Source organism: Rothia sp. P4278 (assembly GCF_048512945.1).
Classification (GTDB): Bacteria; Actinomycetota; Actinomycetes; order Actinomycetales; family Micrococcaceae; genus Rothia.
In genome coordinates this window covers 1-57671 of sequence record NZ_JBLXXU010000006.1, presented here as the reverse complement: position 1 = coordinate 57671, position 57671 = coordinate 1, and the positions used below count along the sequence as shown (strand labels likewise).

The following is a 57671-nucleotide window of genomic DNA, read 5'->3' as shown; positions in this document are numbered from 1 at the left end:
TAAGGGTTCACACCAGCCATCAAGACGGTACAACCCCTCTCTTATGTGAAGCTGCTATTGGCACCCTCAGCCAGGTATAACTTAGCTGGATTTACCAGCCTTACCCTTGGGTGCTGCTCCCACTCTCTGTGCCTTATAGAGCTGTTCACGGTTGGCAAGAACAACTAGAGCCATAGCGTTAAGGGCAAGACCCACAATAAAAATAATCCAGCCAACAATCATAAGCGAGGTTCCGCTTAGGATAGCTCCCACAACGAGAGCTGTCACCGAAACCAGGTAGGCCGGCGAGAAAAGAAATTTTGTATCCATGAACTGAGGTATAACCTATCTGCCGGTAGAGCTTTAGTGAACGTGCGGACGAGGGGGGCGGGGGCGGAAGATACGCTCATCGGAGGTTGCCGCAGGGTTGGAAGGAAGGATCTCGTGAGACTCAGTTACGGGTTCCGCTTCATCAATCTGCGTATCTGATACCTCTCCTAGGCTCTCAGCTTCCTTCTGACCTTCCCCACCCGTCAGCAGAGCAGGAAGAGGTCCGCCCTTGGAACGCTGAATCATGACCAAGGTAGAGAAGACATTGAGGCCCAAGCCAGCCAGAAGCAAAACCCAACCCAGCACCGCGAGCAAAGATGAGCTGACACTCACCAGTAAAGCTCCTACAAGCAGAGACGCAAGGGAAGTCAGGTATGCCGGTGAAAGATCTTTGGGGTCCATGGGTCCTAATTCTTTGGTTTACTTAATGCCTATATTCTATAGGAAGAATATTTAGGGGTAGGGCGACAAGCGTCCAGTTACACCGGGTGTAGACCTAGCGCCTATCGAGTGGTTACCTACCCCATGGTAGGGGATAATCCTCAGAATTTCTTGAGTATCTACCTCTCGGCATCCTGAATCACCCTAGAAGTTGGGGGCGGCATCCGTCCCTACGCCTCGTCGGCGAATCTGGGGGGAAAAGATGGGGCCTTCCTGGGCCTTGGCAGGTTCGTGCCCACCACAAGCACTGGATGAGCAACCTCCGCACCCACCAGAGGCGCCGCAGGGAGCAAGAGCTGTACCGGACTCTTGGGCTAGATCTACTCCATGGGCACGCAGGTAGTCTTCGTGTTCTGAAACCAGGTCACGGTCTTCAGCACCAAGAACAAGGAACCCTCCGTCACGAATCATTTTGAGGTCATCGAGGGCTGACTGTCCGGTGGAGGTGAGGTAGTCGCCCAAGAAGAGAGAGTTCACCACATGCAGGGCCAGTGGCTGTAGAGTGCGCAGGTGCATTTCACGCCCCCCGGCCATGCGCAGTTCTTTTTCCGGGGCAACCATGCGGACCGTGGCGAGAATCCGTAAGCACCGCATGGGGGTCAACTCCCAGGTTCCTGCCAGCGGGGTTCCTTCAAAAGGCATCAGGAAGTTCACCGGGATTGAGTCCCCCTCAAGTTCTTTGAGGGAAAAGATGGCATCAACGAGCTGTTCATCAGTCTCACCCATGCCCACAATCAGGCCAGAGCAGGCAGAAAGGCCGGCGTTTTGGGCTTTTGCGACGGTATCTAGCCGGTCCTGGAAGGTGTGGGTGGTGCAGATATCGGCGTAGTGGTCTTCGCTGGTGTTGAGATTGTGATTGTAGGCATCTACCCCGGCAGTTTTAAGGCGGTCAGCCTGGCCGTCTTTGAGGATACCCAGGCAGGCGCAGACCTCCACCTGAGGGTGTTCTTCTTTGAGGTCTTCTACCATTGCTGCCACCCGCTCAACATCACGATCGGTGGGACCTTTACCGGAGGCCACCATGCACACGCGTGATGCCCCACCGGCAATACCGTAGCCGGCCTGCTTGACGGCTTCATCAGCCTTAATCCAGGTGTATTTGAGCACGTCGGCTTCTGAGCCCAGACGCTGGGAGCAGTAGGTGCAGTCTTCGGGGCAGAGGCCCGATTTGAGGTTGACCAGGTAGTTGACCTTGACGGTGTTGCCAAAGTAGTGACGGCGCAGGCGCGAAGCCGCATCCACGAGAGCAAAGGTCTGGGCATCGGTAGCTGTCAACATGGCGAGCGCTTCGTCGCGAGTCGCAGGCTGGCCAGCTAGGGCCCTGTCGGCAAGAGCAGAAAAGTCAGTCATGCAACCAGTGAACACTGTTTTTGAACAGTGTTCAACTTTTGGGCACCTATGACTTTTTCACTTCTCCTGCCTGAGCCTGCTTTAGGACCCACACCCGCCACTACCGCAAGCGCAGTTGCCACCGCACCCACCGGTCTTATCGGAACCGCTCAGGGCGATCTGAGCGTAGGTTTCTGCACCGGCAACACCGTGCTGACTCAGGTAATCCACATATTCGGCGACCAGGTCACGCTCTCCGGCACCTTCAATAGTGAGCCCTGCGCCCACAATAAGTTTGAGGTCCTCAAAAACCAGGCGAGGTTCCTCGAGACTGTCGTTGAGCACCAGGGAATCAATCGCACCCACAGCAAGGGGCTGTAGGGAGCGGAGCGTTGCTTCTCTGCTGGAACCCAGGTGAAGACTACGAGCAGGATCCGCAATACGGGCGGCAGCAATAATGCGTAACGCTTCCATAGGGAGCAGAGCACTGTCCCCTGCCACAAAATCAAGTTCCAGAGCCTTACGTGTTTCACCCTCGTCGATAAGTAGAGTAACGAGTGTTGTAGGGTCAAGCGGTGCGGTAATTTCTAACCGAACCCCCGCTTTTACGTCTGCCGCTACCCCCGGCAGGTTAGTCACTGTCATCAGCGTCCCAAAGTGCTGTTGTCGTAGTTCCGCCGCGAATTCCATGAGGGCGAAGGTAGCCGCAGCGCTAGCGGTAAGAACGTCGCTGATGTCCTCGGCGGTGACCTTCTGCCCCGCCCGGACGCGGCGGGTTAGGTCTGAGAAGTTAAGAGTCATGCTCCCCAATGTACTCCCCTACCGCCAGTTTCGCCCTGCCGGGTCAGCGCCTAACTGTTCTGAAAACTCAAAGTAGGACACAATGAGGGGGTGGCATTAACCCGTGAAAAGATTCTTGATACAGCTTTTGAAGTACTCCGCCAGTTTGGGCTAGCCGACCTGTCTATGCGCAGGTTGGCAACCGAGCTGGGGGTTGCACCGGGCGCCCTTTACTACCACGTCAAAAATAAGCAGGAGCTCCTTACTCATCTCGCATCTCGCATGTTGCACAGAGTTCTGGTCGCCTCATCTAGGCGGGGTAGAGCAGGCACAGGTAGGTTGGACATTATCTGCGGTGAACTGTACACCCAACTTATGCCGGTCAAGGAATCTGCCGAGGTAATCCGTCTGGCTATTGCACTGCATCCCCAGGAGCAAGGGCCGGGGCATCTTGATCTTTTAGATATTCTGGAAAGCGAATTTAAACCCCTCTGCGGATCCTCTGCGGGCCTTGCCGCGAGTTCTTTGCTCCATCTGGCTCTCAGCCTGATTGAGGAAGAGCAGACCAGAGCATTACTCACGGGTGCCGCTCCTGCCTCAGATCCCCCGGCAAGCTATATATCTGCCCTGGAACACCTGATTAAAGGTTTCGCAGTCAGTCCCTCAACTCCACCGGGGTATTAGCCTGCGATACCTTCGACAAGAAATAAAGTAGTAGCTTCATACGTTTTACATGTAGCTAGAATGACAACCGGCTCCTGAAGCCTGTAGAAAAGATAAGTATCGTGACTTTCCGTGTAGAACCCCTGTGGTCAACTCTGCCCGACCATGAGGCCCAGGTGGAGGCCGCCCGCACCGCTTTCATCGATAAGTATGGGGAGGAACCAGACGGTGTGTGGTCAGCTCCAGGTCGACTCAATCTCTTGGGGGAATACATCGACTTTTTGGGCGGCTCCTGCATGCCCATGCCTCTGCCCTACCGCACCTATGTTGCAGGTAAACTCCGCACCGATGGAGTTCTGCGGGCTGCATCTCTCCAGATGCCAGGCGATGACCGCACTGTTGTCATTCGTGAGATCGCTCCCGGAACTATTAAGGGCTGGTTCACCTATGTTGCCGGAGTAGCCTGGGCTATGAATAGGGAAGGCGGCAAAGATATCGCTCTGCCCCACCAGTTTGGTGCCGACCTCCTGATTTCATCGCAGGTTCCCGTGGGCGGGGGGCTCTCATCATCAGCTGCTATTGAATGTTCAACAGCGCTCGCCCTCCTTGATCTTTCGTGCCCTCTACGAGCTGATTGTGACTCCACCGAGGCTCTTCCCTCTGATCGAGGTCCCGGTAATGACCAGCTCAGGGCGCGCCTGGCGCAGGTCTGTATCAGAGCTGAGAACGAGGTCGCAGGTGCCCGCACAGGAGGGTTGGATCAGACCGCTTCTCTTCGTTCCACACCGGGCCAAGCGCTTGTCATTAACTTCAGGGATTTCTCTATTGAACCGCTAGAGGTCGATGTGAATAAGGCAGGTCTAGCCTGGCTGGTTATTAATACCAACACTCCCCACGAGCTCACAGGTGGAAAGTTTGCCGCTCGGCGGGCGGCCAACGAGGCTGTCACCCAAGCTATGGGGCTCGACTATCTACGCAATTCGCTTCCCAAGGATCTATCCTGCGCCGGTCTCAGCGAGCGCGAGGCCAAACAGCGTCGTCTCAATATTATTGACGAGACAGTCAACCGCGCACTGGTTGCCCTGGAAGAAAGTGGGCAGCCCCTAGATTTCCCCCGTGGCTGGGTGCGCCACACTCTTCACGACATGACGCTGGTTGAGCGAGCTGCCTATCTTCTAAAAGCTAAAGCTGCGAGTGGGCACACCGATTGGGTTGAGCTGGGCCATCTCTTCACTGAAAGCTTTGTTTCCATGCGCGATGAGCTACGGGTCTCACGCCCCGAAATTAATGTGGCGGTAGAAACCTGTTTGAAGGCCGGGGCTTTAGGTGCCCGACTGGTGGGTGGTGGCTTTGGTGGCGCTGTCATGGCCCTCATGGATGCCGCGCATATACAGCAAGCCGCCCAGCAGGTTGCTCTTGCTTACGCTCAAGGGGGCTATGATGAGCCTGAGTTCTTGCCGATGGTAGCAGGCTTCCCTGCCGATAGAGATCTTTAGGACTTCTTCTCAGCCTCTCAAAGTATTGCACAGCTCCTTGAATGCCGGACTGACTATCTCAGCATATCTACAGCCTGGCGGGTTTCTTTTCACAGTGAGAGTGCATAAACTGGGCTTCAGGGATGGCTTTCCTGCCGTCCTGGTATATACCTCACATAAGGAACAACAAATGGGTTTTGACCTCAATAACGCCATCAACGAGAACTTCGAGAAGGCGCAGGACGTCGTCAATGAAAAGGCCGGTAAGGAAGTTGTCAACGACGACCTTGCTCAGAAGGCCAAGGACGTTGCATCCGATGTTGCCAATAAATTGGGCGAGAAGTTCAACAAGTAAAGCTTGGGTTTGCCCAACAAAACAATATCCAAGTATCACCTTATAAAGGTTCTATCCGTCTCTGGATATAGATGAAAGGAGCCTCTCATGGCTGCAGAAGAGAAATTTGAAAACGGTCTAGACAACCTAGCTGGTAAAGCTAAGGAAGCTGGCGGAAAGCTGACAGGTAATGACCACCTCGAGGCAGAAGGCAAGACCGATCAGGTCAAAGCTCAGGCACAGGACAAGGTTGAAGACGCCAAGCAAGCCGTAAGCGACGGTATTGACAAGGTCAAGGAAACCTTCTCCGGGATTGCAGATTCTTTCAAGAAAGACTAAGTTAGTTTCTTCTTGGGCGTCACAGGTTGTACCTGTGGCGCTTTTTTATTGGGGAGGGGCGATTCCGTAGGGTTTTATTCGCTTATTTACCCACACAGGCTTTATCCACAGGTGGGGATAAATTTGGGGAAATCTCTTACATCCATGTAATTTCAAGATCTCCATCAGCTCGGTTCCGCTATACACAGTTTTTTAACATCTGTGGAATTACATCTATGTAGTTATTAACAGCTGTGGATAAACTGTGTGGAACCCTGGTTTAAGTACAGTGGGGCTGGCTAGCTATAGGCCACCCGCCCCACTGTTCTTGTCATTTTGTTGATCAGCCCACTAGCGGCTGAGTCGCTTACCCCGAGGTGTTGGGATACGGTCTAAGAGGGTAGCTACCGCGGCACCTGTAATCAGCCCGCCTAGGTGGGCTTCCCACGAAATACCAGAAGCAAAGAAACCAAAGGCAAAGTTGAGAACAACTAAGAGGACAATGCCATTGGTGCTCTGTTTGCGAGCGCGAGAGAGGGCAAAGAAGGCTCCAAAGAGCCCAAAAACGCCACCCGATGCGCCCAGCGTACTGGTGTCCATGGTGCCCATCATCTGGGCAATCAGATGCACCGCCAGGGACCCTCCAATAATGGAGAGCAGGTAGGTTGCCAAGAATTTCCACCGTCCCAGTAACGGTTCCAGGGCCTGCCCAAAGAGGTAGAGGGTCAGCATATTGAGCAAAAGATGGGTGATGTTGCTGGTGGAGTGCAGAAAGCCTGAGGTCAGCAGGCGGTACCACTGTCCCGTATATTCCACGTAGAGGGGGTTGTAAATGCCGAATAGGGTGACCTGGCGGAAGAGTATTTGGAGGACCCACACCAGGCAGTTGAGAGCGATAAGGATGTAAGTAACGATGGGCATGGTGCGGGCATACCGAATTTTAGGTGCGGTAGCTTGAGCGGCAGTCATACAGTCCACGCAGATCATGCCAACTTCTAAGGGCACCTGACATTTGCCGCAGGCCAGTCTGCCACACCGCCCACATCGTACATAGGTTATCTGATCAGGGTGGCGTGGGCACACCGAAACCTGTTCATCCTTATACCCGTAACCGCCTGTCTGTTGGCTCACGGGGCCTTCCTTTCTCTATGTACTCCTCATAAGCGCAGAGTGCAGAAAGGCCCGCCCAGAGTTCGGGCGGGCCTGGAGTAAATCTTTACGGAGATTTAGAGCTCTTCGATGTCGATGGAAGAAATGACGACGTCTTCAACAGGGCGGTCCATGGCGCCAGTAGGAACACCTTCAATCGCATCAACGACCTTCTTGGAGTCCTCATCTGCAACCTCACCGAAGATGGTGTGGCGGCCGTTGAGCCAGGGGGTTTCAACGGTGGTGATGAAGAACTGTGAGCCGTTGGTGCCGGGGCCTGCGTTAGCCATAGCGAGCAGGTAGGGCTTGTTGAAGGAGAGTTCGGGGTGGATCTCGTCCTTGAACTGATAGCCGGGTCCGCCGATACCCTGGCCGAGGGGGTCGCCACCCTGGATCATGAAGTCGCGGATAATGCGGTGGAAGATAACGTCCTTGTAGAGGGGGCCGTTCTGTGCTTCGCCGGTGCGGGGGTGGCGCCATTCCTGGCTACCATCGGACAGGCCGATGAAGTTTTTGACGGTTACCGGTGCGTGGTTACCGAAGAGGTTAACGACGATGTCACCGTGGTTGGTGTGAATTGTTGCTTTTGCAGTTGCAGTCATGTCCCTATTCTTGCACGGGGTGTTCAATACCCGCTAGCTATTCGCTGTGCTTTTGCACTAAGCGAAAGCGGCTCAACTTCAGCGAGTAGAGAAACACGGGTGTTTTTTGAGGTATCCAAACCCTATTTTGAATGATAGAAAGTAAGCTGATAATGAGATACTAGTAAAACCTGCTAGTTCATTTAGTTGAGCCGGGAAGGCAAAACTGCAAGCAGGTTAAGACTCTAAGGAGAGACCATGGAACTATGTAAGAAGAGCAAGGCTAAGAAGGCCCAGAAGCAGGCAGAGAAGCTGCTGGCGAAGGCTACTAAGAAGTCCGGTAAGAAGGCAGATAAATTGACTGCTCTAGCGGAGAAAAAGTTCAGTCGTGCCGAGAAGTTGACCGGCAAAAAAGCACACCAGCTCGGCAAGAACGCTCGCTCGGTTGCCCAGGATGGCGTACAGAAGGCTGAAAAGATTCAAGGCAGCCTTGCCGATAAAATTCAGTCAAAGGTGAACGATGTAACACCTGCGGTAGAAGGTGCTGTAGCTCAGGCTCGAATCAAAGCAGCCGGCGTTGCCTCAACTGTGGCCGGTAAGATTTCGGATGTAGAGGCACCGGCTGCGGTTGAAACTCTAGCAACCAAGGTGACCGGCGATAAGAAAGCCCTGAAAAAAGCTCAAAAGTCTGCCGCTAAGGCCGCTAAGTCTTATGCTAAGGAACAGAAGAAGGCTGCTAAGAGTGGCGGCAAGGGCCTATTGGTCTTTGGCCTGCTGGTTGCTGGCCTTGTTGCTGGCGCTGCTGCCTACAAGGCTTCACGCCCTGTCGAGGATCCTTGGAAGACCCCTGCGGCCTAACCTTTCCTGCCTTGAGTTAAAGAAGGGGGGCCTGTCTCTATAAGAGACAGGCCCCCTTTCTGTGAAAATTGGTGGGGCCGGGCGCAAAGCTCTACCAGGAACATGCGACGCAGGGCAGGTGAGGGGGAAATCTGGCGGGCTAGCACCCTTGAGGTGCTGTTCAGGGGCTAGGTCTCATCTGAAGACAAAAAGAAACCCTAGGCTTTTCAGCCTAGGGTTTCTTTGAACTAAATTTAAATCGGCGATGACCTACTCTCCCACACCGTCGCCAGTGCAGTACCATCGGCGCTAAGAGCCTTAACTTCCGGGTTCGGGATGGGACCGGGTGTTTCCCTCTTGCTATAATCACCGAAGAGTGGAGGCGAGGGGACTCGAACCCCTAACCCCCTGCTTGCAAAGCAGGTGCGCTACCAATTGCGCCACGCCCCCGTGGTGTTATGCTTCTACTTTACTACACGTTTTTTACACGCGCAACACCAGCCTATCAAATGAGCGGTTAGTTGCACCACACTATTTTTATTTTTCTTGAGCTAGCTCTCCGCCAAATACCTAAGGTAACACCCGGGTTCTTGCAAAATAGCCTGCCAGTCCCGAACCATCTCAAGTTCCCTCCAGGACCTCAAGCGCAGGCCCCACTCCCCTATTTCCCACACTTGCTCATCACGGAAGTCGGCAAGCGAAGCCAGCAGGGGGCTGTGCGTGCAGAGGATAACCTGACCTCCAGATTGCAGAAAATCTAGGATTCGCGCCAAGAGCTGGAGCTGGCCGTTCAAAGAGAGACCAGATTCCGGTTCATCAAGAATCCACAGGCCGTAGTTTTCCTGAGCGTATTCCAAAAACCGTTGAGTACTCTCACCGTGAGAGAGCCTGAGCATCTTCTTGGCCCGGTCAGATTGCAGCTCTGCCAGGTACTCAAGATGTGCAAGCAAGCCTTCTGCCCGCAAGAAAAGACCGGCACGCCGCCGCGCAGCCCCGCGCACTACCTGTAAAGCAAAACCAAAAGCAGATGAATTTTCATAACCGGGCCGGGCAACCTGCGCATCACCACCACCTAGGGGTAACCCGTAGGCCTCAGCAATAGATTCCACCAGGGTTGATTTACCTGCCCCGTTTTCACCCGTTATGACGGTCAGCGCACCAAAATCCAGCCCATCAAGAGCACGACGAGTGATGGCGAGATTATAGGGCCAAGCACCGCTTGGGGCAGGTTTGTCTTCAGCTCTAGCGATAATGCGTCTCAGCGGAAGGTTGAGGAATTCGGTCATAGCCTCAACTTTAGATTGCTGAGGTTTTGTGACCCAAGTCCTTAGGAAGAAAAATTATTATGACTTGCTCTCACGGAACATGAGGCTTCTAGCCTAGTGAGCACGGGAGATAAACGGTACCGAACAGTCAGCCAAACGGCCCAGCTTTTGGAGCTAACAGTACGAACCCTGCACTATTGGGATGAAATACATCTACTACGCCCCAGTAGACGCGGTAGTGAGAGCGCTCGTCTCTACACAGCTCAAGATATCGAGAAGGTTCAACACACCCTTATCTACTGAGCCACCGGCTCCCTGTGACTTACTCCAAGCATGTTCTTATTGCACGGGGCTAGAGCGCTAGTCCACGGTTCACTGCCCACTAGGATGCCCAAGAGCCGGGACTCACGGAATGGCTCGTTGCCGCTATCGTATCCAATGCAGCTGCCCACGGGGTAAGCATGGAGACAGCAGAGTGGGCCTAAAACTCACCCACGAAAAGGGGGTCCTGACCGACTGCAATCAGGAACCCCTTTTCCCTTGGGCGCATGCTAGGCCTTGAGCTAGCCAGCAACACCCAAAAAGTTAAAGCCGGTGTAGGCGTAGAGGAAGTCCTTAGCAATCCATAGGATACCGCTGATAACAGCGAGGACTAAAACAACAAAGATCAGATAGGCGGCAGTACGGGCAAGGAAATTCGGTTCGGTTTCAAGCACTGCGCCTTCTTCCGTTTCACCGGCGGCACCGCTCATCAGCCGTACCGCCAAGGCATACAGGGCAGGGAGTCCAGCGCCAAACACCAGGCCAGCTAAGAATACGGGGTAAATCTTATGAAAGATATCGACAATCAACATTAGGCACCGGCCTTCTCACTAGCGGGCAAGGTTTCTTTAAGCACCTCACGAGCAGTGACTGCTTCACCCGAATGCAGATCAATGTGGCTAACAGCGCTCTTGCGGGAATGAGCCCACATTAAGAAGCAGAAACCAACCAGGATTAGGAAGACAGTTGCTTCCCCCACCCAGTTACTACCGGTGAAGAGGTTGATGTAGTTACCGACAAACCAGGTGATAGCGCCGACTGCACCGGCTGCGGGCAGAGTAATAATCCAGGCGATCACCATACGGCGGGCGGTTGACCAGCGTACCTTTGCGCGACGCCCCAGGCCCGAACCAATGATGGAGCCGGTCGCTACGTGGGTTGTCGAAAGCGCCATACCAAAATGGGACGAGGTCAGAATGATAGCCGCCGAAGAACCGTCAGCTGCAAGCCCCTGGGGTCCGTCAATATCGACGATGCCTTTACCCAAGGTCTTAATGATGCGCCAGCCACCCAGATAGGTTCCCAATGCGATAGCGGCGGCGCAGACAAAACGAACCCAGAAAGGAATTTCAGCATTAGGGTCAACTTCCTGGGCAGCAACCAGAGCTAGGAAGATAACGCCCATGGTCTTCTGAGCGTCGTTTGTACCGTGAGCCAAAGACATGAGAGAGGCAGCTGAAATCTGACCGAAACGGAAGTTTTTCTTCTTACGGTTAGCAGATACCTTGCGGGTTGAGGCGTACACCAGAATGGTACCGATACCTGCAACAGCACCGGCAATCAGCGGAGCCATCAGAGCAGGAACGATGATCTTCATCAGCACACCTTCCCAGAGCACCCCATCTGTGCCAAGTGAAGCTAAGGTCGCACCGATGAGACCGCCAAAGAGGGCATGGGATGAGCTAGATGGTAGCCCCAACAGCCATGTGAAAACGTTCCATAAGATAGCGCCCACCAGACCGGTGAACACAATCAGCATGAGGCTTGCCCCATTGTCTGTGGTGTTAAGATCTACCAGGCCTTTCCCCACGGTTTTAGCCACTTCAATGGAGAGGAAAGCGCCTACCAGGTTAAGGACAGCTGAGAGAGCCACAGCTACTTTGGGCTTGAGCGCACCGGTAGCAATGGAGGATGCCATAGCGTTTGCTGTGTCATGAAATCCGTTGGTGAAGTCGAAAGCCAAAGCTGTGAGGACGACAATCGCCAGGATGATCAGTTCTGTAGTCACGTATCTATTGTTGTTGCCTCAGCAGATTTTGGAAAACTTCAACCCACCACCAGATGAGAAGAGCCTTAAATATTGTTTAAGTTTCATAAAACCCAAAAAACGCATACAAACAGGAGCGTGAGGGCAGGCCGCAGGCTAGACAGAATTACGTTATTACTAGTCAAAGGTAATTTTTAAAGCCATCATTCTTTAAAACAATATCTCAAAGCAGGGCTTTTAGGGCACAAACCCACACGCTACTCTGGCAACAACAATCCTCAACACAAATTTGTTTACCTAGTGTTCACCTTAAAGCCCCGTGGCTTTTATCACCCACCCTACCCAAACTCAACCCTTAGTTGAAGTAATACAGAGTGACCTTAATACAAAAGAAAGGCCCCGATCTTTTGATCGGAGCCTTTCCATCACATTTAATTCGGCGATGACCTACTCTCCCACACCGTCGCCAGTGCAGTACCATCGGCGCTAAGAGCCTTAACTTCCGGGTTCGGGATGGGACCGGGTGTTTCCCTCTTGCTATAATCACCGAAGAGTGGAGGCGAGGGGACTCGAACCCCTAACCCCCTGCTTGCAAAGCAGGTGCGCTACCAATTGCGCCACGCCCCCATCGGGTGCTACCTATGAAATTTTATCTGTAGCTTCTTCCCAAGTTTTTTTATTCTCCTGAGAATCCTTGGCTACCTTTGTTGCTATCGCCGTAGCAACTGCAACCAGTGTGATTGTCATAAATTTCTTCATGCCAACCTTTCAACCAAGGTGAGTGGGCGTACCAGGAATTGAACCTGGGACCTCTACATTATCAGTGTAGCGCTCTAACCGTCTGAGCTATACGCCCTTGGTGTTCATCAGAACGAAATATAACTTTACACAGATTTTGGAACCTTGCCAAATCGAAAAGATATGTTCTAAATCACATCCATTTTTGAGGTCAATAGCCACCTACCCCATAAACCCAAGGCGGCTCCCCTCCCCCGATAAGGGGGCGAGAAGCCGCCATGAAAGCTACTGAGAGGTTCTCAAACCTATTCGTCAGTCAGAGTGACCCCCACGCCGCCAACAAGCTTAGCGGCGACGTTGTAGAGCATGGCAGACAGGGTGCCCAGCAGAGTAAACAGAACAACATTGATAACCGAGATAATCGTGCTGTAGAGCGCTACCTGACCCAGCGACAGGTACTCCGAGATATCCACGGCGTCACCGGTAGTACCCAAGAGCTGCAGCAGGTCATTAATGCTCTGGAAAGCACCTGAAGCCTGCATAACCAGCCACAGGATCACAGCTGCAACAACCGTGACAATACCGACAGCCACCGAAAGCAGGAAGACCAGCTTAGCAACGGAGAAGGTGTCAACCTTTGCAACTACCAGACGGGCACGACGAATCTTAGACCGAGGGGCGGGACGAACCAGCGGCTTACGCTGAGCCCCTGCCGAACTGGAAGTGCCGCCAGCTCGGTTTCGAGCCTGCGAGGCACGCGGAGTGCCAGTTCGCGGTGCGGGGCGCGGGGCTGTGCCCTTGCTATTGGTACTCACTAGTTACCTCCGTGTGCTTCTGCGGAATCAGCATCAGTATCCGCCGGTGATGTGTCATTTTCTAAAGTTACTTCATCTGCCGGATTTTCTGAGCTTTCGGCACCGTTTTCGTCGGTGTCTTCTGCCTCATCAATGTTGCGTTCAAAGTTGCGAGCAACTTCAAGAATCTCATCATTCTTACCGGGCTTAGCAAAGATAACACCCATGGTATCGCGGCCCTTAGCGGGAACCTCGGCAACAGCGGTACGAACCACCTTGCCCGATTGCATAACAACCATGACCTCATCTTCTTCGCTCACAATGAGGCCACCCACCAGATCACCACGGTCTTCCGCCAGCTTTGCGACCTTGATACCTAAGCCACCACGCCCCTGAACACGGTACTGATCAACCTGGGTGCGCTTAGCATAACCACCAGCGGTGACAACGAAAACAAAGGAGTCATCGGTGACGACGTTGGCTGACAAAAGCTCATCGCCTTGACGGAACTTCATGCCGGTTACACCGGATGTCGCACGACCCATGGGGCGCAAGGCTTCGTCGCTGGCAGTAAAGCGTAGCGACTGCCCATGCCTAGAGATCAGGAGCAGGTCGTCCTCAGCGCTTGCCAGCTGGGCAGAGACCAGCTCATCACCCTCGCGCAGATTAATCGCAATCACACCTGCGGCACGGTTGGTGTCATAGTCAGACAGCGCGGTCTTCTTGACCAGGCCCCGCTTAGTGGCAAGCACCAGGTACGGAGCATCCTCATAGGACTTCAGTTCCATGACCTTTGCTATGGTTTCTTCGGGCTGGAAAGCTAACAGGTTAGCAACATGCTGGCCCTTGGCGTCACGCCCTGCTTCCATCAGCTCGTAAGCCTTGGTACGGTACACACGCCCCAGGTTAGTGAAGAAGAGAATCCAGCTGTGAGTGGAAGTCACAAAGAAGTGTTCCACCACGTCGTCGCCACGCAGAGCAGCACCCTTGATTCCCTTGCCACCACGATGCTGGGACCGGTATTGGTCGCTCCGGGTACGCTTGACGTAGCCACCACGGGTAATGGTAACGACCATTTCCTCTTCGGGGATCAGGTCTTCCATCGACATATCACCGTCGTAGCCCATCAGAATCTTGGTCCGGCGCTCATCACCGTAACGGCCAACAATCTCTGAGAGCTCCTCGGAGATAATAGTGCGCTGGCGGTCCTCAGAAGCGATGATGGAGTTGTACTCGTCAATCATGCGCATGAGCTCATCGTGACGATCCTGGATCTTCTGACGCTCCAGAGCAGCCAGGCGACGCAGCTGCATGTTGAGGATAGCCTGAGCCTGAGCCTCATCAATATCCAGAAATTCCATCAACCCGGTACGTGCTTCATCGGCGGTGGGTGAACGACGAATGAGGGCAATAACCTCATCCAGGGCATCCAGAGCCTTCAGCAGGCCGCGCAGAATATGCGCTTCTTCCTCAGCCTGGCGTAGACGGTACCGAGTACGGCGAACGATAACTTCCATCTGGTGGTTAACCCAGTGGCGGATGAAGGCATCGAGCGAAAGCGTGCGGGGCACACCATCCACGATAGCCAGCATGTTAGCCGAGAAGTTTTCCTGCAGCTGGGTGTGCTTATAGAGGTTATTCAGCACAACCTTGGGCACCGCATCACGCTTGAGCACGATGACCAGTCGCTGACCGGTACGGCCAGATGTTTCATCGCGTAGATCAGCGATGCCGGTAATTTTGCCATCCTTGACCAGTTCAGCAATTTTGACAGCCAGGTTATCTGGGTTGGCCTGGTAGGGCAATTCAGTGACGACGAGGCAGGTGCGGCCGTGGATTTCTTCGACGTTCACCACGGCACGCATGGTGATAGAACCACGCCCGGTCCGGTAGGCATTTTCAATGCCCTTATGACCCAAGATAGTGGCGCCGGTGGGGAAGTCAGGACCCTTAATACGGGCAATCAGCGCCTCAAGAAGCTCTTCGTTCGAGGCCTGCGGGTTCTGCAAGAACCACTGCACACCCTCGGCTACTTCGCGCAGGTTATGCGGCGGAATATTGGTGGCCATGCCCACGGCGATACCCGATGAGCCGTTAACCAGCAGGTTGGGAAAGCGGGAGGGTAGGACAACAGGTTCCTGATTCTTACCGTCGTAGTTGGGCTGGAAATCTACGGAGTCCTCGTTGATATCCCGTACCATCTCAAGCGCCATGGGGGCCATCTTGGTTTCGGTGTAACGGGGAGCTGCCGCACCGTCGTTACCTGGTGAACCAAAGTTACCCTGCCCCAGGGCCAGGGGGTAGCGCATGACCCAGTCCTGAATCAGACGAACCAGGGTGTCATAAATAGCGGAGTCACCGTGGGGGTGGTACTGCCCCATCACTTCGCCCACAACGCGGGCACACTTGTTGAAGGAGCGTTCGGGGCGGTAGCCACCGTCATACATCGCGTAAATGACGCGACGGTGCACAGGCTTGAGGCCATCGCGCACATCGGGAAGCGCACGGCCAATAATGACCGCCATAGCGTAGTCCAGGTAGGAGCGTTCCATTTCGGAGCGTAGGTCAACTACCTCGACCTTATCGCCGGGCCCCTCTGGGGTATCAAGCAGCTGGCCCTCTAGGGGCTGTTCTGAGCCCTTGGTGTTATCGTCGCTCATAAGTTCCTCTTCTTTGTCCTTGACCTATATATTCCAGATTTTGCATATATTCCCTTTGTGGAATAAATGCCTTAGATATCAAGGAAACGAATGTCTTTTGCGTTCTGCTGAATAAACTCTCGACGAGCTTCGACGTCCTCACCCATCAAGATGGAGAAAATCTGATCAGCGGCAGCAGCATCTTCCATGCGAACCTGCAGCAGGGTGCGGCGAGCAGGATCCATGGTGGTATCCCAGAGCTCGGTGTAGTCCATCTCACCCAGACCCTTGTAACGCTGAATGCCATTATCCTTGGGCAGGCGCTGGCTCTTGGCATAACCACGCTCTAAGGCAACATCGCGCTCAGCATCCGAGAAGACGTAGTCGTGCGGAGCATTAGACCATTTGATCCGGTACAGCGGAGGCTGAGCCAGATAGACGTAGCCTGCCTCAATCAAGGGACGCATGTAGCGGAAGAGCAGGGTCAGTAGCAGGGTAGTGATGTGCTGGCCATCGACGTCCGCATCGGCCATCAGCACAACCTTGTGGTAGCGAGCCTTCTCAATGTTGAAGTCCTCACCGATGCCGGTTCCAAAAGCGGTAATCAGCGACTGGATCTCAGCGTTTGATAGGGCGCGGTCAAGGCGAGCGCGCTCAACGTTAAGAACCTTGCCGCGCAGAGGCAAGATAGCCTGGGTCTCGGGGTTACGGCCGCGTACAGCAGAACCACCCGCGGAGTCACCTTCCACCAGATAAATCTCGGATACCGAAGGGTCCTTTGACGAGCAATCCTTGAGCTTACCCGGCATAGAACCGCTCTCCAGCAGGCCTTTACGGCGGGTGGTTTCACGCGCCTTACGGGCCGCCAGACGCGCCTGGGCAGAGGTGATAGCCCTGCGGACAATCTCTTTACCGGTTGAGGGGTTACGTTCCAGCCAGTCGCCCAGTTGGTCCATAATGACGCGCTGAACAAAGGCTTTAACCTCGGAGTTACCCAGCTTAGTCTTGGTCTGGCCCTCAAACTGGGGTTCAGAAATCTTGACTGAGACCACGGCGGTAAGACCTTCACGGACATCCTCACCGGTCAGATTGTCGTCCTTTTCACGCAGGAGCTTGTTCTCACGAGCAAAACGGTTAATCAGGGTGGTCAGTGCAGCACGGAAGCCCTCTTCGTGGGTACCGCCCTCGTGGGTGTTGATGGTGTTGGCATAGGTGTGGACCGACTCCTTGTAGGCAGCAGTCCACTGCATAGCAACTTCCAGGCTCATCATGCGGTCGGTGTCTTCGGTTTCAAAGGCGATGACATCATCGTGCACGGTCGCAAGCTTCTTTGAAGTGTTCAAGAAGTTGACGTAGTCGTAGAGGCCGTTCTCGTACATGTAGGTGACGCTCTTGTAACCCTCAGCGCTGGGGCCGACCTGGTTGAGTGGTAGGGTAGCGGGTTTGTCCTCACCGGCAACCTCATCACCTTCATGCAGCTCTCGCTCATCGGTCAGACGGATAGTCAGCCCCTTGTTGAGGAAGGCCATCTGCTGGAAGCGAGCACGGAGGGTCTCGAAATCAAAATCGACGGTTTCAAAGATTTCGGGGTCGGGGTAGAAGGTCTGCGTGGTGCCGGTAGCGTCGGTGGCTTCACCGCGAGTCAGGGGCTTAGCGGTTTTACCGCCGTTAGCGTAGCTGATGTGCCAGCTGTAGCCCTGGCGGCGCACTTCGGTTTCAACGCGTGTTGAGAGAGCGTTAACGACCGAGATACCCACGCCGTGTAGACCACCCGATACCGCATAGCCGCCGCCACCAAACTTACCGCCCGCGTGCAGAATAGTCATAACAACTTCAACGGTGGGCTTTTTCTCGGTGGGATGTTCATCTACGGGAATGCCTCGCCCGTTATCGGAGACTCGAACTGCGCCGTCTTTTTGAATGACGACCTCGATGAGGTCCGCGTATCCGGCCAGAGCTTCGTCGACAGAGTTATCGACGACTTCATAGACCAGGTGGTGCAGGCCGCGTTCCCCGGTTGAGCCGATGTACATACCGGGGCGCTTTCGCACAGCTTCAAGGCCTTCGAGGACCGTGATGTCGGCGGCGCCGTATTCGTGGGAAGTTTCTTCAGTTGCCACGGGTGATTAGGCTCCTTGCATGGTCGGTATCGCGCCCAATGGTCAGGCACAAGATGCTGGCAGTATAGGCAGACAGGTCATCAAGGCCCGCTTATTCTGGGCGCGCGTATTCTCTGCCAATTCTACCGCACCGGGACTTTTTTCTCCCCGCTTTACAAGGTTTTAGAGGGCTATCTGCTCGCAGAAGGCGCTTATTTGGCCTTCCCAGTGCTTTACCCCCTCAGCCTGTAGGCTCTCACAGCTTGAGGGGTCAAACCGTCCAGAGGCGATTTTTCCAGTAATTTACCCGTAAGTATCTCGTGGCCCGCGACCACCGGGGGCCACCCGCAGCCCCTTTTTCCAGGAGGGGGCGTTGGGGCCGAAGGCTTTGACATCACGCACCACCTCATCACCTAGCTCGCTGTTAAAGCGGCGAATGATGTCGTATTTCATGTGCCGCACCTGCACAGCCCAAGCTGTTGATTCGCAACGGACGGTGATAACCCCATCATCAAAGCTGTCCGGGGTAGTTTTGCTTGCCAGTTGCGGTCCCACCAGTTTGTCCCAGCGAGCCATGACCGATGAAACTGCCAAAGGGGTACTCCAGCCCCGCTCCATCATGACGCGATCCAAGAGGCCAGCCAGGCTTTGGGGATCCCTGACACTGGGCCCAGGCCCGGAGTACCCCCCGAGCTGGCCGGCAGTCGATAGGGAGTTGTACCGTTTGACTTTTGCACCGGGTTCAGCGTTCATCACCCGACCGAAATCTTTAATGATTTTTCGGCCGGCTAGGCCCTGAACCCGTAGTTCACCGCGAGCTTCTTTAGCCGCTCGGATACGACTCAAGAGAGCGGCGGGGGCATCTAGACCATCCGCATTATATTCTTTATGAGAAATATCTTTGCTCATGGTAACTATTCCGCGCTGTCCATACGATGGTTGAAGCTTTCATCAACGTGTGCTTTGCCCTGGTCAACACGAACCAGCACAATCTGTCCTAGCTCTTGGGGTATATCGCTCACTACAGCACAGGTTACAAGAACCTGTTCAGCACCTGCCACAATCGCGCCCAGACGGTGACGGCGAGCAGTATCTAACTCAGCAAAAACATCGTCAAGAATCAAAATTGGGGATGCCCCTGTCGAATCATTATCTGCAAGGTGAACATACCAGGCAGCAAGTTTAAGGGCTAGAGCATAAGACCAGCTTTCACCGTGGGAAGCAAAACCTTTCACAGGGATCCCGCCGAGTTCTAGGGCCAGGTCATCACGATGGGGCCCTACCAGGGTTATTCCTCGTTCCACCTCTTCAGACCGTTTTTGTTCCAGGGCACGGATAAGTGCCTGTTTTATATCCTCTACACCCATGAGAGCTGCCTGGGGGAGGGTTTGACCCGAGATCGTAGGGAAGACAGTAGATTCGTAGTTGATGCTGACGCTTTTTGAGCCATCAGTTAATTGCCCATAGGCACGCTGAAGCTGGGGAAGCACCAGCGAAAGAGTCCGCAGCCGAGCCTGCAAGAGGTAAGCCCCGCTAGTAGCTAGTTGCTGATTCCAGACCTCTAGAGTGAACGCATCTTCTTGCACAGATACACGGCGGCCCCGCATAGATTTCAGCAGGGAGTTTCGCTGACGCAAGATTTTCTCGTACTCAGAACGATATGCGGCCACAGCTGGGCGCAAAGAAACTGCTAGGTCATCGATAAAGCGTCTTCGTCCGACTGGCTCACCTTTGACAAGTTGCAGGTCTTCGGGAGAAAACAGGACGGTTCTTGTGACGCCAAGAGCTTCTCTTGCCCGGACGGGAGCTGCCCTATTGATACGCACCCGATTACTTTTCCCAGGAGCTATCTCAAATTCGAGGACCGTTTGTTGGTTGCCCCGAACGGTGCGGGTACGAATGTAAGCGCGTTGGGCCCCCACACGTACGAGCGGTGAATCCTGGCTGACCCGGTGAGAGGCAAGTTGCGCGGTGTAGTCAACTGCCTCGATGATGTTGGTTTTACCTACCCCGTTAGGGCCAAGAAAAACGGTGACGCCGGGGGTCAGCGGCAGGTTCAGTAGTCGATAGGTGCGGTAGTCCATCAAGGATAGGTGGTCGATGTACAGCGCGTACTCCTTGACGTTATGAGAGGGGGCTGAGAAAGAACCTTTACTGGTTCTGCAGGCGGATAGGCATTAGCAGGTAACGGTAGTTTTTCTCGTCCTCAGCCTGCCAGTCTTCCTGTTCAGAGAGCACAACGGGCTTGCGAGGGTCGGTGAAAGAGAACCTCACAAATTTGTTGGAAGCAAAGGTATGGAGGCCTTCGGACAGGTAGCTGGGGTTGAAGGCAACCGTAATATCTTCACCGTGAAGATGTGCCTGCAGGGTTTCGGATGCCTGAGCGTCTTCGCCTGTGCCGGCGTCGAGGGTTACCTGGCCCTGGCTGAAAGCAAGACGAACAGGGGTGTTTCGTTCGGCTACCAGTGATACGCGGCGAACAGCTTCCATCAAATCTGAGGTACGGATAATTGCGTGTACCGGGGTGACTTCGGGAAAGAGCGAACGAATCTTGGGGTATTCGCCGTCTACGAGCAGGCTTGTCGTCCGGCGGGAGTCAGATTCAAAGCCTACAAGTTCGTGGCTGTTAGAGAGAGCAATAGAAAGATCACCGGCACCACCGAGTGTCTTGGCGACCTCCGACAGTGTTTTAGCTTTGATGAGGGTTGCTGTTGAGATGGAAGGGTCTGTGGGGTTCCAGGTCAGTTCACGCATGGCTAGACGGTAACGGTCGGTAGCCAGCAGGGTGATCTGATCACCTTCAATTTCCATACGAACACCGGTCAGAATTGGCAGGGTGTCGTCTTTGGAAGCTGCTACCGATACCTGGCTCACTGCTTTAGCGAATTCGGTACCTTCCACGGTGCCTGAGATTGCCGGTAGCGCTGGGAGTTCCGGGTAGTCGTTCACAGGCATTGATGAGAGGTTGAAGTTTGAGGAACCGCATGAAAGATGGACTTTGCCTTCGTGCAGTTCAAAGAGAACGTCTGCCTTAGGTAGGGAACGGCAAATCTCAGCAAGCAGGCGGCCCGATACGAGAGCTTGGCCTTCTTGGGCAACATCAGCTGCGATATTTAGCTTTGCTGAGGTTTCGTAGTCAAAACTTGCGATGGATACTTCACCTGAAACTGCCTTGATGAGCAGACCTGAAAGGACAGGCACCGGAGGGCGAGGGGAGAGGGAACGAGCGGTCCAGCTAACCGCCTCTGCCAGGGTGTCGCGTTCAACAGTAAATTTCACTGGAGCACCTTCCAAATCTCAAAACAGTAGAAGCCCGCGATAACGGGCATATTCAGACTCTCAGTCTACCGGACTCATCCCCTCTTGAACCTATGACCCTAGCCCTATCTGAGCCTTGGCTTTGGGCAGAGATCCGAAAACTACAGAAGAGCGTTCCCAAAAGAGTGCGAATTTCTGTAATTACAGAGAGTTCTTACAAGGGGTAAGCAACCGGCTAGGGCCATGTAATTACAAGAACTCTCGCCAGGGGAAACAGGATCGGGACAATTTTTTGTTATTTGCCTTTTCTTCTTTAAAGGTCGTAGTGTTAATAACCCTTGTGAAAACTGTGGAAAACTCAATTTGAACCCAGCAAATCAAGGATTTCCCTGTGGGGCTATTGTGTAGAAGTAAGGCCCAATCTGTGAATGAATAGTGTATGAATATTTATGCAAAAAATGAACTGCACACCTTTTGAATATCTATGCACTTAACCTCCACATTAAAACCCCGCCAATAGCAAGTTATCCACAGGGGTGTTGAAAGCCCATTTCTAGCGTGATGCGTCCCTGGAACCCTGTTTGATGCGGTTCGTCAACTCAGTTACCTGGTTGAAAATAGGCCTACGTTCGGCCATCAGATTGCGAATCTTCCGATCGGCGTACATAACAGTGGTGTGGTCACGGTCGCCCAGCTCCTGACCAATACGGGGCAGGGACATGTCCGTGAGCTCTCTCAACAGGTACATTGCAATCTGACGGGCATTGACCAGAGTCCTGCTCCGTGACTTGGAGCGTAAATCCTCAAGAGTGACATCAAAGTATTCCGCAGTAGCAGAAAGAATCTGCGAAGCAGTAATCTCGGGGGCACCATCATCGAGCAAAAGGTCCTTGAGTACCTGTTCAGCCAGTTGCATATCAACGGCCTGCTGCTGCAAGGACGCAAAAGCGGTCACACGAATCAGCGCACCTTCAAGCTCACGGATATTGGTTGAGATATGCGAGGCAATATACTCCATGACATCATCGGGAACATTGAGCCCCTCATTCTGGGCTTTCTTGCTCAAAATGGCGATACGCGTTTCTAGCTCAGGCGGCTGAACATCGGTAATCAAACCCCACTCAAAACGCGACCTCATACGCTCTGCAAAGCCTGTGAGCTGCTTGGGCGGTAAGTCCGATGTAATCACGACCTGCTTCTGATGGTTATGCAGGGCATTGAAAGTATGGAAGAACTCTTCCTGGGTGCTATCTTTACCTGCCAGAAACTGAATATCGTCAATCAGGAGCATATCGACGTTACGATAAATCTGCTTGAACGACGTATCGTTCTTGTCTCGAATCGAGTTAATGAAATCGTTGGTGAACTCTTCTGAATTCACGTAGCGTACTCGAAGCCCTGGGTAGAGACTCTTGGCATAGTGACCGATGGCGTGAAGCAGATGGGTCTTACCCAGCCCCGAACCACCGTAAATAAAGAGTGGGTTATAGGCAGAGGCAGGGGTCTCCGAGACAGCGAAGGCGGCCGCATGGGCAAAGCGATTGGACTGGCCAATCACAAAGCTATCAAAAGTGTATTTAGGGTTCAGCCGGGCTGTTGAGTCCCACGTACTAGATTCTCTGGGGCTTTCCTGACGAGGCTCAACATCGTGGGAGATACTCTGCCCAGAGTAGTTGTCTGTATCGGCAACCGCCGGAACATCAGAGATATCTGAAGGCGTATCGGCTACTCCTTGCTGTTCAGAGCCGCGGTCAATAAACCCGCTGGTAGCTTCTGCCTGTGCCGGTTCAATAAAACTGGTGGGGGAGTGATCTACTACTGCCGTCGCCTGTTGCTGCGCTACCGATGACGAAGGCTCAGCAGCAACTTCTGGCTTCTTCTCAAGGCTGGTATCAATGATGAAAGCCTCAGTCACACCGGGCCCAAAAGTAGCCCTAATTGCTTCTTGCAGGGAGCCTTTGAGCTCATGCTGGAAAATATCACGGGTAAATTCGCTGGGGACCGCAATCAGCAGAACATTGCCCATGAAAGCATGAGGCTGAGCCAGCCCAATATGTGCGCGGTGGCGTTGCGCTACCGATGTATCGGCACGCAGCAGGGTCACCAAGTGCATCCACTTCTTTTGAAGCTCAGGATCCATATAATCGCCCACAGGTTCTCCTTACAAGACGCGCAACTAGAAAACTTACCCACAGCTTACCCATAGATACCCTGAGAATATCACCATGTTATCCACAGGGTGGATAAGATGTGAATTGCTGGTGGGGTACCTGTCCACAGTATGTGATTAAAGTGCGGTTTGCCAGCTTAAAGTCGTGAAAAATACAACTTACAACTTTTTGCGAAGACCTGTGGATAACCTGCGCCAAGAGATTCTTATCGACAAGCTATCCACAGATGTGCCTAACCTCTCTCCACTGCCTGTGATTAAAGACCTACGCCCCTTAGGCTTGACCTTATATAGCCCCGTCTTCTAGAGTTGATTAGTCAAAGTGTGCTAGGAGTATGCCCATACTAGGTATGCCCCGCCCTCAACGGCGGCCTACACATCAGCAAGAAGCGTCAACCTGTTCGAAGAACTGTTGAAAGGTTGGCCCCCGTACCAACCACTTTTGGAGTAACCAGATGAGCAAGCGGACTTTCCAGCCGAATAATCGCCGCCGCGCCAAGAAGCACGGTTTCCGTCTTCGCATGCGCACCCGCGCAGGCCGCGCTATCCTCGCGAACCGTCGTTCAAAGGGCCGCGCAAGCCTCTCAGCATAAGGCTTTACTATCTCCTAACCAATCGGCCTTCACTCCATGCAGGCCAGCGTACTAACGCAGCCCGCCGAGACAGACCGAACCGAAAGGGGAGAGCACGTGCTGGCACAGCAGCACCGGATGAGAGCTTCGGCTCAATTCTCACAGACTACACGTTCCGGCGTCCGATCAGGACGCCGGAACTTAGTTCTATATACAGCCAAATTAAACGACGAACCAACCCTCATCGGTTTCATCGTTTCTAAAGCCGTGGGTAACGCCGTTACCCGCAACAAAACCAAACGCCGCCTTCGAGAACTAAGTGCCCACTTTCTGACAGAGCATCCCGAGGGCTATTCCATTGTGCTCAGAGCCCTACCGTCCGCGGCCTCAGCTAGCTATGCTGAGCTTGCCTCCGACCTCGAAAGCGCTCTTCTATCCAACCTCAAAAAACTCGGGGGCAACCCCAATAATCACGGCCTTGCCGCTACCCCCGTCGCCCCTCATGGAGAGGAACTCTAAAACACATGAGCGCCTCCCGATACACCGCCCCCCAGGAACCCACCCCTAGCGACAAGGACATCCTGCTAGAAAAAGCTCCCCACGAGTTTGTGGTTCCGACCTCTCTGACCCAAGCGGCGCTGGTCCTACCTCAGAACCTTCTAATCGCTTTTATCAAGATTTACCGAGCTATCGTTTCGCCCCTCTACGGCAACGTATGCCGGTACTACCCAACATGCTCCGCCTACGGGCTAGAAGCAGTTACAAGCCACGGTGCCATCCGCGGCCTCTCTCTTACCGTTCGCCGTATTCTGCGGTGCCATCCCTGGGCTACGGGCGGTCTTGACCCTGTTCCGGCCGGCAAACGCACTTTTGCGCCCGGCCAGGAACCTAAGATAATTCTTCTAAACCATCCACACCGGCACCATCACCACCAGTAACTTCTCGGTGCTAGTGCTTGTCCACCACAACCGGCTCACATCTCGCTGAGCCAGGGAGAGATACATGTTCGACATCATTCTCTGGCCCTTCAAATGGATTGTTTCTGCAGTCCTTTGGGCATTTCATGAACTTTTCACCGCTATCGGCATGGACCCCGGATCGGGCGTCACCTGGGTATTGGCCATCATCGGCCTCACCCTTGTCATGCGAACCCTGACGATCCCGCTTTTTATGAAGCAAATCAAGGCCATGCGTGGCATGCAGGAACTGCAACCTGAGCTTGCTAAGCTCCAGGCCAAATACAAAGGGAAAACCGATCAACTTTCCCGCCAAGCGCTGGCTCAGGAACAGATGGCGCTTTACAAGGAAAAGGGCTCTAACCCGCTAGCATCTTGCCTGCCTATTATCGTGCAGATGCCCATCTTCTTCGGCCTTTTTCAGGTGCTCAACGGTATCCCTAAGGCGGCAGCTAATGGCCAGGGCATCCTGATCCTTGACAATGTTAAGGTCGAACAATTCAACGACGCCTATATCTTTGGTGCCCCCCTCTTCTCCACCATGACGCACCCCGGCAACGGCAACCACACCGCAACTATTGCCCTGGCCGCAATCATGGTAGTGCTGATGAGTGCAACCCAGTTCTACATCACCAAGCAACTCTCAGCTAAGAACATGTCGGATGCCGCTAAGGAATCCCCCATGTACCGCCAGCAGCAGATTATGCTCTATATTTTGCCTCTAATCTTCGCAATCTCCGGTATCAACTTCCCCCTAGGTGTGCTGGTCTACTGGACCGTTTCTAACTTCTGGACCCTGGGCCAGCAGTACTGGGTTATCAAGAACAACCCCACCCCCGGTTCTCAGGCTGAACGCGAACTCAACGAACGCCGTGCCGCTAAGGGCCTTCCGCCCGTTGGCAAGACCAAGGAACAGCACGAGCAGGAACTTGCTGAACAGCGTGAACGCGCAGCCCGCGGGCAGCGCCAGCAGCCTGTCAGTAAGAAGCGCCAGAAGCAACAGAATAAAAAGAAAAATTAGCGGTAGCTACAGGAGAAAACATCATGACTGAAGCCCCCGAAACACCGGATGCCGCGCTAGAAGACAACTTTGAAGACGAAGGTGACATTGCCGCTGACTACCTTGAAGAGCTCCTCGATATCGCCGATATCGATGGAGACATTGATATCGAGGTACGTAACGGCCGCACCTATCTTTCCGTAGTCACTGAAGACGGTAACAATGAGGACCTTCAAGCCCTCGTGGGTAAGAACGGCGAAGTGCTCGACGCTCTTCAAGAGCTAGTGCGCCTCTCTGTGCTGGCCACTACCGGCCAGCGCACCCGCCTGATTTTAGATATTGCAGAGTTCCGGGCTGGCCGCCAGCAGGCGCTGCTCACCATGGCCGAAACAGCTATCGCTCAGGTCAAAGAAACAGGGCAGGAAGTCCACCTGGAGCCCCTGGGCTCCTACGAGCGCAAACTGATTCACGACATCGTGGCAACCCACGGTCTCTACTCTGAGTCTGAGGGCTCCGGGCCCGGCCGCCACATCGTCATTGCACCGGTAGAGGACTAAAACGTGAGTGAAGAAAATACCCAGCTACCTGAACTGGTCGGCCCCTCCCTGGTGGCTGCTGACCAAATCTTTGGCGACCGCCTCCCCCTTGCCGAACGCTACGTTGAGCATTTGGCAACTAGCGGTATTGAGCGTGGTCTGATTGGTCCGCGTGAGGTTCCTCGTCTCTGGGAGCGCCACGTGCTCAACTGCGCAGCTATCGAGGAGCTTATTGAGAAGGATGCCAAAGTGGTGGATGTAGGCTCCGGAGCGGGGCTTCCAGGGCTCTGTCTGGCTATTGCCCGCCCAGACCTCCAGATAACTCTGATTGAGCCTCTGGAGCGCCGAGTTATTTGGCTGACAGAGGTAGTTGAGGACCTGGGATTAGACAACGTAGGCATCCTGCGCTCGCGGGCTGAACAGGCCGTAGGGCAGGTGGAAGCAGACTATGTGACTGCTCGTGCCGTATCTGCCCTGGTAGGGCTTCTGGATATCACTCTGCCGATTCTGCGCGGTACCGGCCAGCTTCTTGCTCTCAAAGGGAAGAGTGCGGCAGATGAGATTACTAAAGCATCCAAAAAACTTACCCGATATGGAGCGAGGGAAACTGAGATTCTTATTGCAGGTCAAGACCTGCTAGAAGAACCCACCACAGTGGTTCGGGTTAGTTTGTAAAACCCACTAGAACTGGCACTCTTCCCTAAGGTCCGGCAGTCCTGAGCGAACTGCCGGACCTTTTTGTTGCCTAGTGCATGGTAAAACCGGGGTGTCGGCATTGAGATTTTAAGGAGTGTTTCATGTGAAACATAAAATAAAATTTTATAAAACAACCTATATAAAGCGCTCTATGTGTAGAGCTTTAGAGTTTCCTCAGGAAGCGGGTAGTCTTATACAGACGAGAACATAGACCTACCCAGGGGAGAACCCGGTGCCCACTATCTCAAACATTCCTGATTTTGGCTTACCCCCAGAACCTCAAGATGCGACCGCTAAGCCCGATCGCGGTTCCCATGTTTCACGTGAAACACGTGAAAAACTCGAACGCACCGACAGTGTAGCCATTACCCAAAACCCCATTGCACAGCAGGCATACAGCGCTAAGCAACAACTGCAGCAACTTGATGGTGAGCAGCTGGGAAGGCCCGCTGAAGCCCGAATCTTTACCATCTCTAACCAAAAAGGTGGAGTTGGCAAAACATCTACTGCCGTCAATCTTGCTGCCGCCTTTGCAAGTAAGGGAATGAATGTCTTGGTCATTGATAATGACCCGCAGGGGAATGCCTCGACAGCACTGGGTATCGATCACGGTATTGACGTTCCATCGATTTACGACGTACTGGTCGATGATAAACCGCTGGCGGATATCGTCCAGCCGTGCCCCGACCTTGAAAACCTGTGGTGTGCACCTTCTAACATTGATCTTGCAGGTGCTGAGATTGAGCTGGTTTCTATGGTTGCCCGTGAAACCAGGCTCAAGAATGCACTTTCAGATTATATGGCGGCTCGGGAAATGGCGGGGGAGCCTCGGCTGGACTATGTCTTCATTGACTGCCCTCCCAGCCTGGGGCTGCTCACCATTAATGCCTTTGTTGCCGCTCGTGAAGTCCTCATCCCTATTCAGTGCGAATACTATGCGCTGGAAGGGCTGAGTCAGCTCCTAAAAAATATCACTATGATTCAGAAGCACCTCAATGCAAATCTGCATATTAGTACCATCCTTCTCACCATGTATGACGGTCGAACCAATCTTTCTGCTCAGGTAGCAGAAGAGGTGCGTGAACATTTCCCTGAACAGGTTCTCGATGCTGCTGTTCCTCGGTCGGTGCGTATCTCTGAGGCACCAAGCTACCAGCAGACCGTCATCAGCTACGACCCGCAGTCATCGGGTGCAATTGCTTACCTTAAGGCCGCCGTTGAAATTGCCCACCAGGGTGACTAGCGCCTTGTAAAGAATCTTTATCTGATAAATATTTTTTCTAAAGCTAAAAGAAGACACTGGAATCTCGCTGTCTAGCGAGACCAGTGTCTTTCTATGAGCTTTTACTCCATTAGACTTGGACAAGAGACAAAACCTAAGTGGCATGGAGGTCCGTATGGCAGAAAAGAAGCGTGGGTTAGGTAGGGGGCTAGGTGCTCTTATTCCCGAGGGTACTAAGTCACAAGCTACCCAAGATACGCCCGATAATGAGGCGCCTGCTAGGTCTACTCGCAGCTCTACCTCGAAAGCCGCTGCAACTAAGTCGGGGAAAAATACCGAGAAGCCTAAGTCTGTTTCACGTGAAACACCCAAGAAAAAACGTCCAGAGAAACGCGCCGATATGGGAGCTGCCTTGCGGAGCACTACAGGGTCACGTCGCCCAGTAGATTTCTTCTTCGGGGAGGACAGCGCAAAAGAAGCAGCCGCATCGGAGATCCTAGTACCCGTTCCAGGTGCAAACTTTGCGACCCTCAATGTTACTGATATTCACCCCAACCGTAAGCAACCCCGAACTGATTTTGATGAGCACGATATGCAAGAGCTCGTCCACTCCATCAAAGAAATCGGTCTTTTGCAGCCCATCGTGGTGCGTCCCAGCCGCGAAAATGGCCTTGAAAAGTACGAGCTCATTATGGGTGAGCGCCGTTGGCGTGCAACCCAGCGTGCCGGTCTCGATACCATTCCTGCCATTATCCGTGAGACTCAAGATGAAGATCTCCTCCGTGATGCTCTGCTGGAAAACCTGCATAGGTCCCAGCTCAACCCTATTGAAGAAGCGGCTGCTTACCAGCAGCTTCTTGAAGAGTTTGGGACCACCCAAGAGCAGTTGGCCCAGCGCATCGGACGTTCCCGCCCTCAGATTTCTAATACCATCCGACTGCTCAAATTGCCTGCTCTGGTCCAGAGGCGGGTAGCTGCTGGGACTATTTCAGCCGGGCATGCTAGGGCTCTTCTAGGGCTAAAAAAAGCCTCCGAGATAGAAACACTCGCTCAGAAAATTGTGAATGAGGGCCTATCTGTTCGTGCCGTTGAAGAGTTTGTATCAGCTGGTACTGAGGGTAAGAAGCCGCAAGAACCCAAGACCACTAAGGTCCAGGACCACTCCCAGCGCCTTGACTACCTTGCGGATGCCCTTGGTGACAAGCTTGATACTAACGTCAAAATTTCCCTAGGCGCGCGCAAAGGGAAGATGACGATTGAATTTGCCTCAGTTGATGATCTAAACCGTATCCTTGATCTCATCGACCCCAAGATAAGCAAAAAGTAGGTTTGTTCTGGTGTGGGCATCCCTTGCCGGCCCTGTGTTTGCCAAGGATCTAGGCGGTGCTAACTTAGCCATAAATGGACGAGCTGTTTCACGTGAAACAGCTCGTCCATTTATAAATATTTGCGCTTCAGTAGGCAGTTGCGCAAGGAAAATGGTAAGGGGTCGAAGAATGCTCTGTCTTACCCTTTTTGAGTTGGATAGGGCCTCTTTCGATGTTTTAAGGGATCCAGAGGAGGCTAAAACCCCTCAGTGGCCGTCTAAGGGGCTATTTTTATGCCAGATAGGTATTTTACCTACTCTAGGTGGCTTTAGGGCCTTAGGGGCGAATCTGGAGGCTGTATTTTTTCTTGAGGTCACCTAAAAAACTGTTCTACCGCGAGCCGGCAGGCTAGGGAATCAAATCTTGAGAGCAGCTTACCCCGGAACTATAGGGATAGTTCTTTGGCAAAGAGATGGGGTGCCTCTAGGTATGCCCCTTTGAAGCAGAATCAGGGTAATGTTTATTTGTCTGCATTAACTGCGCTAGCGCGGTGGTAGCTCAATACCGATCTGCTTAGGGCTCTAGGGCATCGCAAAATGGTCCGAAAATCAGACTTCTCTATATTTATCCCTCATCTAGAATATTTTACTGTCATAGAGGATATTTAAAAGGGGATCGAGCTGGAGAGCATTCCAGAATTCATCATGGGAACTTTATTTTTAGTTTTAACCGCTGGTGGTGAATATGTTAATGGGCGATGGGGAATCGATAAAGTTCGGTGCGGTGAAATAAGAAATAAAATTAATAAATAAAGTTTTTTTAGAGATATTCTGACGCAACCTATGGATAATTACGGTTCGGTGGTAGCACCGGAGTTTTTACCTGGAGTGGAAAAATTATCTGGTGATATCGGGTCTAATTCTCTCCTCTGTAATCTTGAAAAACCCCTTGATTCACTAAATGGAAAGTAGGGGTTAAATAGGTTTTGTTTTAGGTAGATACCGAATATTTCCTACGGGTTGTTTCACGTGAAACAAATATAAGTATACCAATATAGGTTGTTTATCAAACTTTTTGGACTGAATTCGGTGTATCAGGGTTGCCTATTCTGGGGAATAGAGTTTCTGTGGGTGCATGCTACTTGAGTCATCTGCTGGAAAATAGAAAATATTTTTTACCCTCACCTCATTTTGAATATTTATCTTTTGGATATAGATGTACTGGGGTGTAAATATATTAAAAGTTTATGTTTGGGAAAATTTATAGTTTCACGCAGATCTGTTAGCCCACCCTAGTTTTGACTGTAATTATCTTAAAATAGATTCCCCCTATGGGTCTCGACGGGGAATCTATCTAGTGTCTTTTTAGCTTTCCCATATCTACTGATATATCAAGGCATGCTTTATGACTTTACTGTGACTCTGTATAAACACATGCGGGTCGGTGTTTCACGTGAAACACCGACCCGCATGTACTGATGATGCAGAATCGGTCCTGCATCATCGAGGCCTTACTTGAGAAACTCTGCGAATTCCTGCTCCAGGGCAGCCTTAGGCTTAGCGCCTACGGTCTGCTTGGCGACCTCGCCGTCCTTGAAGACATAAATTGCGGGAATAGAGGTAATGCCGTACTTCATGGCGGTAGCAGGGTTGTTCTCGACATCGAGCTTAAGTACCTTGACCTTGTCTCCATATTCCTCGCCAATTTGGTCGATAACGGGACCAACCATACGGCAGGGGCCACACCATTCGGCCCAGAAATCAACAATAACGGGCTTATCGGAGCGGAGGACTTCATCGGCAAAAGTTGCATCAGTAACCTGAGTAGTCATAGGAAATAACCTTTCGTTGGCGTATCTTGAGGGGGAAATTAAAGAGATTCCAGGTAGTGCTGTGCATCAATAGCGGCTACACAGCCTGATCCTGCGGCTGTAATAGCCTGGCGGTAGGTGGGGTCAATAACGTCACCCGCAGCAAAAACACCGGGGATAGACGTGCGGGAAGAACGACCATCTACGGCAATGGTGCCTTCGGAGGTGAGCTCCAGTTTGCCCTGTACTAGCGAAGTTCGGGGGTCTGAGCCAATGGCAACAAAAACACCTTCAACATCAAGGGCGCTGTCCTGGCCGGTCTTAACATTGGTCAAGGTCAGGCCAGAGACCTTATCTTCGCCGTCAATGGACTTCACAACGGAATCCCAGATCACTTCGATCTTGTCGTTGGACAGGGCACGCTGGGTCATAATCTCTGAGGCGCGGAAGGAATCGCGGCGGTGGACCAAATAGACCTTAGATGCAAAGCTGGTCAGGAAGAGAGCCTCTTCCAAAGCGGAATCGCCGCCACCGATAACAGCCAGAGCCTTCTCTTTGAAGAAGAAACCGTCACAGGTTGCACACCAAGAGACACCGTGCCCTGAAAGGCGTGCTTCACCCTCAACGCCCAGCTTGCGGTATTCCGACCCGGTAGAGAAAATAAGGGCCTTGGCTAGGTGAACAGAACCGTCAGTCAAAATGACTTTCTTAATATCGCCTTCAAGCTCCACTTCGGCCACATCTTCGTAGCGGATATCAGCGCCAAAACGCTCTGCCTGAGCGCCGATATTGGTCATCAACTCAGGGCCCTGGATTCCCTCAATGAAACCGGGGAAGTTCTCGACCTCAGTGGTAGTCATCAGATCGCCGCCGGGGGATACCGATGATGCAAAGAGAAGAGGCTGAAGATTAGCTCGTGCGGTGTAAATAGCCGCAGTGTAACCTGCGGGGCCAGAACCCACAATAATCACCTTGTGAACGGGCTGCTCGGCTTCTCGGGGCTTCTCTGCCGCGGTCTCAGAGGCTTGTGCAGGAGCCTTCACCTTGAGGCCGGCAGAGCCATTGAAAAGGCCGCCAAGAGCGTTATCTGTCATGTTTCTCCTTGAGGATCTATGTGTTGCAGGGCTTGTGCAATATAACGGCGGGTGGGTGGGTAATATTCCCAACCCACCCGCCGGCAGCTGCAAAGGTTTAGTTGATACTGATTTCAGCGATACGAAGACCGTAAGGGTAACCAGCAACAATGGGCTGGCTCAGCTGAGGCGCCGCAGTGAACTTAATGATGATGTACTTGGTTTTGTCCTTCTGGGCGTCCTTATTGAGCTGTACAGTGGTTTCCCCGCTCGCTGCAAAACTGCCAGATCCAATTTCTTTGCCGCCATCTGCAGAAGCAGTTTCAGAGGCATAGATGGTGAATTGGCCGCCGGTACCTGAAACCTGGTTGATAGTGATGCTCTTAACTGTTGTTGCCTCATCTAACTTAGCCAAGAGGTAGACAGAATCTGCCAGGCCCCCAAAATTGGGTGAACCAAAAGCCAAGGATGTCCAGGTCGTCGCTTCATTCTTATCGGTCAGATGAGCCAGCATAGAATCACTTTCGGCCATCAGCGTCGGTGATGAAGGAACTGAGCGAGTAAAAGTCCCGTCAATCTTTGGGGCAGCAGATTTCTCTGCCGGAGCAGAGGGCTCCCCAGCTTCAGAAGCCTTACCATCTGATGCTGCTCCTTCTGAAGCAGAGGCGCTAACGCTTGTTTCGCCCGAAGCCTCTGAAGACTCACCGGACTTTGAAAGCCCACCCAGGGTCACAAAGACAGCTCCAGCGCCAATCACAAGCAGGAGGGCAGCTGCGATGCCCACAATCCAGACACCGCCATTACGGTCAGTTGGTTCGTCCGCTTCGTAGTAGCCATCTTCTTCGGCATCGTACTCTTCAAATTCTTCTGCTGGCTCATCGGCCACCTCATCCACAGACCTGATAGCAGAGATCGCCCCGCCACCGACTGTGCTGGCTTCTTTAGCAACCACATAGGTGTTGGGGGCCGCCATAGACCCCGTATCACCGAAAATTTCCTCCCCAAATTCTTCGGTATTTCCGCTCTCACCTTCAGTCAGCAGAACATCGAGGAGAGTGTCAGGGCGAGAATGGGAGGTAATGAGGTAGGTGCTGTCATCTTTGTTGCCCAGGTCAAGAACCTGGACTGCTGAACGAGTCAGAGTCGTTGATTTGCGTGCATTTGTAACCAAGAGACGATTGTGTTCGGGCGCGGCAACAACTATAGAAACCTTGCGACCCAATACCTGGTCTAGGCCATCGAGCACTGCATCGCCGCCCGCGGTTTCCAAAACATGCGCGGTGACTTTGTAGCGATCTCCCAACAGGGTGTTAAGAGGAATCTGCGGTGTCAAAAGGGGCCTCCCGTTTGAATGGTTCTTTGGTATCTGATACTACCTGCTAGCACGGACACGGCGAGTAAGCACACCGACTTTATTCATAATCGGGTTGATTAGGGTATCTAATTCTTTGACTCGGAAAATTAAGAGGAATGCATAGTAGGCAACTGCCATGACGATGCCCCCCAGCAGCACCGTGAAGAAAGCACTGAGTCTTGACTCCCAGGCGAACCCATCAAAGCTATAGCCACCCAGAAGATAGAGAGCAACAACGCCGAAGACCCCTGCTCCCAGAGATGCAAACGCAACTTTAGCGTGAGTCAGGACGATACCTCTCACATCGTAGTCACCTAGACGGCGTACCAGGACCCGGTGGCTCAGATAGACCGCCAGAACATTCTGGAGGGCATACGTTAGTGCAAGGCCGTAGATAACGTGCTGGGGGGATAGTCGCGATGCTGTAAAACCAAGGGCAATAATAACGAAAGCAGAGAAAAGTTGGACGTAGAAGGGGGTCTTTGCATCCTCCTGGGAATAGAAGACACGGCCCATCATGAAAGCAATGGTGAGGAAAGGCCCACCAAGGGCGATTATCGCTATGGTTTGGCCAATGACTGCACCGGACTGTTGGGAGCCGCCACCGAAAATCATCCCTACAGGCCCAGCAAAGACCACAAGAACTACAGCACAGAAGATAGTTGCAATCGAAGCGGTCCTAAGACCCGAAGAGAGTGCGGAGGCAACAGTACTGCGATCATCCTCCTGGGAGGCGGCAGACATACGATTGAAGAGCACCGTGGCAATCGACAGGCCAATGACACCGTGGGGCAGAGAATAGAGCATGGACGAATAATTCAGGGCCTGAACACCCGGAATCTGGATACCGGCGGCCAATAACTCTTCGCGAGAACCCACCACGCCAGCAGCCACCTTGGTCAGATACATAAAAGCCAGGTTAGAAATCACGCCGGTTGCGAGGGTCCAACCTGCCAGGTGGGCGGCAGTGCCCAGTCCAATACCGCGCCAGCCAAACTTAGGTCGTAACCGTAGCCCGATTCTTCGGAGCGGAATAAAAAGAATCAGTGACTGTAAAGCCACACCTAGGGTGGCAGATCCTGCCAGAACTAGAGTCTGAGCTGAGGTCCAACTGTCTAGATTATGGTAGGGCGGGTTTGTGGTGACGTCCTGGGGCCCAAAAAGGAAGATGAAGACGATGAGCGCCGCAATAGCAACCACATTGTTGAGCACAGGTGCCCACATATACCAGCCAAAAGCCCCGCGAGCGTTCAGGACCTGGCCTAGAACTGTGTAGAGGCCATAGAAGAAAATCTGGGGTAGACACCAGAAGGCGAAAATAAGACCGAAGTGCTGCTGCTCGGGGCTCCACCTGCTACCCATGACCTGGATAATAGGCCAGGAACACAGCAGGACAAGGGCAGTAATAGCTGCTATACCGCTAACCGCAAGTGTTACCAGGCGGGAAACATAGTCAGAACCGCCGTCATCATGCTTGGCTGCCTTGATAATCTGCGGCACCAGCACAGCGTTGAAAATACCGCCGGCCACCAGAACATAAATCAGGTTTGGTAGGGTGTTAGCGGTTTCAAAAATATCGCCCACAGTGGTTGTAGAACCAAGGGCAACGGTAATCAGAAAAGTTTTGGCAAACCCTAGAATCCTAGAAACCAGGGTTCCAGCAGCCATAATCGCGCTGGAAAGAGCACCGGAACGTGCCACGGGAATCCTTATCTAATCAGGAGCTAGGAAAGCTGGTGAATGATGTATTCGCGAGCGATTTCAGCGATACGCCGCTCGTTGGGGAAAGAGAGCTTGCGCCCCAAATCATCAATATTGACCCAGGCGACATCTACCGCCTCATGATCGGGATCATTCTCAGTAGTCAATTCACCCCCGGTTGCGGAGAACAGAAAGTGGTGGACGGTCTTATGGACTCGATTCCCCGAGACGTTGAACCAGTAATCGATGCTACCCAAAGAAGTAATGACTTCCCCACAGATGCCAGTTTCTTCCTCAATCTCACGGGCAGCAGCGCGAACCTTAGATTCATCACCTTCGGGGTGACCCTTGGGTAGGCACCATTCGAGACGGCCACCGCGATTGACTCGGGCGATGATGGCTACAGGCAGATTTCGGTCGTTAAAGTCGACAATCACACCGCCTGCGGAGACCTCCTCGACCGTGGGCATGGCAACGAGGGGCGTAAAAGTCCGCCTCTTGGGTGCCCGTGGAATAGGAAAAGTCATGTCTCTACCTTAACCGATATGCGGGGACGATGTTTTAAAAAGGTAGGTGTGAGTGGTAACTTGTGCATTTTGCTGGCACGATTGAAGGGTTATGGCGCATGTATTTGATACCTCTTTGATTCACCCTGTGGCCCTTGAGGCGGGCGAGCTGTTTAACCGCGCAGGATTTGAGCTCTCCCTGGTGGGAGGGCCCGTTCGTGACCTTTTTCTAGGGGAAACATCGGTAGACCTGGACTTCACCACCAACGCCACTCCGGACCAGACCTTAGAAGTAGTCAAAGGGTGGGCAGACGCCACCTGGGAAATCGGCAAGGAATACGGGACAATCGGAATCCGTAAGGGCAATGAGATGGTCGAAATCACCACCTACCGCGCTGAGAAATACGATTCTGATTCCCGTAAACCGGTCGTGGCTTTCGGAACTGACCTTGTAGATGACCTCCTCCGGCGTGACTTCACGATTAACTCAATGGCCCTGCGCCTGCCGTCTTTGGAGCTTGTTGATCCTTTTGGCGGTCAGCGAGACTTAGAAGCTGGGATCATTCGAACACCTGGCACCCCTCAGGATTCTTTCTCCGATGACCCGCTCCGTATGATGCGTGCCGCCCGGTTTGCTTCCCGGCTGGATATTGACCTTGCTCCTGAGGTTTTTGAAGCCATGACCGATATGTCCGAGCGAATCACTATTATCTCCGCTGAGCGCGTACGTGATGAACTGGTCAAGCTTATTTGCGGGACAGCGCCCCGCCGCGGTGTTGACTTGCTGGTGGAATCAGGCCTGGCTTCCTATGTCTTACCAGAGATCCCGGCCCTTAAGCTAGAAGTTGATGAGCACCACCGGCATAAGGATGTCTACCAACATTCCTTAACCGTTATGGAACAGGCCGCTTCACAGGAAACGGATAATGATGGTGCGGTACCCGGGCCTGACTTTATTCTGCGTTTTGCTGCTCTCATGCACGATATCGGTAAGCCCGCTACCCGTAAGTTTGAAGAGAACGGCTCTGTGAGCTTTTTGCACCACGATGTAGTGGGTGCCAAGCTGACTAAGAAGCGGATGCGGGAACTGCGGTTTGATAACGACACTATCAAGGCTGTTGCTCGGCTGGTAGAGCTTCATATGCGTTTCTACGGATACGGCGATGCTGGTTGGTCAGACTCTGCTGTGCGGCGCTACGTGCGCGATGCGGGAGAACTGCTGGAACGTCTGCACCGCTTGACTCGTGCCGATGTCACTACCCGTAACAGGCGCAAGGCTCACCGCATCTCCTCGGCCTATGATGACCTAGAACGCCGCATCACTGAACTTGCCGAGCAGGAAGAGCTGAACTCTCTGCGCCCGGACCTGGACGGCGAGCAGATTATGGCAATTTTAGGTATTAAGCCCGGCCCGCTGGTGGGGCAGGCCTATAAGTTCTTGCTGAATATGCGCTTGGATGAAGGTGCCTTGGGTGAAGAAGAAGCTACTTGGCGTCTGCGGGCATGGGCAGCTGAGCAGGGGATAGGGCAAGTAAGTTAGAGCCCGAAAGATAGGGTTAATCGATTTTCCCTAGAGTTTGTGCCTTGGAAATATTGGCTTGAGCCTTGGAACTATTGAATAGATAGTAGCTAGGAGATCATCGACCTGTAGAACCCTGCTCTATATCTGCAAAAATGGTGGGCAGGTTTTGACAGAGCAAAGATAGATCCAAGGGGTGACCAAAAATATCAGCGATAGTTTGGCGTTTGTTGAGCTCCTGAAGAGAAATAAAAGTGCTCTCTGGAGTGAGCTTCTCGTGGGCAACAATGAAGAATTTTCCCTCCTCGTTTCGGTAGAGGGCAAAGCTTTCCACCATGGCACCGGGCAACCATACTGACAGATAGGTCTGCTGGGGTGGCTGGGCCACAGAGGGCAGGAAAATCGTGATGTGCTGATTGGCTTGAAGATAATGCCAGCTTGGTGCTATCTGGCTATCTACACCAACTAGCTGCTGGGGTAGAAGCTGGCTAGGGTGAGGTGGATGAGCTAGCAGGCTGCTGACTGCATGAGCAAGGCACAGGGCATCTTCAAACTCTTGTGAGGGAAGCATCTGAATACGGCTTGTGCTCGCGTCTTGATCCCAAAGCGGCCCTTCCCAAGAATCTTCCCACAGTGCCTGTTCAGGTAGCTGGTGGATAATTTGTTCACTGTCGGTGTCTCTGTCGACCCAAACCTGCACCGTCCACTCTTGATCCCAGAAAGCTTCTAGGGTGAGACTGGGCAAAGAGGTATAAAGAGTGATCTGGCGGCTTGTTTTCCCTTCCCCAGGGTCCCGTAAGAGTACCTCTAGCGGGCGGTCGTACTTGCCTCTGACCCTGAGTACACCGGAATAGTTAAGGGTAGAGGGGTTAGCAGAGGGGAAAGGAGAGAAAAATACCATTAGGTTGGTGTTCCCTTCGGTAGATTATTCCTTCTCCATTATCCTCCCGTTTCTCACCTTCCACCACCAAAATATTCTCCAGAATTCATCCTTTGGGTGGATATCAGTATGTCCAAAACCCTGTAAGGTTCAGAGAAGAAGAATCCCCCTATTGCAGAGGACACCCATGCTAGAGGTCAAAAACCTCACCAAACGCTACGGCTCTAAGACAGCCGTCAATGACCTAAGTTTCACCGTCCCCAACGGCAAAGTTACCGGCTTTTTGGGCCCCAACGGTGCCGGCAAATCAACCACCATGCGCATGCTGGTCGGCCTCGAAAAGCCCACCCAAGGGAAAGCTCTAGTAGATGGCTCACCCTACCGTTCCCTACCTAGCCCGCTCTCTAGCCTTGGTGCCCTACTCGATGCCAAAGCCATGCACCCCGGTCGAAGTGGGCTGGCCCATCTGCGCTCGCTGGCTCTGACCCACGGTATTCCCATGACTCGTGTTGATGAGGTCATCGAAATGACTGGCCTGAGTGCCGTAGCCAAGAAGAAGGTTAAGGGCTTCTCTCTGGGTATGGGCCAACGCATGGGTATTGCCGCCGCTCTGCTGGGCGACCCTGAAAATATCATCCTGGATGAGCCCGTCAATGGTCTTGACCCGGAAGGCGTCATCTGGGTGCGTAACCTGGCCCGGCACCTAGCCAGTGAAGGGCGAGCTGTCCTGATTTCTTCCCATCTCATGAGTGAGATGTCTCAAACGGCCGATGACCTTATTGTGATTGGGCGTGGCCGCATGCTGGCTAACTGCTCGATGGAAGAGTTCCTCACCATTGGTGATCAGAATAAAGTGCTGGTTCGCACCGATAGCAGAGAGGCTTTTGCCGGTGCCCTCCAAGAAGCTGGCTATGCTTTTAGTGCTATTGACACGGACGGTCTGATGGTGGAGCAGGTAGCTTCTCGTCACCTTGCTGAGCTTGCGCGTGACCGTGGTGTGTTACTGCATGAGCTCACCCCACAGGTTGCCACGCTGGAGCAGGTCTACATGAATATGACCCGTGATGATGTGGAATACAACTCAAGCACCTTTGAACCGGCTCAGGTACAAGCAGAGAACATTCCGGGTACGCCTTGGGGAACTAGCAGCAACGAGACAGGGGAGAAGAAATAATCATGGCGAACACATCTCTTGCGGCTCCGGTGAGCCCTTCTCAATTCGCCGGTAAAAAACTCACCTTTTGGGGCGTGATTCGTTCGGAATCGCTCAAGTTCCGGTCTTTAGTTACCAACTGGGTGATAACGCTAGTGACCGCTCTGGTCATGATTGGAATGGCACCGCTATACGCCACGATCCTTAACTCAATGGCTCGAGACGCTGAGAGTCTGGCAAAGATGTCTGAACAAATGGAGCAGACCAACGCCGGGATCGAAAGTATTACTAATTTGGCATATGCGATGGGTTCTTCCGGTATTGACCTTGCCAATATGCTGGTTGCTTCTCTTGCGGCAGTCTTTATCGGTTCTGAATATTCCACTCGGTCAATTCAGGCGGCCTTGACCGCTGTGCCCCGGAGAACAGGTTACTACCTGGCAAAACTTATCGTCCTGTCTGTCTACTCCTTCGTACTCGGTGTAGTCGTTACGGGCATCGGCTACTGGGTTGGCTACGTAGTTCTTGATAGCTCTGTGAAAGATACCCTAGAGTTCAACAACGGGCTGATGCTTAACTGGGTAGCTGCCGGTATCTACTTCATGTTGATGGCCTGGATGGGGTACGGCTTTGGCACCCTCTTCCGGAACAATGCTGCGGGCATTGTGATGGTCGTTGTGGTTTTCTTCATCCTTCCCATCATTGCGGCCATTTTTTCGGGTCAAGTGGAATGGGTAGCTGATGCGATGAATTACCTGCCCTCTTCTCTGGGGCGAGTAATTTTGACCTATGATCTGCGAGCTGATGCGGATATGGGCTACCTGGAGGCTGGCTCCTGGTTTGCGCTCTGGGCCTTTATCCCGGCCTTGCTCGGCTACCTTCGGTTCCGTTTTTCGGATACCCGTGGATAATTTTTGTCCCTGGAAGGTGTAGCTTACACATACCGGTGGGCGGTGGAGTTCTGATAAGCAGAGCTCCAGCGCCCATTAGTTTGCGACTTACTCCTGTGGCTTGAATAAATATGTTTCTTCTATCTTGAAATGATTGATCGCGGAGGCAAAGATACACCAGCGCTCCGGCATACAATGGTGGCATGGTTGAGCGTGACAAAAATGAAGAGCAGAGAAGTGCTCGCTCTGTCTTGCACGCTCACGGGGAGCAGCTTCGTGAAAATTTTTCCGCTTCGGTGCAAAAAGTGGGTCGGTTCTCTGGCCAGGTAGGTGAGTTCTCTGAACGGGCAGCGGGTATTCTGACCCGCAGAGATGCCCGTAGCATCAAGATTCGTTTGACCCTAACAGCCCTGTTCGTGTCGGTGCTTGCCCTGGTAATTGCGTCGGTGGGTAACTACTATTCCCTGCCGCATAGTCCAGAAGAAGCCGCTGAACAGTATATACAGGCGCTTCAGCGTGGCGATTATATCGACGGTCTGGACGAGGAAGCCTACAGAAGCTTCACATACACCTATCTCACCAACACTATCTACAGCTCCGCTCAAGGACGGGTGGAAAGCTATACCATTTTGAGTTCCGCCCCTGAGCCGGATGACCGTGCTGAAGTCACTGTGCGGGCCCTTGCTAACGGGCAAGAGCACGATTTTGTACTGCCATTTGTACTGGAGCCCAGAAGCGGCCCCTTCAATGACACCTGGAAACTAGCGACCTCAGCACAGAATTATCTGCAGTTAACCACCCCTGTGGATCTTTCAGAAATTACAGTCAACGGCCACTCTCTGAGCCTGCCTAAGACACGCCGTCTTAGGGTTGACGGGGGCTATTCTTGGCTGGTTCCTCTCTTGCCCGGTGCATATACCGTCTCGTTACCTTCAACGTCCTATTATGTACTTTCCCCGGTAGAGCGCACTGTGACTAGCTCCCTGCCCGACGGGAGTAGCGAAATATCCCTCCTAAACTTGGAGGTCCGCCCGTCCCCCCGCATGTGGAGAGAGACAGATGAACTCATTGATTCCTGGCTGAGTCGCTGTGAGAGTTCACGAAGGCTCGATGTCGTGGGGTGTCCCACCTCCGCTATCTATGGGAATGACTCAACTGCAATTATCAGTGATGTGCAGTGGAAGCTCGTCTCTCGACCTGCGTTTTACCTGGTTCAAGATACCGCCAAACCTAGCCTGTGGCATGCCTCTGAGCATGAACAGGCTGTCATGGATTTGACCTACCTAGCAGACGGTAAAGCCCAGCGAGAAATCATCACATTCACTATTGACGCTGAGGTAGTCTCAGATGGAAACCAGGCCGATATTAGCGTCGGTCTGGGAGATAAAAAAACAAGTAGGGAAGAGCTTCAAGAATCTGTTTCTGATGACGTTCTCTCCCAACCGACTCTCCAACAATTTGCCGCTACTTCTTAGGCGGACTCGAAGCAGGAAAGCATGTCTGAACAACCTCAGCATTACAGCCCCACCTACATCAATAACCCTGGGCACCCCTATTCATACGCCCAGGGCCAGCCTGTTTATATTGTCCAGGCCAAATCGACTCTCGTGGCCTACCTGCTCTTTATCTTCCTGTGGTGGCTCGGTGCCCATAAGTTCTACCTCCGCCAGCCCTTTATGGGGATTTTCTACCTTGTAGGGAATGCCATTGCGGCGGCCCTGACAGCAGGTATTCCTTTTGTTGGCTGGATATCTTATGCCCCCTTGGCCATTGTCATGCTGTGGGATCTCTTCACCATACCCGTGCGCGTAGGCTACCTCAATGCCCTGATGAAGAGCCGGGCCACCTACAGGAGCTAAGCCACTGGGAGTGGGAGCTTAGGTGCCCTGAGAAACAGCTCGCCTACAGTGCTGCGGGCAACACTCTTTAAAACCTCAAAAACCTGCCTAAACCCTCCCTACTCCTGTAAAGTGGGTGGAGTCTGTGCTGGTGCCAGCCAACACCTGAGCCCGGGCAGACAGTACGTAATCTCCTGCTATGGAAATCCCATAGCCGCTTAGCCCAAAGGAGGGGTTTAATCATGCGTGCATACGAACTGATGGTTATCCTCAACCCCGAGGTCGAGGACAAGGCTGTAGAGCCCACCCTCACCAAGTTCCTCGAAGTTGTCACCAAGGACAACGGCACCATCGAGAAGATGGACATCTGGGGCCGCCGTAAGCTCGCTTACGAAATCCAGAAGAAGAGCGAAGGCATCTACGCCGTTGTTAACTTCACCTCAACCCCCGAGACTGCTGCTGAACTGGACCGCGTTCTGAACCTGAACGAGTCCGTCATGCGCACCAAGATCATCCGCCCGGAAGATCAGCAGATCTCCTCCAAGTAAATGTTTGAAACGGGGCGAGGAAAACTAGGTTAACCTCCCGCGAGGGGCTTCTAAAATGTCAGACCCCCGTGCAAAACTTCAAATACTTACTCTTATAACTACGACCGGAGGCATCACATGGCTGGCGACACCGTCATTACCGTAATCGGTAACCTGACAGGCGATCCTGAGCTTCGCTTCACCCCCAACGGGGCAGCGGTAGCTAACTTCACGATCGCGTCAACCCCCCGCAACTTTGACCGCGCATCAGGCGAGTGGAAAGAAGGCGAGACCCTCTTCCTGCGTGCCAGCGTATGGCGTGAAGCTGCGGAGAACGTCGCTGAAACCCTCAAAAAGGGTATGCGCGTTATTGCGCAGGGCCGTCTAAAGTCCCGCTCGTATGAAACCAAAGAAGGCGAGCGTCGCACTTCAATGGAGCTAGAGATCGAAGAAATCGGTCCCTCACTCCGTTTTGCATCCGCTAACGTATCCCGTAACCAGCGCTCAGGTGGCAACTTTGGTGGCGACCAGGGCTTTGGTGGCGGCTACAACAATGCCAACCAGGGCGGCTACAACGCCGCACCCCAGGCTGGCTTTGGCGGTGGCGCAGGCTACGGCGGCCAGCAGGGCGGCTACGGCACCCCTGCCCCGCAGGCAAGCCCCGCAGTTCCTCCTCAGGCAGCTCCCCAGCAGGCACCGGCTCCAGCCGCTGACCCTTGGGGCCAGCAGTCCGGCGGTAACTATGACTGGGGTAGTGGAGCCGACGACGAGCCTCCCTTCTAAGGTGCTGGCAGGCACTTACCTGCCATATGCAGAGGAGGGTGTACACCAAGTGTCCTTCTGTGAACAAGACCAAATATTCATCCATCCCGCGGTGAGAGCCGCGGGCTCCCAAGAGAAAAAGGAGCACCACGATGGCTAAGGCTGAAATCCGTAAGCCCAAACCCAAGCAGAACCCGCTGAAGGCTGCAGACGTTACCGTAATCGACTACAAGGACGTTGCACTTCTGCGTAAGTTCATCTCCGATCGCGGCAAGATCCGTGCCCGTCGCGTTACTGGCGTAACCGTTCAGGAACAGCGCAAGATCGCTCAGGCAATCAAGAACGCCCGCGAAGTTGCACTGCTGCCCTACTCAGGCGCTGGCCGCTAAATCGATAGGAGAGTAGAAGAACATGGCTAAGATCATTCTTACTCAGGAAGTCACCGGTCTCGGTGCTGCTGGCGACGTCGTTACCGTTAAGGACGGCTACGCTCGTAACTACCTGCTTCCCCGTGGCTTTGCAGTCACCTGGACTGTAGGCGGCGAAAAGCAGGTTGAGTCAATCCGTGCAGCTCGTGTAGCTCGCGCCAAGGCTAACCTCGAAGAAGCTAAGGCAACTGCGGCTGCTCTGTCGGCAAAGCCCGTTGTTGTCGCTCACAAGGCTGGCGCTGACGGCCGTCTCTTCGGCACCGTCAAGGCTGAGCACGTAGCTGAAGCTATTGAAGCTGCCGGTGCAGGTTCAATCGACAAGCGCGCTATCAACCTCGGTTCCGCTATCAAGCGCACCGGCGTTTACACTGTTTCCGTGCGTCTGCACGAAGACGTTGTAGCCAACGTTGAGCTGGATGTTGTAGCCGAGTAATAAACTCGTTTATTACCCGTTACGGCCAACCTAAAAGCCCCGTTTTCTCCCGTCAGGAGAGAACGGGGCTTTCGCATGGTCTGACACTGTGGCGCACTGTGGGGTAGCTGTGGCTAATGTGGTGAAACTGGCGTGTGTAGTGGGTCCGTAGTATTCGGGTTTTCCAGGTTGGTTTGGCATGCTAGAGGGTATGGCTAAACCTACCCCGCGCCCTCAGAGTACCCAGACCTTTATTGCCGCTGTCGTAACTGAGGTAATTTCACTGATATCCCTTGTGTTGGCGTTTGCGGTCAACATTGGACCCCCCTCAACGGTTTTAGCTACCCTGCTAGGTTTTATGGTTCTTTCTGTTCTAGCTGCAGCCCTAGCTTTTATCCTTGCCCTGGTGGGACTGATCCGCTTTTCGCGGCACACCGGTGGCTTTATCGCAGTGATGGTGGTTTCGGTCCTTGCTAACCCTGTTCTGTGGTTCTTTATTATTGGTTCTTTTGCCTAAGAAGAAGTTTTGCAGTAAAAAACATAAATACCCAGCTTGTTCCCAGGTAACTTAAAACCCACCATAAGCCTAGTGAGGTTATATAGAGGTATTAGCTTGAAAGGCTATAAGAAGCGAATGTGTGTGTGCTTCAAAGTCAGGTAATGCTGAACCTGTCTTTCATCGGAGAGTGGCGAGACCAGTATGGGGGCCTCGCCACTTTTTGTGCCTATCTGCGGTCATCCCTGCACCCGACGGTGCTCTGGAGGCAAGAGAGGAACAGATATTCTCAGTCCGCCCACAGAAACAATCTATATCGCGCTCAGGCCGCTGGAGCATACTGGTAGTACAGGTTCAAGGGAAGAACAGCCGCAAGGTGGCCGGTTCTTCTGGACCTCAAGAAAGAAAGTGTGTATTTTGCATGGGTCTTTGATCGATGTGTAAATGTGTGTAATGGTGGTGCCGGGTCGCAGGACCCGGCACCACTGCTTTAAGCGCTTACCTGTAGGCAATAGATAAGCGGCCGTGTATCTCAAGGGCCTGTAGAGTTCTGTGGCTTATCGAATGCGTCTTAATCTGCACATAATAGACCCATGAAAGTTTTACTGGCGGTTGATAAATTCAAAGGAACCCTGAGCGGTGCGCGGCTCTGCGAAGCGCTGGCCGCGGGGATACAGAGCGTAGCACCTCACTATTCCGTGGTGCATTGCCCTATTGCTGATGGTGGTGATGGCACTGTCGATGCCGCTCTGGCCGCAGGTTACACCGAAGTGCAGTGCCAAGTGACCGGCCCCTTCTCTGGTCAGAAAGTTACTGCCCGCTACGCCTACTCTGAAGCTGAATATACCGCCGTCCTTGAGGTCGCTCAGGCTTGCGGTATGGTTTCATTGACTTCTGAACAGCTTGATACCTGGCACGCTACCTCCTACGGCGTGGGAGAGCTGCTGCTACATGCGGTAGAGAACGGGGCGCAGGCAGCTATTGTTGGCCTGGGTGGCTCTGCTACTACTGATGGGGGAGCGGGTATGCTTCAGGCGCTCGGCGTAAGTTTCTGCGACCGGCTAGGTAGGGAACTTGCTCCCGGCGGCGGTGCCTTAGCGGAACTAGCAGGCGTGGATATCTCCGGGCTAGATGCCCGCTTGCAGGACCTCAACATCATTGTTGCCAGTGACGTTACCAATCCCCTTGTTGGCCCTCATGGTGCGGCGGCAGTCTATGGGCCACAGAAGGGAGCCACCCCGGAGCAAGTCCCCTTACTGGACCAAAACCTTGAAAAGCTAGCTGTCCTCGTTGAAGAATCACTTAATGTTTCACGTGGAACATTCGCGCACGCACCCGGGGCCGGGGCGGCTGGTGGGTTGGGCTTTGCCTGCATGTCTGTTCTTGGTGCAAGTGTGAGCCCCGGCGTGGATATCTGCTGTGAGTTCACGGGCTTCTACGATGCGCTTGCTTGCGCAGATCTTGTTGTTACCGGGGAAGGTAAATTTGATGAGCAGACCCTCCAGGGGAAAGGGCCTGCTGGCGTTGCTGACGCGGCGCACCAAAAGGGTATCCCTGCCATTGCGGTGTGCGGTATCAATGAACTGCGTCAAGAACAATATCAGGGGGCAGGTTTCACCGCTGTTTACTCGGTAACAGCCGATACCCAGGCAAGGCTGGCAGAGTCGCTAGCTGACCCGGCTCCCTATGTGCGGGAGCTAGGTGCGCTGATAGCGCGTAATTACCTTGAACCCCCAGAGGAAATCAAAGCCGGTCAATAAACGATTTTACTGGGTTGTTTTACTTCTTTTTCCAGTAGCCTTTTGAATACCCGTGGCCCTTGGGAACCCCTAGCTCCCGCCGTACCCATGCTCTGAGTGGCTGGATAGAACCCGACTCTCCTGCAAGCCAGGTAAAGATAGCGCCCTGGGGCAGGGGGTAAGACTGAACGGCATCAGCTAGCGCCCCGGGCAGGGTGGAGTCGACCCAAACCACCTCAAAGTTTTCGGGTGCATCAATCTGCTGGTGTGAATCCGGGCCTGCTACCTGGATAAAAGCTACACCCCGGGCATCGTAGGGCATGGACTCGATCCACCGAGCCATGCCGGGTAGTCCGGTTTCGTCCCCCGCAAGCAGGTAGAAATCGTAGTCGTCACTAATCTCGTAGCCGGACTTTGGGCCCAGAAGGTGGATGAGGTCCCCCACCGCTGCCTCCTGCGCCCAGGTAGTGCCTGCTCCTGCTTCATGGAGAACGATATTGATTTCAAGCGCCCCGGTTTCTTCCTTATAGGAGCGAACCGTGTACTTAGTGCTCTTGGTGGGCTGGTTCCACCGCACCTTGTTTTTGGCCTGATCAGGTTCGGGGAGCGCTTCACCCTGTTTACCGGTCACAAGTCGAATATACTCACCCACCAGGCCCTGTGACTCAGCGCGGGCTTGACCGGCAGGTTCAGCTACTAGGCGCATAACGGTGGGGGTGAGTTTGCCTACCTCAGTGACCTTGTAAGGGGCGTAGCCGTTCTTGTACTTGCCGGACTTCATGGGTGCAGGGTAGGCGCTCTGTGCTGGCTTACTCGTATTTTGCGAGTCGGTTGATTCTGCCTCAGTCGGCACCTCTGGAGTGGGGGCGGCTGAAGCTGTGTAAGCGGCTAAGGACTCTTCTAGCTTTTGCACCCGTTTGAGAAGTTTCTTGTGGCTCTTTCTAAGGTGCCTAAGTTCCTTGATGAGGTCTTTGGCATCATTCTCTTTGCCTTTGTTCTTCTTGCCCACGTGTAGTCCTTTCAGGTGCGCGATACAGCGGCCTCTCAGACCTGTCTGGTCTCATGTACCATGCTACTCCTGTATGGTTGTCTGCATCACACGGGGTGAACTATGTTTCCACATACCGCCTTCGCCCCTCTAGCCTCAGAGCGAAGAGGGTAGGACACACCTACCCTAAAGTGAGATGATAGAAGCTCACCATCTTTTGATCCGAAGGGGCAGCTTTGTCTGAGAGTCAGTCTGAATTTGTTCGCACACCGCCGCATGACGACACCGCAGAACAGTCAGTTCTGGGAGGCATGATGCTGTCCAAGGACGCTATTGCCGACGTTGTTGAGGTCATCGGTGGCGGCGCAGACTTCTACAAGCCTGCCCACGAGATGATTTACGAAGCGATTATCAACCTTTACGGGCACGGCGAACCGGCAGACGCGATTACCGTAGCCGATGAGCTCACCAAGCGCGGCGAACTCAACAGGGTAGGTGGGGCAGCTTACCTGCACAGCCTTATCGCCAGTGTGCCCACAGCGGCTAATGCCGGTTTCTACGCCGAAATTGTGGCAGAACGGGCTATGCTCCGCCGCCTGGTCGAGGCGGGGACAAAGATTGTTCAACTGGGCTACTCCGGCGATGGTGAAGCGGAAGACCTGGTGAACGCTGCCCAGGCCGAAATCTATGGTGTATCGGCTAATAACACCAGGGAAGACTACGTCCCGCTGTCCGAAGCCATGAACAGCACCGTTGAAGAAATCGAAGCTAACGGTTCACGTGCTGGCGGTATCCACGGTGTTCCCACCGGCTTCATCGAGTTTGATGAACTTACTGCTGGTTTGCAACCTGGTCAAATGGTTGTGGTGGCGGCCCGCCCTGCTATGGGTAAAGCTCTCGCGCTTGACACCCCGATTCCCACCCCGGAAGGTTGGACTACCATGGGTGATATTCGGGTCGGTGATCTTGTTCTCGGTGCAGACGGTCGCCCCACCAAGGTCATCAATGCAACCGAAGTTATGACCGGCCGTCCCTGCTATACCGTGACCTTTGACGACGGAACCCGCATTATTGCCGATGCTGAGCACCAGTGGCTTACCCACACACGGGCTTCTCGTCGCGCTCGCATCAAGGTAGGGGCAGGGGGACCTGCGGTAGATGAGCCGCAGCTGGCAGGTGCTAAGGTACGCACTACCGCTGAGATTCATGAGACGGTGCGCTGCGCTACCGCTGATAACCGCGCTAACCATTGCATTTCCAATGCCAGTGCACTTCAGCTGCCCGACGCTGATCTTCCTATTGCCCCATACACTCTTGGGGTATGGCTGGGTGACGGCGCCGCCGCTTCTGCTCGCATCACCACAGCAGATGATGAGGTTCTCCAGGGAATTGAAGCTGATGGGTACGACATCGGCCAGGTTCAGGGCCTTACCTATTCAGTTCATCTCCCACAAGAAAACCGGGAGTTTACGAAACACTGCCAGATTTGTGGGAAGGAATTCACCCACACTGACCGAAACGTCACCACATGCTCCCGTACCTGCGGGGGTAAGCGTAAAAATCTCATTGCTACTCCACAGTCTTGTGCGACCTGCATTGACTGTGGGAGGCCGTGTACTGCCGGTTTGCGATGCTTGAGCTGCCACCGTTCTCGGGCGAGTGTACAGGGGCGTTTGCGTACTCTGGGTGTTTTGAATAATAAGCACATTCCTATGTCGTACCTTCGCGCATCGGAGTTGCAGCGCAGGGCTCTCCTGGCGGGCCTTTTGGACAGCTATGGGACAGTGACCAACGCGGGATGTGTTCAGTTTGTTGTCACCAACAGACAGCTTGCTCTTGATGTGCAGGAACTCGTCCATTCTTTGGGCTACCGCACCGGCCTGCGGACCAAGAAAGTGGCTGCTCGTACCCCAGAAAGTTCAACCGCGTACAAGCTGACTTTCTCTACCTCAGATACCGTTTTTGGCTTGTCCCGCAAGAACCAGATGCACCGCGAACGGGATGCCCGTCCTACGGCTAAGCGTACTTGGCGTTACATTGTGTCTGTTGAGCCTGTTGAATCTGTTCCGGTGCGTTGCATTGAGGTTGATAACAGCGACCACCTTTTCCTGGCATCATCTGCTTTTGTGCCGACACATAACTCTACGTTCGCTTTGGATATAGCTCGTTCGGCGGCTATTAAGCACAAGATGACCACGGTTTTCTTCTCCCTAGAAATGGGGCGTAACGAAATTGCCATGAAGATCCTGTCGGCTGAGGCCGGTATCAACCTGTCAGACCTGCGTAAGGGCCGACTGGACGATGACCAGTGGGCCAAGATTGCAACGGCTATGGGCAAGATGGACTCCGCGCCGCTCTTCATTGATGATTCACCGAACATGACCCTTATGGAGATCCGCGCTAAGGCCCGCCGTCTCAAGCAGAAGAACGACCTCAAACTGATTGTTCTGGACTACCTCCAGCTCATGAGTTCCGGTAAGAAAGTGGAATCTCGCCAGCAAGAGGTTTCAGAGTTCTCGCGTGCCCTCAAGCTGATGGCTAAGGAGCTTGAAGTTCCCCTGATTGCCCTATCGCAGCTTAACCGTGGTTCTGAGCAGCGCCCCGACAAGAAGCCCCAGGTCTCTGACCTTCGTGAGTCGGGTTGTTTGACGGCAGATACTCGCATCCTACGGTCAGATATAGGTGCCGAGGTAACCATTGCTGAGCTTTTCGCGCAGGGAGCTCGGGATATCCCTGTCTGGTCTTTGGGTGACGATATGCGCTTTGTGGAGCGTCACCTCACCCACGTTTTCTCAACCGGGGTGAAGCCTGTATACCGTCTAACTCTTGCATCCGGTAAGACTCTCCGCGCTACTGCCAACCACCCCTTCTTCACCTACACCGGCTGGAAGGGGCTGGGAGAACTATCCGTAGGTGACCGGCTCGGTGTACCCCGGCACGTTAACGGCCCGTCTGTTCGTACCCGGTGGACCGATGAGCAGGTTATTCTGCTAGCTCACATGATTGGTGATGGTTCAGCGCTTGCCCACCAGCCTATCCGCTACGCCTCTATCGATCCGGAAAACCTTGATGCGGTGGCTGAGTCAGCCCGTAAGCAGTTCGGAATTACCGGTGTTCGTGATACTCACCCGGCGGCTCGCTGTACTTCTTTGCGTCTACCGTCACCGGAGAAACTGACCCACGGTAAAGGCAATCCCTTGGCTGCGTGGCTCGATGAACTGGGGCTCTTTGATAAGCGTTCTTGGGAGAAATTTATCCCGGAGCAGGTCTTTGCTCTGCCCAAACGTCAGATTGCTCTGTTTATCAAGCATCTTTGGGCTACTGATGGCTCGGTAACTCTCAATAAGAATGGCCGGGCGGGCCGTATCTACTACGGTTCGACCTCTCGTGCTCTCGTGGATCAGCTATCGCTTCTTCTTCTGCGGTTTGGCATTAACTCGCGGGTTCGCGCTAGCACTATCAAGGGCGAATACCGCCAGGGGTACAGCCTGGACATTTCTGGGCGTGATGAACAGCTGAGGTTTTTACGCGAAATCTCTTCCTACGGGGAGCGGGCTAAGAACTGTGCCTTGCTCCTTGCTGCTCTGACCGATGGGGGATCCTCTTCCAATACGAATGGTGATACAGCACCCGTCCAGGTTTGGGATGACGTGAGAAAGATTCTGTCGGAGGAAGGCATGAGCCACCGTGAGTTCCAGGCCGCTATGGGCTCACAGTACTGCGGCTCCTCCTATGACAAGAGTGCGCCGTCTGGCTCGCGCCTGGAGAAGGTTGCTACGGTCCTTGATGCCGCAGATTTAGAGATGCTGGCGGTTAATGACCTGTTCTGGGATACCGTGACCGGGATTGAATACGACGGCGAAGAAGAGGTCTTTGACGCTACTGTCCTGGGGAATCACAACTTTGTTGCTAACGGCATTACCGTTCACAACTCGATTGAGCAGGACGCGGATATGGTCATTCTGCTTCATCGTGAGGACTACTACGATAAGGAGTCCACTCGTGCTGGCGAAGCCGACGTCATTGTGGCTAAGCACCGTAACGGCCCCACTAAGACCATTGCGGTTGCCTTCCAGGGCCACTATTCGCGCTTTGCCAACATGGTGCACGATTCCTACACCGGTACTGAAACCTTTTAGGGGCTAGACTAACTGCATCCCATACATAAGGTAGCCGGCGGCTGGTGGCTAGAGATAGAATCCCTGGTCAACTTCAGTCTCCAGACGGCTTGACCGATCCGGTATTGGGTGAGGCGATCATGGGGCAAAATCAAGGAGGGGAAGCAATGCATCGGTCTAAAACGGTGCTCTTATCGGTTTCTTTACTACTGATTGAGCTGATCGCTGGGATTCAGATTTATGTTCTCTCGCTTGTGACTCCCGAAATTGGTGCAGAGCTTAAAGCTCAACAATATTTTGGCCTGATTACGACCACATCATTGGCTGCCTCATTTGTGACTATTCCACTTGCACCGCTGGCGCTTGGGCGCTGGAAGGCGTCATCCTTACTTCTTGCCGGCACCTGGGTTACCGTAATTGGTGGGGTTACTAGCGCCCTTGCCCCCAATATCTGGGTTTTTGCTACTGGGCGTATCTTTTCAGGTCTAGCTGCTGGCTTGTTAGGGGCAGTGTCGCTGGCCGCTATCGTAAGGCATCTTGAAGCGCGGTGGCGCCAGATGGTGCTGGCTGGTTACTCTGCCATGTGGGTAATTTCTTCTCTTGTTGGCCCCCTGTATGCTGCCTTGATATCCGAGCTTCTTAGTTGGCGTTGGGCCCTTGTTCTTTACCTGCCGCTGCTTCTGCTGGCGCGAACGCTGGTTGCTGTGAGCCTCCGTGAACATTCTCAAGTTGTGGAGCACAGGGGCGAGTCTGCGGGGAGAACGCTCCTTCTTTCCCTTGCCCTCTTTACCTCTGTCCTTACTATTTCGCTCTCTAATGGATCCCAGCACAGTGTCTGGTTGGCTCTTCCCTGCGGTGTTGCTGGTGCCTTATTTTTTGCACGTCTCTTGCTACCAGCGGGTGTTTTTTCTGCCAGAAGGGGCCGTCCTTCCGCTGTTCTCCTCAAGTTCTTGCTGACAGGTATCTACTTGGGTGCAGATTCCATTATTGCTGTGGCCATATCGGAGCGGTTTGATGATTCGGTTTCTCTGATCTCTGCTACTTTGATGTCCTCAGGGCTGGCATGGGCTGTTGTAGGCATGTTCACCGGCGCTAAACCTGCAACTGGTAGGTATTTTATCTGGCGGGGGAGTCTCGGTATTGCCTGTCTTTCAGCCGGCTTGATTGGTATTGGCTACCTTTTAGTGGTTCTCCCAACCGGAGCGGCTCTCATGCTGACCTGCTGTTCTGGTATGACAGGCCTAGGCATAGGGCTTATCTATCTGGATGTCATGAATGCTTTATTTGAGAAGCCTCCCCGTGCTGATGGTCTTAAGGACGCTGAGCTTGCCACTGCCTCTGTACTGAGTGAGTCAATTGCATCGACTGTCTGCGCTGCTGTGCTGGCATCTGTAGTGTCAAAGCTTGTTATATCCGGGGCTGAGGCTGAAATAGGTTGGTTGTTTATTGCCTTAGGCGCAGTTGCCCCCCTACTACTGGTTCCGCTTAGAAGGACTGTTGACCTCAGGTAGTTATAGGAAAGTGGGTGTAGGTTTTGGGGCGACCGGTCTTTTGAGCGAAAGCCAGCTGTACGGTAGCACCAGAAGATTCGCAAGGGTCATCTTTAGCTCTGGGTCACCGGCCAGTTGTGCTTGGTGCGAGTTCACTCCAAAACTGAGAAGATGTTAGAGAATGTATGTGACTTACTTCGGAACCAATACTCTTATTCTTGTGGCGGGCTGACTAGGCTGAAGCTTTCGTTGAGTAGGGCATAAGAGTCTTGGGCAGTGGTGATTGTTGTGCCTGGATCTATTGCATAAAAACATAACCATCTCACTTACCGTTAGGCCAGCTAGACGAAAAGGAGGAGTCCTCTCTTGTTGGAACCACCGCAGGGCTGGGGTCCCGCCTTACATGAGTATCTGGGGATTGAGCTTTGGCGTATTCCTATCGTGATGTTATCCGCAGTGGGTATCTACTTAACCTTTTTGGTGCTTGTCCGCATCTTTGGGGTGCGGGTTCTTAGTGGTTGGAACGGCTTTGATGCGGTCATCATCATTATGTTTGGTGCTGTTGCTGGTCGTGTCATCATTGGTCACCCTCCCACTCTTGCTTCGGGCATGGTGGGCCTTGGAACGCTCATGCTCTTAGAGATTATCTTTGGGGCAGTGCAGTCGGTGACCGGTATCCGCCACCTCAACCATAAGCCACGCGTCATCATGGCCCACGGTAAGTTTGTGGTGCGCAACCTCAAGCGCTCGCATTTGGCGCCGGCAGAGATTTATGCAGCCCTGCGTAAAGCTGGTATTTCTCAGTTTGATCAGGTTCAGTGCGTCATTTTAGAGGTGACCGGTCACCTCAGTATCGTACGTGAAGGTGAGGATATTGACCCTAAGCTGCTACGCGGTGTTATCGGCGCTGAAAAGGTTCTCACCGGTAGAGCTGGCTCTACCACAGAGTGAGTGGGCTGGAATCAAGAGTAGAGTTTGCTCCACTGTTTAGTGCTGTCTGTTCATCAAGAATAGAAGTATGACAAACATTTCTCATACTCAGCGCAAGGAACCATCCGTCAGGAGCCTGTGGCGGCGTATGGCTAGCCCTTTTTACGTGTTTTCCGCAGGCCCTTGGCTTGCCCTGGCTACTCTGCTGGCTCAGAGCGTTATCTCTGGTGTGGTCTTTACTCTCACTGCTTCCCTGATTGGGATTGTGCTTCTACCTTTTGCAGCTATTGGGTTTGGTCTCTATGAGCGGTGGCGTTTGAAGGTCAGCGGATACGGCCAGATTCGAGACGGCCATGTGAGCTATCCCGGTGAGAACTTCTTTGACGGTTTACTTTTCCGCCTAAAAGAGGTAGCGACCTGGCGTGAGGTTGGCTCGCTTGCCCTGACCACTGTGTGGGGCCTCATTGCTGGGTGGTTCTTCCTCTTTGTAGAGCTTGGTTTCCTTGCAGTGTGCGTTAGCCTGACCTACTACACAGGTATCGGCAACCGTTTGTATATTGACTGGGGCCAGATTTTTGGTCTGTACTCTGAAGAGGATTTCCAGCGTTTACAGGCAACTAACGGAGGAGAACAACTGAGTGGGCCATTTACTGAGATAGCTCCTGAGCTATGGTGGGTTTTCCCCATTGCTATGGTTATCGGTCTTGTCATCTTTGCCTATCTGAACGGTCTTTTAGCGGCGGCCGGTGCCAGCCTCTCCAAACTGATTCTTTCCCCTCGCCCCGAGGAGCAACAAAAACAGCTTGCCCAGCTTGCAGCTTCCCGCACCAAGATCGTTGACGCTTTTGAAAGTGAGCGCCGCCGGATTGAACGGAACCTACACGATGGTGTTCAGCAGGAGCTGGTGAATCTTAACCTGCGTCTGGGTCTGGCGGAGATGGAGGCTAAGGGCCTTGCCGATAGCATCCAGGACGAGCGGGCTAGCAGGCTGTTTGAGCACGTCATCGAAGCCCGAGCTCAGCTTGCCCACGCTCAGAACACCTTGCGCGATACGGTGCGGGGAATCTACCCACCGGTGCTTGAGGACTACGGGTTGAAAGCGGCCCTGGAAGAGCTGGCCCGCCACACCCTCATTCCGGTTCACCTGACCTACGACGCTCCGGAGCGTCTACCCCAGCAGATTGAGCGGGCCGCCTACTACACGGTGACCGAGGCTGTCACGAACACTCTCAAGTACGCACAGGCACAGCGTATCTCGATAACGGTTGCGGTGGTTGAGAACCTGCTTGTGCTCAGTCTAGAAGATGACGGCATAGGAGGAGCTAACCTGGATGGTGGCACCGGCCTGGCTGGTCTGGTAGAACGGGCAGCGGCTCTGGGCGGACATGCTCAGCTTGATTCGCCGCAGGGTGGGCCTACCCGGCTGACGGTCAGTTTGCCGCTGGCCTAGGGTCCTGATTGAGCAAAGAACCGGTGGGTAGATTATTTACCTGCCGGTTCTTGGGCAGTAGAAAGTAGCCGGGGTCTGTACCCTGGGAATGAGACACCGTTGAAAGGCCGCTCATGCGTATTATCCTTGCCGAAGATTCTGCTCTGCTCCGTCAGGGGCTGGCGATGGTTCTGGGCGCTATGGGTCATACCGTTATTGCAGAGGTTGAGGACGCTCCGTCTTTGCTGGCCGCCGTCCATGCGGCACAGACCGGTGAGGGGGTCGATATCGTGATTACCGACGTGCGTATGCCCCCTACCCACACGTCCGATGGGTTGAAAGCTGCCTTGGAACTTCGTGAGGCTTACCCTGGTTTGCCAATTGTGGTGTTATCGCAGTACATCACGACAGCCTATGCGCGGGAACTTTTTGCGCGTTCGGCGGCTGGGCTTGGTTATGTTCTCAAAGATCGGGTGGGTGATATTGAGGAGTTTGCTCAGACGCTCACCACCGTGACCAACGGGGGCACCGTCATTGATCCCGATGTGGTGCAACACCTTTTGGGTGCGGGAACTCCACCGGTATCACCAGAAAGCGGCGGGGTGCTGGCAGCTTCTGCATCTGTGCCTGCCAGGACTGATGGGAAGCTGGCTCGCCTGTCCCCCAGGGAGTTAGAGATTCTGAGGCTCATGGCTCGGGGTTACTCCAACGCAGAGATTGAGCAGGACCTTTATATTTCGGCAGCTACCGTTGCTAAGCATGTGGGTAACATTTTTGACAAGCTTGACCTTCCCGCTGATACCGGTAATCGGCGGGTCCGGGCCGTCCTCGCTTTCTTAGACATTTAGTCGTTAATCATCGCTTCTGCCAGTATCTCTAGGCCCCGGTGGGCTTGCTCGGTGCTGGGGGAGAGGTTAGAGATCATAATTTCATCGGCCTGGACCATATTGGCAAAGCGGGTGAGGTAGTCCTTGATGTCGGGTGCTGTGCCAAGTGCGGTGTAGCGGAGCATATCCAGAATCTGCTGGCCCTGGCTTGATTCTACGAGCAGGTCGAGTTCTTCATCGGTCATATCGCGGTCATCGAGGCGCATCATTGATTTGACGCGCTGGCGGTGGGCGATAACCTGCTGGGCTTTGGCTTCTTGCATACTGTCCGCTGCAATGACGTTAGCTGCGGCAATAACGTAGGGCTCCTGGAGCTGCTCTGAGGGAGCGAAGCGATCGCGGTAGACCTTGATGGCCTGTTCAAGCTGGGTGGGTGCAAAGTGTGAGGCAAAGGCGTAGGGCAGACCTAAAGAGCCCGCTAGAGAGGCACCGAAGAGTGAGGACCCCAGGATGTAGAGGGGAACATTGGTACCTGCGCCAGGGGTTGCATGTACTTCTGGGACCAGTGTCTTACCGGTGAGGTAGCCCTGGAGTTCTTGGACATCCTGGGGGAACCGTTCGGCATCTCGTGGGTCGCGGCCTAGCGCACGGAGGGTGCGCATATCGGTTCCGGGTGCGCGTCCCAGACCCAGGTCTATGCGGTCGGGGTACATTTCTGCCAGCGTGCCGAACTGTTCGGCAACGGTGAGCGGGGAGTGGTTGGGGAGCATTACCCCGCCCGCGCCCAGCCTAATTTTCTGGGTGTGGGCGCCAACATGGGCAATAAGAACTGCGGGAGCAGATGAAGCGATGCGCTTCATATTGTGGTGTTCTGCGTACCAGATGCGGTCGTAGCCTAGTTTTTCTGCCTGCTGGGCTAGGGCCACAGACCTTTTGAAGCTATTTGAGGGGCCTTCCCCAGGGAAGATGAGCGCGAAGTCAAGTAATGAGAGTGCTGGCATTGGTTTTCCTTGCTCAGGGTGATGCTCTTGTCTAGGTCCTACAACGTGCGAAGGTTTGCTTGTATTCCCTACCGTGCCGATAGTGGGAGTTGAATATCCAGGTAATGAGTAAAGCTGAGGGCCGTTGAGGGGCAAAACGGGGAGAGCGGTAGGAAATTTTGGTGGACTAGGTCATAGATATATACCATAGACCTGCCTCACAGATAGCTTTTGACTAGGTGAAACATCATTGCAGAGAGAGGCTGGGGGTGGGGAAAAGCCCCTTTTGGGCCCCTTTGAGCCCGTCCTCTCCTCTTTTTCGAT

Annotated in this window: 55 protein-coding genes, 3 tRNA genes and 2 rRNA genes; 30 read left to right on the top strand and 30 right to left on the bottom strand. The window is 53.5% G+C overall.

What is annotated here, in order from left to right; translation table 11 throughout:
* Positions 1-81 precede the first annotated feature (81 nt).
* From ACN085_RS10120 to ACN085_RS10105, 4 genes are all read right to left on the bottom strand, one after another.
* On the bottom strand, positions 82-309 hold the full coding sequence (locus ACN085_RS10120; protein ID WP_419111446.1) for a hypothetical protein: 228 nt from the start codon (positions 307-309) through the stop codon (positions 82-84).
* Between the two features lie 33 nt (positions 310-342).
* Complete coding sequence (locus ACN085_RS10115; RefSeq protein WP_419098810.1) at positions 343-711, bottom strand: hypothetical protein; 369 nt, start codon at positions 709-711, stop codon at positions 343-345.
* A gap of 183 nt (positions 712-894) precedes the next feature.
* Positions 895-2100 carry a biotin synthase BioB gene (bioB, locus tag ACN085_RS10110; protein WP_419098809.1) on the bottom strand — a complete coding sequence of 402 codons (1206 nt, stop codon included), beginning with the start codon at positions 2098-2100 and terminating at the stop codon, positions 895-897.
* Between the two features lie 81 nt (positions 2101-2181).
* A complete protein-coding gene (locus tag ACN085_RS10105; RefSeq protein WP_419111445.1) occupies positions 2182-2880 on the bottom strand; it encodes a hypothetical protein in 699 nt (232 codons plus the stop codon).
* Positions 2881-2970: 90 nt separating this feature from the next.
* On the opposite strand from ACN085_RS10105, the gene ACN085_RS10100 reads away from it, so the two are divergent.
* The 4 genes from ACN085_RS10100 to ACN085_RS10085 all read left to right on the top strand — a co-directional run bounded on the left by ACN085_RS10100 (position 2971) and on the right by ACN085_RS10085 (position 5670).
* Positions 2971-3543 carry a TetR/AcrR family transcriptional regulator gene (locus tag ACN085_RS10100; protein WP_419111444.1) on the top strand — a complete coding sequence of 191 codons (573 nt, stop codon included), beginning with the start codon at positions 2971-2973 and terminating at the stop codon, positions 3541-3543.
* 101 nt (positions 3544-3644) lie between these two features.
* Positions 3645-5018: a galactokinase gene (locus ACN085_RS10095; protein ID WP_419111443.1), complete on the top strand. Its 1374-nt coding sequence runs from the start codon at positions 3645-3647 to the stop codon at positions 5016-5018.
* 169 nt (positions 5019-5187) lie between these two features.
* Positions 5188-5352: a ribosome recycling factor gene (locus tag ACN085_RS10090; protein ID WP_419098805.1), complete on the top strand. Its 165-nt coding sequence runs from the start codon at positions 5188-5190 to the stop codon at positions 5350-5352.
* 87 nt (positions 5353-5439) lie between these two features.
* A complete protein-coding gene (locus ACN085_RS10085; RefSeq protein ID WP_419098804.1) occupies positions 5440-5670 on the top strand; it encodes a CsbD family protein in 231 nt (76 codons plus the stop codon).
* A gap of 330 nt (positions 5671-6000) precedes the next feature.
* On the opposite strand, the gene ACN085_RS10080 is transcribed toward ACN085_RS10085, so the two are convergent.
* Together ACN085_RS10080 and ACN085_RS10075 are read right to left on the bottom strand one after the other, a co-directional pair.
* Positions 6001-6780: a rhomboid family intramembrane serine protease gene (locus ACN085_RS10080; protein ID WP_419111442.1), complete on the bottom strand. Its 780-nt coding sequence runs from the start codon at positions 6778-6780 to the stop codon at positions 6001-6003.
* Positions 6781-6875: 95 nt separating this feature from the next.
* Positions 6876-7400: a peptidylprolyl isomerase gene (locus tag ACN085_RS10075; RefSeq protein WP_419098802.1), complete on the bottom strand. Its 525-nt coding sequence runs from the start codon at positions 7398-7400 to the stop codon at positions 6876-6878.
* A 237-nt stretch (positions 7401-7637) separates the two neighbouring features.
* Here ACN085_RS10075 and ACN085_RS10070 point away from each other — a divergent pair, with 237 nt between their 5' ends.
* Complete coding sequence (locus ACN085_RS10070) at positions 7638-8237, top strand: hypothetical protein (RefSeq protein ID WP_419111441.1); 600 nt, start codon at positions 7638-7640, stop codon at positions 8235-8237.
* 236 nt (positions 8238-8473) lie between these two features.
* Here ACN085_RS10070 and rrf (ACN085_RS10065) read toward each other — a convergent pair.
* The 3 genes from rrf (ACN085_RS10065) to ACN085_RS10055 form a co-directional block, all read right to left on the bottom strand.
* Positions 8474-8590 (bottom strand): 5S ribosomal RNA (gene rrf, locus ACN085_RS10065).
* A gap of 3 nt (positions 8591-8593) precedes the next feature.
* Positions 8594-8666, bottom strand: a tRNA-Ala gene (locus ACN085_RS10060).
* Between the two features lie 101 nt (positions 8667-8767).
* Complete coding sequence (locus ACN085_RS10055) at positions 8768-9502, bottom strand: AAA family ATPase (RefSeq protein WP_419111440.1); 735 nt, start codon at positions 9500-9502, stop codon at positions 8768-8770.
* A gap of 96 nt (positions 9503-9598) precedes the next feature.
* On the opposite strand from ACN085_RS10055, the gene ACN085_RS10050 reads away from it, so the two are divergent.
* The gene (locus ACN085_RS10050; protein ID WP_419111439.1) at positions 9599-9784 is read left to right on the top strand and encodes a MerR family transcriptional regulator; all 186 of its coding nucleotides are present in this window, start codon (positions 9599-9601) and stop codon (positions 9782-9784) included.
* A 260-nt stretch (positions 9785-10044) separates the two neighbouring features.
* Here the strand turns inward: ACN085_RS10050 and ACN085_RS10045 are convergent, their stop codons facing one another.
* The 13 genes from ACN085_RS10045 to dnaA form a co-directional block, all read right to left on the bottom strand.
* On the bottom strand, positions 10045-10335 hold the full coding sequence (locus tag ACN085_RS10045) for a hypothetical protein (RefSeq protein ID WP_419100779.1): 291 nt from the start codon (positions 10333-10335) through the stop codon (positions 10045-10047).
* The gene (locus ACN085_RS10040; RefSeq protein ID WP_419105196.1) at positions 10335-11531 is read right to left on the bottom strand and encodes an inorganic phosphate transporter; all 1197 of its coding nucleotides are present in this window, start codon (positions 11529-11531) and stop codon (positions 10335-10337) included. The genes ACN085_RS10045 and ACN085_RS10040 overlap by 1 nt, the downstream gene beginning before the upstream one ends.
* Before the next feature lie 413 nt (positions 11532-11944).
* Positions 11945-12061 (bottom strand): 5S ribosomal RNA (gene rrf, locus ACN085_RS10035).
* Positions 12062-12064: 3 nt separating this feature from the next.
* A tRNA-Ala gene (locus ACN085_RS10030) sits at positions 12065-12137 on the bottom strand.
* 12 nt (positions 12138-12149) lie between these two features.
* Positions 12150-12257 (bottom strand): DLW-39 family protein, encoded by a 108-nt coding sequence (locus tag ACN085_RS10025; protein WP_419100715.1) that lies wholly within the window; start codon positions 12255-12257, stop codon positions 12150-12152.
* A 35-nt stretch (positions 12258-12292) separates the two neighbouring features.
* Positions 12293-12366, bottom strand: a tRNA-Ile gene (locus ACN085_RS10020).
* Between the two features lie 187 nt (positions 12367-12553).
* On the bottom strand, positions 12554-13063 hold the full coding sequence (locus tag ACN085_RS10015) for a DUF3566 domain-containing protein (protein WP_419111438.1): 510 nt from the start codon (positions 13061-13063) through the stop codon (positions 12554-12556).
* Positions 13063-15702, bottom strand: a complete 2640-nt coding sequence (gyrA, locus tag ACN085_RS10010) for a DNA gyrase subunit A (protein ID WP_419105197.1) — start codon at positions 15700-15702, stop codon at positions 13063-13065. The genes ACN085_RS10015 and gyrA overlap by 1 nt, the downstream gene beginning before the upstream one ends.
* Positions 15703-15773: 71 nt before the next feature.
* The gene (gyrB, locus tag ACN085_RS10005; protein ID WP_419100718.1) at positions 15774-17801 is read right to left on the bottom strand and encodes a DNA topoisomerase (ATP-hydrolyzing) subunit B; all 2028 of its coding nucleotides are present in this window, start codon (positions 17799-17801) and stop codon (positions 15774-15776) included.
* Positions 17802-18083: 282 nt separating this feature from the next.
* Entirely contained in the window at positions 18084-18689 is a 606-nt protein-coding gene (locus ACN085_RS10000) for a DUF721 domain-containing protein (protein WP_419111437.1), read from the bottom strand.
* A 5-nt stretch (positions 18690-18694) separates the two neighbouring features.
* A complete protein-coding gene (recF, locus tag ACN085_RS09995) occupies positions 18695-19882 on the bottom strand; it encodes a DNA replication/repair protein RecF (protein WP_419111483.1) in 1188 nt (395 codons plus the stop codon).
* 49 nt (positions 19883-19931) lie between these two features.
* Positions 19932-21059 carry a DNA polymerase III subunit beta gene (gene dnaN / locus ACN085_RS09990; RefSeq protein WP_419100720.1) on the bottom strand — a complete coding sequence of 376 codons (1128 nt, stop codon included), beginning with the start codon at positions 21057-21059 and terminating at the stop codon, positions 19932-19934.
* Between the two features lie 532 nt (positions 21060-21591).
* A complete protein-coding gene (gene dnaA / locus ACN085_RS09985; RefSeq protein WP_419111482.1) occupies positions 21592-23178 on the bottom strand; it encodes a chromosomal replication initiator protein DnaA in 1587 nt (528 codons plus the stop codon).
* Positions 23179-23663: 485 nt separating this feature from the next.
* Between dnaA and rpmH the strand changes: the two genes are divergently transcribed.
* The 8 genes from rpmH to ACN085_RS09945 all read left to right on the top strand — a co-directional run bounded on the left by rpmH (position 23664) and on the right by ACN085_RS09945 (position 29517).
* On the top strand, positions 23664-23801 hold the full coding sequence (rpmH, locus tag ACN085_RS09980) for a 50S ribosomal protein L34 (protein ID WP_083091541.1): 138 nt from the start codon (positions 23664-23666) through the stop codon (positions 23799-23801).
* Positions 23802-23897: 96 nt separating this feature from the next.
* Positions 23898-24299: a ribonuclease P protein component gene (gene rnpA, locus ACN085_RS09975; protein WP_419111436.1), complete on the top strand. Its 402-nt coding sequence runs from the start codon at positions 23898-23900 to the stop codon at positions 24297-24299.
* 5 nt (positions 24300-24304) lie between these two features.
* Positions 24305-24718: a membrane protein insertion efficiency factor YidD gene (gene yidD, locus ACN085_RS09970; RefSeq protein ID WP_419105199.1), complete on the top strand. Its 414-nt coding sequence runs from the start codon at positions 24305-24307 to the stop codon at positions 24716-24718.
* 64 nt (positions 24719-24782) lie between these two features.
* A complete protein-coding gene (gene yidC, locus ACN085_RS09965; RefSeq protein WP_419105200.1) occupies positions 24783-25757 on the top strand; it encodes a membrane protein insertase YidC in 975 nt (324 codons plus the stop codon).
* Between the two features lie 23 nt (positions 25758-25780).
* Positions 25781-26293 carry a protein jag gene (locus tag ACN085_RS09960; protein WP_419105201.1) on the top strand — a complete coding sequence of 171 codons (513 nt, stop codon included), beginning with the start codon at positions 25781-25783 and terminating at the stop codon, positions 26291-26293.
* 3 nt (positions 26294-26296) lie between these two features.
* Positions 26297-26947 carry a 16S rRNA (guanine(527)-N(7))-methyltransferase RsmG gene (gene rsmG / locus ACN085_RS09955; protein ID WP_419111435.1) on the top strand — a complete coding sequence of 217 codons (651 nt, stop codon included), beginning with the start codon at positions 26297-26299 and terminating at the stop codon, positions 26945-26947.
* A gap of 433 nt (positions 26948-27380) precedes the next feature.
* Positions 27381-28211 (top strand): ParA family protein, encoded by an 831-nt coding sequence (locus tag ACN085_RS09950; RefSeq protein ID WP_419111481.1) that lies wholly within the window; start codon positions 27381-27383, stop codon positions 28209-28211.
* Between the two features lie 154 nt (positions 28212-28365).
* The gene (locus tag ACN085_RS09945; RefSeq protein WP_419111434.1) at positions 28366-29517 is read left to right on the top strand and encodes a ParB/RepB/Spo0J family partition protein; all 1152 of its coding nucleotides are present in this window, start codon (positions 28366-28368) and stop codon (positions 29515-29517) included.
* A 1490-nt stretch (positions 29518-31007) separates the two neighbouring features.
* Here ACN085_RS09945 and trxA read toward each other — a convergent pair.
* The 5 genes from trxA to ACN085_RS09920 all read right to left on the bottom strand — a co-directional run bounded on the left by trxA (position 31008) and on the right by ACN085_RS09920 (position 35962).
* Complete coding sequence (gene trxA / locus ACN085_RS09940; protein WP_419100727.1) at positions 31008-31328, bottom strand: thioredoxin; 321 nt, start codon at positions 31326-31328, stop codon at positions 31008-31010.
* A 38-nt stretch (positions 31329-31366) separates the two neighbouring features.
* Positions 31367-32401 (bottom strand): thioredoxin-disulfide reductase, encoded by a 1035-nt coding sequence (trxB, locus tag ACN085_RS09935; RefSeq protein ID WP_419111433.1) that lies wholly within the window; start codon positions 32399-32401, stop codon positions 31367-31369.
* A gap of 97 nt (positions 32402-32498) precedes the next feature.
* Complete coding sequence (locus tag ACN085_RS09930) at positions 32499-33713, bottom strand: serine/threonine protein kinase (RefSeq protein ID WP_419111432.1); 1215 nt, start codon at positions 33711-33713, stop codon at positions 32499-32501.
* A gap of 39 nt (positions 33714-33752) precedes the next feature.
* The gene (gene murJ / locus ACN085_RS09925; RefSeq protein ID WP_419100730.1) at positions 33753-35435 is read right to left on the bottom strand and encodes a murein biosynthesis integral membrane protein MurJ; all 1683 of its coding nucleotides are present in this window, start codon (positions 35433-35435) and stop codon (positions 33753-33755) included.
* A gap of 23 nt (positions 35436-35458) precedes the next feature.
* Positions 35459-35962: an NUDIX hydrolase gene (locus ACN085_RS09920; RefSeq protein ID WP_419100731.1), complete on the bottom strand. Its 504-nt coding sequence runs from the start codon at positions 35960-35962 to the stop codon at positions 35459-35461.
* Between the two features lie 91 nt (positions 35963-36053).
* Between ACN085_RS09920 and ACN085_RS09915 the strand changes: the two genes are divergently transcribed.
* Complete coding sequence (locus ACN085_RS09915) at positions 36054-37481, top strand: CCA tRNA nucleotidyltransferase (protein ID WP_419100732.1); 1428 nt, start codon at positions 36054-36056, stop codon at positions 37479-37481.
* 97 nt (positions 37482-37578) lie between these two features.
* Here the strand turns inward: ACN085_RS09915 and ACN085_RS09910 are convergent, their stop codons facing one another.
* Positions 37579-38361 (bottom strand): hypothetical protein, encoded by a 783-nt coding sequence (locus tag ACN085_RS09910; RefSeq protein ID WP_419111431.1) that lies wholly within the window; start codon positions 38359-38361, stop codon positions 37579-37581.
* A gap of 166 nt (positions 38362-38527) precedes the next feature.
* On the opposite strand from ACN085_RS09910, the gene ACN085_RS09905 reads away from it, so the two are divergent.
* From ACN085_RS09905 to ACN085_RS09860, 10 genes are all read left to right on the top strand, one after another.
* Positions 38528-39514: an ABC transporter ATP-binding protein gene (locus tag ACN085_RS09905; protein WP_419111430.1), complete on the top strand. Its 987-nt coding sequence runs from the start codon at positions 38528-38530 to the stop codon at positions 39512-39514.
* Between the two features lie 2 nt (positions 39515-39516).
* The gene (locus ACN085_RS09900) at positions 39517-40404 is read left to right on the top strand and encodes a hypothetical protein (protein ID WP_419111429.1); all 888 of its coding nucleotides are present in this window, start codon (positions 39517-39519) and stop codon (positions 40402-40404) included.
* A gap of 182 nt (positions 40405-40586) precedes the next feature.
* Positions 40587-41858 (top strand): hypothetical protein, encoded by a 1272-nt coding sequence (locus ACN085_RS09895; protein ID WP_419111428.1) that lies wholly within the window; start codon positions 40587-40589, stop codon positions 41856-41858.
* A gap of 21 nt (positions 41859-41879) precedes the next feature.
* A complete protein-coding gene (locus ACN085_RS09890) occupies positions 41880-42242 on the top strand; it encodes a TM2 domain-containing protein (RefSeq protein ID WP_419100737.1) in 363 nt (120 codons plus the stop codon).
* A 221-nt stretch (positions 42243-42463) separates the two neighbouring features.
* Positions 42464-42769, top strand: coding sequence for a 30S ribosomal protein S6 (gene rpsF / locus ACN085_RS09885; protein ID WP_419100738.1), 306 nt, complete (start codon positions 42464-42466; stop codon positions 42767-42769).
* Positions 42770-42886: 117 nt separating this feature from the next.
* Positions 42887-43531 (top strand): single-stranded DNA-binding protein, encoded by a 645-nt coding sequence (locus tag ACN085_RS09880; RefSeq protein ID WP_419105208.1) that lies wholly within the window; start codon positions 42887-42889, stop codon positions 43529-43531.
* 131 nt (positions 43532-43662) lie between these two features.
* Positions 43663-43899, top strand: a complete 237-nt coding sequence (rpsR, locus tag ACN085_RS09875) for a 30S ribosomal protein S18 (protein ID WP_004005948.1) — start codon at positions 43663-43665, stop codon at positions 43897-43899.
* 22 nt (positions 43900-43921) lie between these two features.
* On the top strand, positions 43922-44371 hold the full coding sequence (rplI, locus tag ACN085_RS09870) for a 50S ribosomal protein L9 (RefSeq protein WP_419100740.1): 450 nt from the start codon (positions 43922-43924) through the stop codon (positions 44369-44371).
* Positions 44372-44561: 190 nt separating this feature from the next.
* Positions 44562-44867 carry a hypothetical protein gene (locus ACN085_RS09865; protein WP_419100741.1) on the top strand — a complete coding sequence of 102 codons (306 nt, stop codon included), beginning with the start codon at positions 44562-44564 and terminating at the stop codon, positions 44865-44867.
* Positions 44868-45439: 572 nt separating this feature from the next.
* Entirely contained in the window at positions 45440-46606 is a 1167-nt protein-coding gene (locus ACN085_RS09860; RefSeq protein ID WP_419111427.1) for a glycerate kinase, read from the top strand.
* 19 nt (positions 46607-46625) lie between these two features.
* Here ACN085_RS09860 and ACN085_RS09855 read toward each other — a convergent pair whose 3' ends face one another.
* Positions 46626-47594 carry a siderophore-interacting protein gene (locus ACN085_RS09855; protein WP_419111426.1) on the bottom strand — a complete coding sequence of 323 codons (969 nt, stop codon included), beginning with the start codon at positions 47592-47594 and terminating at the stop codon, positions 46626-46628.
* 215 nt (positions 47595-47809) lie between these two features.
* On the opposite strand from ACN085_RS09855, the gene ACN085_RS09850 reads away from it, so the two are divergent.
* The 5 genes from ACN085_RS09850 to ACN085_RS09830 all read left to right on the top strand — a co-directional run bounded on the left by ACN085_RS09850 (position 47810) and on the right by ACN085_RS09830 (position 56388).
* Entirely contained in the window at positions 47810-51712 is a 3903-nt protein-coding gene (locus ACN085_RS09850; protein WP_419111425.1) for a replicative DNA helicase, read from the top strand.
* Positions 51713-51858: 146 nt separating this feature from the next.
* Positions 51859-53202, top strand: coding sequence for an MFS transporter (locus ACN085_RS09845; protein ID WP_419111424.1), 1344 nt, complete (start codon positions 51859-51861; stop codon positions 53200-53202).
* 345 nt (positions 53203-53547) lie between these two features.
* On the top strand, positions 53548-54132 hold the full coding sequence (locus ACN085_RS09840) for a DUF421 domain-containing protein (protein ID WP_419105213.1): 585 nt from the start codon (positions 53548-53550) through the stop codon (positions 54130-54132).
* Positions 54133-54199: 67 nt separating this feature from the next.
* Positions 54200-55561 carry a histidine kinase gene (locus tag ACN085_RS09835; protein WP_419111423.1) on the top strand — a complete coding sequence of 454 codons (1362 nt, stop codon included), beginning with the start codon at positions 54200-54202 and terminating at the stop codon, positions 55559-55561.
* 113 nt (positions 55562-55674) lie between these two features.
* Positions 55675-56388 (top strand): response regulator transcription factor, encoded by a 714-nt coding sequence (locus ACN085_RS09830; protein WP_419105215.1) that lies wholly within the window; start codon positions 55675-55677, stop codon positions 56386-56388.
* Here ACN085_RS09830 and ACN085_RS09825 read toward each other — a convergent pair.
* Entirely contained in the window at positions 56385-57368 is a 984-nt protein-coding gene (locus ACN085_RS09825) for an LLM class flavin-dependent oxidoreductase (protein ID WP_419105216.1), read from the bottom strand. The genes ACN085_RS09830 and ACN085_RS09825 overlap by 4 nt on opposite strands.
* Positions 57369-57671 lie beyond the last annotated feature (303 nt).

What these genes read in the sequence shown, in the direction of transcription:
- yidD (WP_419105199.1), top strand. Translation starts at nt 24,305, where the DNA reads ATGAGCGCCTCCCGATACACCGCCCCCCAGGAACCCACCCCTAGCGAC.
- ACN085_RS10120 (WP_419111446.1), bottom strand. Translation starts at nt 309, where the DNA reads ATGGATACAAAATTTCTTTTCTCGCCGGCCTACCTGGTTTCGGTGACA.
- rpmH (WP_083091541.1), top strand. Translation starts at nt 23,664, where the DNA reads ATGAGCAAGCGGACTTTCCAGCCGAATAATCGCCGCCGCGCCAAGAAG.
- ACN085_RS09845 (WP_419111424.1), top strand. Translation starts at nt 51,859, where the DNA reads ATGCATCGGTCTAAAACGGTGCTCTTATCGGTTTCTTTACTACTGATT.
- dnaA (WP_419111482.1), bottom strand. Translation starts at nt 23,178, where the DNA reads ATGGATCCTGAGCTTCAAAAGAAGTGGATGCACTTGGTGACCCTGCTG.
- rpsF (WP_419100738.1), top strand. Translation starts at nt 42,464, where the DNA reads ATGCGTGCATACGAACTGATGGTTATCCTCAACCCCGAGGTCGAGGAC.
- ACN085_RS10045 (WP_419100779.1), bottom strand. Translation starts at nt 10,335, where the DNA reads ATGTTGATTGTCGATATCTTTCATAAGATTTACCCCGTATTCTTAGCT.
- bioB (WP_419098809.1), bottom strand. Translation starts at nt 2,100, where the DNA reads ATGACTGACTTTTCTGCTCTTGCCGACAGGGCCCTAGCTGGCCAGCCT.
- ACN085_RS10025 (WP_419100715.1), bottom strand. Translation starts at nt 12,257, where the DNA reads ATGACAATCACACTGGTTGCAGTTGCTACGGCGATAGCAACAAAGGTA.
- ACN085_RS10085 (WP_419098804.1), top strand. Translation starts at nt 5,440, where the DNA reads ATGGCTGCAGAAGAGAAATTTGAAAACGGTCTAGACAACCTAGCTGGT.
- ACN085_RS09915 (WP_419100732.1), top strand. Translation starts at nt 36,054, where the DNA reads ATGGCGCATGTATTTGATACCTCTTTGATTCACCCTGTGGCCCTTGAG.
- trxA (WP_419100727.1), bottom strand. Translation starts at nt 31,328, where the DNA reads ATGACTACTCAGGTTACTGATGCAACTTTTGCCGATGAAGTCCTCCGC.
- ACN085_RS09910 (WP_419111431.1), bottom strand. Translation starts at nt 38,361, where the DNA reads ATGGTATTTTTCTCTCCTTTCCCCTCTGCTAACCCCTCTACCCTTAAC.
- ACN085_RS09890 (WP_419100737.1), top strand. Translation starts at nt 41,880, where the DNA reads ATGTCTGAACAACCTCAGCATTACAGCCCCACCTACATCAATAACCCT.
- ACN085_RS09895 (WP_419111428.1), top strand. Translation starts at nt 40,587, where the DNA reads ATGGTTGAGCGTGACAAAAATGAAGAGCAGAGAAGTGCTCGCTCTGTC.
- yidC (WP_419105200.1), top strand. Translation starts at nt 24,783, where the DNA reads ATGTTCGACATCATTCTCTGGCCCTTCAAATGGATTGTTTCTGCAGTC.
- ACN085_RS10000 (WP_419111437.1), bottom strand. Translation starts at nt 18,689, where the DNA reads ATGAGCAAAGATATTTCTCATAAAGAATATAATGCGGATGGTCTAGAT.
- ACN085_RS09945 (WP_419111434.1), top strand. Translation starts at nt 28,366, where the DNA reads ATGGCAGAAAAGAAGCGTGGGTTAGGTAGGGGGCTAGGTGCTCTTATT.
- ACN085_RS09880 (WP_419105208.1), top strand. Translation starts at nt 42,887, where the DNA reads ATGGCTGGCGACACCGTCATTACCGTAATCGGTAACCTGACAGGCGAT.
- rplI (WP_419100740.1), top strand. Translation starts at nt 43,922, where the DNA reads ATGGCTAAGATCATTCTTACTCAGGAAGTCACCGGTCTCGGTGCTGCT.
- ACN085_RS09835 (WP_419111423.1), top strand. Translation starts at nt 54,200, where the DNA reads ATGACAAACATTTCTCATACTCAGCGCAAGGAACCATCCGTCAGGAGC.
- gyrA (WP_419105197.1), bottom strand. Translation starts at nt 15,702, where the DNA reads ATGAGCGACGATAACACCAAGGGCTCAGAACAGCCCCTAGAGGGCCAG.
- ACN085_RS10070 (WP_419111441.1), top strand. Translation starts at nt 7,638, where the DNA reads ATGGAACTATGTAAGAAGAGCAAGGCTAAGAAGGCCCAGAAGCAGGCA.
- ACN085_RS09830 (WP_419105215.1), top strand. Translation starts at nt 55,675, where the DNA reads ATGCGTATTATCCTTGCCGAAGATTCTGCTCTGCTCCGTCAGGGGCTG.
- ACN085_RS10115 (WP_419098810.1), bottom strand. Translation starts at nt 711, where the DNA reads ATGGACCCCAAAGATCTTTCACCGGCATACCTGACTTCCCTTGCGTCT.
- ACN085_RS09860 (WP_419111427.1), top strand. Translation starts at nt 45,440, where the DNA reads ATGAAAGTTTTACTGGCGGTTGATAAATTCAAAGGAACCCTGAGCGGT.
- trxB (WP_419111433.1), bottom strand. Translation starts at nt 32,401, where the DNA reads ATGACAGATAACGCTCTTGGCGGCCTTTTCAATGGCTCTGCCGGCCTC.
- ACN085_RS09900 (WP_419111429.1), top strand. Translation starts at nt 39,517, where the DNA reads ATGGCGAACACATCTCTTGCGGCTCCGGTGAGCCCTTCTCAATTCGCC.
- rpsR (WP_004005948.1), top strand. Translation starts at nt 43,663, where the DNA reads ATGGCTAAGGCTGAAATCCGTAAGCCCAAACCCAAGCAGAACCCGCTG.
- ACN085_RS09960 (WP_419105201.1), top strand. Translation starts at nt 25,781, where the DNA reads ATGACTGAAGCCCCCGAAACACCGGATGCCGCGCTAGAAGACAACTTT.
- ACN085_RS10055 (WP_419111440.1), bottom strand. Translation starts at nt 9,502, where the DNA reads ATGACCGAATTCCTCAACCTTCCGCTGAGACGCATTATCGCTAGAGCT.
- ACN085_RS09865 (WP_419100741.1), top strand. Translation starts at nt 44,562, where the DNA reads ATGGCTAAACCTACCCCGCGCCCTCAGAGTACCCAGACCTTTATTGCC.
- ACN085_RS10105 (WP_419111445.1), bottom strand. Translation starts at nt 2,880, where the DNA reads ATGACTCTTAACTTCTCAGACCTAACCCGCCGCGTCCGGGCGGGGCAG.
- ACN085_RS09825 (WP_419105216.1), bottom strand. Translation starts at nt 57,368, where the DNA reads ATGCCAGCACTCTCATTACTTGACTTCGCGCTCATCTTCCCTGGGGAA.
- ACN085_RS10075 (WP_419098802.1), bottom strand. Translation starts at nt 7,400, where the DNA reads ATGACTGCAACTGCAAAAGCAACAATTCACACCAACCACGGTGACATC.
- ACN085_RS09920 (WP_419100731.1), bottom strand. Translation starts at nt 35,962, where the DNA reads ATGACTTTTCCTATTCCACGGGCACCCAAGAGGCGGACTTTTACGCCC.
- ACN085_RS10090 (WP_419098805.1), top strand. Translation starts at nt 5,188, where the DNA reads ATGGGTTTTGACCTCAATAACGCCATCAACGAGAACTTCGAGAAGGCG.
- ACN085_RS09905 (WP_419111430.1), top strand. Translation starts at nt 38,528, where the DNA reads ATGCTAGAGGTCAAAAACCTCACCAAACGCTACGGCTCTAAGACAGCC.